This is a genomic window from Sphingobium sp. HDIP04 (assembly GCF_000445085.1).
Taxonomy (GTDB): Bacteria; Pseudomonadota; Alphaproteobacteria; order Sphingomonadales; family Sphingomonadaceae; genus Sphingobium; species Sphingobium indicum.
This window is the reverse complement of record NZ_ATDO01000129.1, coordinates 55457-111435: the sequence shown is the minus strand read 5'-3', so window position 1 is coordinate 111435 and position 55979 is coordinate 55457. Positions and strand designations below refer to the sequence as shown.

Annotated in this window: 58 protein-coding genes (2 of these 58 running past the window's edge); 26 read left to right on the top strand and 32 right to left on the bottom strand. The window is 67.1% G+C overall.

Features of this window, described 5'->3' with window-relative positions:
- The 4 genes from wrbA to L286_RS44755 all read left to right on the top strand — a co-directional run.
- Positions 1-263 carry the end of an NAD(P)H:quinone oxidoreductase gene (wrbA, locus tag L286_RS44770; RefSeq protein WP_007688537.1) on the top strand. It extends 337 nt beyond the left edge of the window, so the window shows 263 of its 600 coding nt (coding positions 338-600); the start codon falls outside the window, past its left edge; its stop codon occupies positions 261-263.
- A 370-nt stretch (positions 264-633) separates the two neighbouring features.
- Positions 634-1391, top strand: a protein-coding gene (locus L286_RS49865) for an IS5 family transposase (RefSeq protein ID WP_152520581.1) whose coding sequence is annotated in 2 segments (ribosomal slippage) — positions 634-952 and positions 952-1391 — 759 coding nt in all. Because the reading frame shifts where the segments join, the coding sequence is not laid out codon by codon here.
- A 181-nt stretch (positions 1392-1572) separates the two neighbouring features.
- Positions 1573-2475: a prolipoprotein diacylglyceryl transferase gene (gene lgt, locus L286_RS44760; protein ID WP_020818785.1), complete on the top strand. Its 903-nt coding sequence runs from the start codon at positions 1573-1575 to the stop codon at positions 2473-2475.
- Positions 2465-3532: a class I SAM-dependent methyltransferase gene (locus tag L286_RS44755; RefSeq protein WP_021223986.1), complete on the top strand. Its 1068-nt coding sequence runs from the start codon at positions 2465-2467 to the stop codon at positions 3530-3532. Before lgt ends, L286_RS44755 begins: the two co-directional genes overlap by 11 nt.
- Positions 3533-3539: 7 nt before the next feature.
- Here L286_RS44755 and gmk read toward each other — a convergent pair whose 3' ends face one another.
- The 4 genes from gmk to L286_RS44735 all read right to left on the bottom strand — a co-directional run bounded on the left by gmk (position 3540) and on the right by L286_RS44735 (position 6578).
- Positions 3540-4205, bottom strand: a complete 666-nt coding sequence (gene gmk, locus L286_RS44750) for a guanylate kinase (protein ID WP_007688531.1) — start codon at positions 4203-4205, stop codon at positions 3540-3542.
- A gap of 52 nt (positions 4206-4257) precedes the next feature.
- The gene (locus L286_RS44745) at positions 4258-4599 is read right to left on the bottom strand and encodes a hypothetical protein (protein WP_020818787.1); all 342 of its coding nucleotides are present in this window, start codon (positions 4597-4599) and stop codon (positions 4258-4260) included.
- A 49-nt stretch (positions 4600-4648) separates the two neighbouring features.
- On the bottom strand, positions 4649-6034 hold the full coding sequence (gene fumC / locus L286_RS44740) for a class II fumarate hydratase (protein ID WP_020818788.1): 1386 nt from the start codon (positions 6032-6034) through the stop codon (positions 4649-4651).
- Positions 6035-6101: 67 nt separating this feature from the next.
- Positions 6102-6578, bottom strand: coding sequence for an SspB family protein (locus L286_RS44735; RefSeq protein ID WP_007688526.1), 477 nt, complete (start codon positions 6576-6578; stop codon positions 6102-6104).
- A gap of 98 nt (positions 6579-6676) precedes the next feature.
- On the opposite strand from L286_RS44735, the gene hisB reads away from it, so the two are divergent.
- The 7 genes from hisB (at position 6677) to L286_RS44700 (ending at position 10893) form a co-directional block, all read left to right on the top strand.
- On the top strand, positions 6677-7264 hold the full coding sequence (gene hisB / locus L286_RS44730) for an imidazoleglycerol-phosphate dehydratase HisB (RefSeq protein WP_007688525.1): 588 nt from the start codon (positions 6677-6679) through the stop codon (positions 7262-7264).
- Positions 7261-7878, top strand: a complete 618-nt coding sequence (hisH, locus tag L286_RS44725) for an imidazole glycerol phosphate synthase subunit HisH (protein ID WP_020818790.1) — start codon at positions 7261-7263, stop codon at positions 7876-7878. The genes hisB and hisH overlap by 4 nt, the downstream gene beginning before the upstream one ends.
- Before the next feature lie 91 nt (positions 7879-7969).
- Positions 7970-8707 (top strand): 1-(5-phosphoribosyl)-5-[(5-phosphoribosylamino)methylideneamino]imidazole-4-carboxamide isomerase, encoded by a 738-nt coding sequence (gene hisA, locus L286_RS44720; protein ID WP_020818791.1) that lies wholly within the window; start codon positions 7970-7972, stop codon positions 8705-8707.
- Between the two features lies 1 nt (position 8708).
- Entirely contained in the window at positions 8709-9473 is a 765-nt protein-coding gene (hisF, locus tag L286_RS44715; protein WP_020818792.1) for an imidazole glycerol phosphate synthase subunit HisF, read from the top strand.
- Between the two features lie 161 nt (positions 9474-9634).
- Positions 9635-9877, top strand: coding sequence for a PEP-CTERM sorting domain-containing protein (locus L286_RS44710; protein WP_020818793.1), 243 nt, complete (start codon positions 9635-9637; stop codon positions 9875-9877).
- Between the two features lie 42 nt (positions 9878-9919).
- Positions 9920-10240 carry a phosphoribosyl-ATP diphosphatase gene (locus tag L286_RS44705; protein ID WP_020818794.1) on the top strand — a complete coding sequence of 107 codons (321 nt, stop codon included), beginning with the start codon at positions 9920-9922 and terminating at the stop codon, positions 10238-10240.
- Between the two features lie 77 nt (positions 10241-10317).
- Entirely contained in the window at positions 10318-10893 is a 576-nt protein-coding gene (locus L286_RS44700; RefSeq protein WP_020818795.1) for a hypothetical protein, read from the top strand.
- A 37-nt stretch (positions 10894-10930) separates the two neighbouring features.
- Here L286_RS44700 and L286_RS44695 read toward each other — a convergent pair whose 3' ends face one another.
- Complete coding sequence (locus L286_RS44695) at positions 10931-11836, bottom strand: histone deacetylase family protein (RefSeq protein WP_025161119.1); 906 nt, start codon at positions 11834-11836, stop codon at positions 10931-10933.
- A 58-nt stretch (positions 11837-11894) separates the two neighbouring features.
- Between L286_RS44695 and L286_RS44690 the strand changes: the two genes are divergently transcribed.
- The 3 genes from L286_RS44690 to L286_RS44680 all read left to right on the top strand — a co-directional run bounded on the left by L286_RS44690 (position 11895) and on the right by L286_RS44680 (position 14461).
- Positions 11895-13352, top strand: coding sequence for a L,D-transpeptidase family protein (locus L286_RS44690; RefSeq protein ID WP_021223984.1), 1458 nt, complete (start codon positions 11895-11897; stop codon positions 13350-13352).
- Between the two features lie 5 nt (positions 13353-13357).
- On the top strand, positions 13358-13642 hold the full coding sequence (locus tag L286_RS44685) for a hypothetical protein (protein WP_007688506.1): 285 nt from the start codon (positions 13358-13360) through the stop codon (positions 13640-13642).
- Between the two features lie 138 nt (positions 13643-13780).
- Complete coding sequence (locus L286_RS44680) at positions 13781-14461, top strand: murein L,D-transpeptidase catalytic domain family protein (RefSeq protein ID WP_025161118.1); 681 nt, start codon at positions 13781-13783, stop codon at positions 14459-14461.
- 385 nt (positions 14462-14846) lie between these two features.
- On the opposite strand, the gene L286_RS44675 is transcribed toward L286_RS44680, so the two are convergent.
- The 7 genes from L286_RS44675 to L286_RS44645 all read right to left on the bottom strand — a co-directional run bounded on the left by L286_RS44675 (position 14847) and on the right by L286_RS44645 (position 19955).
- A complete protein-coding gene (locus L286_RS44675) occupies positions 14847-15569 on the bottom strand; it encodes a hypothetical protein (RefSeq protein ID WP_025160976.1) in 723 nt (240 codons plus the stop codon).
- 90 nt (positions 15570-15659) lie between these two features.
- On the bottom strand, positions 15660-16355 hold the full coding sequence (locus L286_RS44670) for an ATP12 family chaperone protein (protein ID WP_020818801.1): 696 nt from the start codon (positions 16353-16355) through the stop codon (positions 15660-15662).
- Positions 16352-16609 (bottom strand): hypothetical protein, encoded by a 258-nt coding sequence (locus tag L286_RS44665; protein ID WP_013039905.1) that lies wholly within the window; start codon positions 16607-16609, stop codon positions 16352-16354. The genes L286_RS44670 and L286_RS44665 overlap by 4 nt, the downstream gene beginning before the upstream one ends.
- Positions 16606-17280, bottom strand: coding sequence for an HAD-IA family hydrolase (locus L286_RS44660; protein ID WP_020818802.1), 675 nt, complete (start codon positions 17278-17280; stop codon positions 16606-16608). Before L286_RS44660 ends, L286_RS44665 begins: the two co-directional genes overlap by 4 nt.
- Positions 17277-18587 (bottom strand): RluA family pseudouridine synthase, encoded by a 1311-nt coding sequence (locus L286_RS44655; RefSeq protein ID WP_020818803.1) that lies wholly within the window; start codon positions 18585-18587, stop codon positions 17277-17279. The genes L286_RS44660 and L286_RS44655 overlap by 4 nt, the downstream gene beginning before the upstream one ends.
- Complete coding sequence (crcB, locus tag L286_RS44650; RefSeq protein WP_020818804.1) at positions 18584-18967, bottom strand: fluoride efflux transporter CrcB; 384 nt, start codon at positions 18965-18967, stop codon at positions 18584-18586. The genes L286_RS44655 and crcB overlap by 4 nt, the downstream gene beginning before the upstream one ends.
- 295 nt (positions 18968-19262) lie before the next feature.
- Positions 19263-19955 (bottom strand): hypothetical protein, encoded by a 693-nt coding sequence (locus L286_RS44645; protein WP_025160975.1) that lies wholly within the window; start codon positions 19953-19955, stop codon positions 19263-19265.
- 160 nt (positions 19956-20115) lie between these two features.
- Here L286_RS44645 and L286_RS44640 point away from each other — a divergent pair, with 160 nt between their 5' ends.
- Complete coding sequence (locus L286_RS44640) at positions 20116-20337, top strand: hypothetical protein (protein WP_007688490.1); 222 nt, start codon at positions 20116-20118, stop codon at positions 20335-20337.
- 38 nt (positions 20338-20375) lie between these two features.
- Positions 20376-21245, top strand: a complete 870-nt coding sequence (gene rarD / locus L286_RS44635; RefSeq protein WP_327195665.1) for an EamA family transporter RarD — start codon at positions 20376-20378, stop codon at positions 21243-21245.
- Here the strand turns inward: rarD and L286_RS44630 are convergent.
- The gene (locus L286_RS44630; RefSeq protein ID WP_020818807.1) at positions 21242-22567 is read right to left on the bottom strand and encodes a dihydroorotase; all 1326 of its coding nucleotides are present in this window, start codon (positions 22565-22567) and stop codon (positions 21242-21244) included. The genes rarD and L286_RS44630 overlap by 4 nt on opposite strands.
- A 63-nt stretch (positions 22568-22630) precedes the next feature.
- Here L286_RS44630 and ygfZ point away from each other — a divergent pair, with 63 nt between their 5' ends.
- The 4 genes from ygfZ to L286_RS44610 all read left to right on the top strand — a co-directional run bounded on the left by ygfZ (position 22631) and on the right by L286_RS44610 (position 25710).
- The gene (gene ygfZ, locus L286_RS44625) at positions 22631-23368 is read left to right on the top strand and encodes a CAF17-like 4Fe-4S cluster assembly/insertion protein YgfZ (protein WP_020818808.1); all 738 of its coding nucleotides are present in this window, start codon (positions 22631-22633) and stop codon (positions 23366-23368) included.
- Positions 23365-24111 (top strand): glutaminyl-peptide cyclotransferase, encoded by a 747-nt coding sequence (locus L286_RS44620; RefSeq protein ID WP_020818809.1) that lies wholly within the window; start codon positions 23365-23367, stop codon positions 24109-24111. The genes ygfZ and L286_RS44620 overlap by 4 nt, the downstream gene beginning before the upstream one ends.
- Positions 24112-24394: 283 nt before the next feature.
- The gene (locus tag L286_RS44615; protein ID WP_013039895.1) at positions 24395-24850 is read left to right on the top strand and encodes a carboxymuconolactone decarboxylase family protein; all 456 of its coding nucleotides are present in this window, start codon (positions 24395-24397) and stop codon (positions 24848-24850) included.
- On the top strand, positions 24850-25710 hold the full coding sequence (locus tag L286_RS44610) for a sigma-70 family RNA polymerase sigma factor (RefSeq protein WP_020818810.1): 861 nt from the start codon (positions 24850-24852) through the stop codon (positions 25708-25710). Before L286_RS44615 ends, L286_RS44610 begins: the two co-directional genes overlap by 1 nt.
- Positions 25711-25970: 260 nt before the next feature.
- Here the strand turns inward: L286_RS44610 and L286_RS44605 are convergent, their stop codons facing one another.
- A complete protein-coding gene (locus L286_RS44605; protein ID WP_020818811.1) occupies positions 25971-26933 on the bottom strand; it encodes an acyltransferase family protein in 963 nt (320 codons plus the stop codon).
- Positions 26934-27001: 68 nt separating this feature from the next.
- On the opposite strand from L286_RS44605, the gene L286_RS44600 reads away from it, so the two are divergent.
- The 4 genes from L286_RS44600 to L286_RS0125040 all read left to right on the top strand — a co-directional run bounded on the left by L286_RS44600 (position 27002) and on the right by L286_RS0125040 (position 29546).
- On the top strand, positions 27002-27679 hold the full coding sequence (locus tag L286_RS44600; protein WP_007688475.1) for an RluA family pseudouridine synthase: 678 nt from the start codon (positions 27002-27004) through the stop codon (positions 27677-27679).
- A gap of 5 nt (positions 27680-27684) precedes the next feature.
- Complete coding sequence (arfB, locus tag L286_RS44595) at positions 27685-28110, top strand: alternative ribosome rescue aminoacyl-tRNA hydrolase ArfB (protein ID WP_020818812.1); 426 nt, start codon at positions 27685-27687, stop codon at positions 28108-28110.
- 41 nt (positions 28111-28151) lie between these two features.
- Positions 28152-28637: a GAF domain-containing protein gene (locus L286_RS44590; RefSeq protein ID WP_020818813.1), complete on the top strand. Its 486-nt coding sequence runs from the start codon at positions 28152-28154 to the stop codon at positions 28635-28637.
- A 108-nt stretch (positions 28638-28745) separates the two neighbouring features.
- A complete protein-coding gene (locus tag L286_RS0125040) occupies positions 28746-29546 on the top strand; it encodes an RcnB family protein (RefSeq protein ID WP_025160974.1) in 801 nt (266 codons plus the stop codon).
- Between the two features lie 458 nt (positions 29547-30004).
- On the opposite strand, the gene L286_RS44585 is transcribed toward L286_RS0125040, so the two are convergent.
- The 3 genes from L286_RS44585 to L286_RS44575 all read right to left on the bottom strand — a co-directional run bounded on the left by L286_RS44585 (position 30005) and on the right by L286_RS44575 (position 35196).
- The gene (locus L286_RS44585; protein ID WP_013039887.1) at positions 30005-32527 is read right to left on the bottom strand and encodes a sensor domain-containing protein; all 2523 of its coding nucleotides are present in this window, start codon (positions 32525-32527) and stop codon (positions 30005-30007) included.
- 300 nt (positions 32528-32827) lie between these two features.
- Complete coding sequence (locus L286_RS44580; RefSeq protein WP_013039885.1) at positions 32828-33646, bottom strand: arginyltransferase; 819 nt, start codon at positions 33644-33646, stop codon at positions 32828-32830.
- Between the two features lie 302 nt (positions 33647-33948).
- Positions 33949-35196, bottom strand: a complete 1248-nt coding sequence (locus L286_RS44575) for a threonine ammonia-lyase (protein ID WP_007688463.1) — start codon at positions 35194-35196, stop codon at positions 33949-33951.
- A 98-nt stretch (positions 35197-35294) separates the two neighbouring features.
- Here L286_RS44575 and L286_RS44570 point away from each other — a divergent pair, with 98 nt between their 5' ends.
- Both L286_RS44570 and L286_RS44565 read left to right on the top strand, forming a co-directional pair.
- Positions 35295-36164 (top strand): NAD(P)-dependent oxidoreductase, encoded by an 870-nt coding sequence (locus L286_RS44570; protein WP_007688461.1) that lies wholly within the window; start codon positions 35295-35297, stop codon positions 36162-36164.
- Between the two features lie 53 nt (positions 36165-36217).
- Positions 36218-37960 carry an amidohydrolase gene (locus L286_RS44565; protein WP_021223980.1) on the top strand — a complete coding sequence of 581 codons (1743 nt, stop codon included), beginning with the start codon at positions 36218-36220 and terminating at the stop codon, positions 37958-37960.
- Between the two features lie 37 nt (positions 37961-37997).
- Here L286_RS44565 and L286_RS44560 read toward each other — a convergent pair whose 3' ends face one another.
- The 15 genes from L286_RS44560 to L286_RS44490 all read right to left on the bottom strand — a co-directional run.
- Positions 37998-39737: a hypothetical protein gene (locus L286_RS44560; RefSeq protein ID WP_007688457.1), complete on the bottom strand. Its 1740-nt coding sequence runs from the start codon at positions 39735-39737 to the stop codon at positions 37998-38000.
- The gene (locus L286_RS44555) at positions 39737-40489 is read right to left on the bottom strand and encodes an FkbM family methyltransferase (RefSeq protein ID WP_020818816.1); all 753 of its coding nucleotides are present in this window, start codon (positions 40487-40489) and stop codon (positions 39737-39739) included. The genes L286_RS44560 and L286_RS44555 overlap by 1 nt, the downstream gene beginning before the upstream one ends.
- Entirely contained in the window at positions 40486-41625 is a 1140-nt protein-coding gene (locus tag L286_RS44550; protein ID WP_020818817.1) for a glycosyltransferase family 4 protein, read from the bottom strand. Before L286_RS44550 ends, L286_RS44555 begins: the two co-directional genes overlap by 4 nt.
- A complete protein-coding gene (locus tag L286_RS44545) occupies positions 41622-42974 on the bottom strand; it encodes a hypothetical protein (protein ID WP_020818818.1) in 1353 nt (450 codons plus the stop codon). The genes L286_RS44550 and L286_RS44545 overlap by 4 nt, the downstream gene beginning before the upstream one ends.
- Before the next feature lie 2 nt (positions 42975-42976).
- Positions 42977-43729: a class I SAM-dependent methyltransferase gene (locus L286_RS44540; RefSeq protein WP_013039879.1), complete on the bottom strand. Its 753-nt coding sequence runs from the start codon at positions 43727-43729 to the stop codon at positions 42977-42979.
- 109 nt (positions 43730-43838) lie between these two features.
- Entirely contained in the window at positions 43839-44972 is a 1134-nt protein-coding gene (locus L286_RS44535) for a glycosyltransferase family 2 protein (RefSeq protein ID WP_020818819.1), read from the bottom strand.
- The gene (locus L286_RS44530) at positions 44972-46321 is read right to left on the bottom strand and encodes a sugar transferase (RefSeq protein WP_025160970.1); all 1350 of its coding nucleotides are present in this window, start codon (positions 46319-46321) and stop codon (positions 44972-44974) included. The genes L286_RS44535 and L286_RS44530 overlap by 1 nt, the downstream gene beginning before the upstream one ends.
- Before the next feature lie 177 nt (positions 46322-46498).
- Positions 46499-48394 carry an XrtA/PEP-CTERM system amidotransferase gene (locus L286_RS44525; RefSeq protein ID WP_020818821.1) on the bottom strand — a complete coding sequence of 632 codons (1896 nt, stop codon included), beginning with the start codon at positions 48392-48394 and terminating at the stop codon, positions 46499-46501.
- Between the two features lie 10 nt (positions 48395-48404).
- The gene (xrtA, locus tag L286_RS44520) at positions 48405-49925 is read right to left on the bottom strand and encodes an exosortase A (RefSeq protein WP_020818822.1); all 1521 of its coding nucleotides are present in this window, start codon (positions 49923-49925) and stop codon (positions 48405-48407) included.
- Positions 49925-51154 (bottom strand): TIGR03087 family PEP-CTERM/XrtA system glycosyltransferase, encoded by a 1230-nt coding sequence (locus L286_RS44515; RefSeq protein WP_020818823.1) that lies wholly within the window; start codon positions 51152-51154, stop codon positions 49925-49927. The genes xrtA and L286_RS44515 overlap by 1 nt, the downstream gene beginning before the upstream one ends.
- Entirely contained in the window at positions 51151-52212 is a 1062-nt protein-coding gene (locus L286_RS44510; RefSeq protein ID WP_013039873.1) for a FemAB family XrtA/PEP-CTERM system-associated protein, read from the bottom strand. The genes L286_RS44515 and L286_RS44510 overlap by 4 nt, the downstream gene beginning before the upstream one ends.
- Positions 52209-53054 carry an XrtA system polysaccharide deacetylase gene (locus L286_RS44505; RefSeq protein ID WP_007687005.1) on the bottom strand — a complete coding sequence of 282 codons (846 nt, stop codon included), beginning with the start codon at positions 53052-53054 and terminating at the stop codon, positions 52209-52211. Before L286_RS44505 ends, L286_RS44510 begins: the two co-directional genes overlap by 4 nt.
- A gap of 8 nt (positions 53055-53062) precedes the next feature.
- Entirely contained in the window at positions 53063-54298 is a 1236-nt protein-coding gene (locus tag L286_RS44500; protein ID WP_007687003.1) for an XrtA/PEP-CTERM system-associated ATPase, read from the bottom strand.
- A gap of 30 nt (positions 54299-54328) precedes the next feature.
- Complete coding sequence (locus L286_RS44495) at positions 54329-55915, bottom strand: hypothetical protein (RefSeq protein WP_020818824.1); 1587 nt, start codon at positions 55913-55915, stop codon at positions 54329-54331.
- Positions 55915-55979, bottom strand: the 3' end of a protein-coding gene (locus tag L286_RS44490; RefSeq protein WP_020818825.1) for a P-loop NTPase. It continues 868 nt past the right edge of the window; only the last 65 of its 933 coding nucleotides appear in the window; its start codon lies off the right edge, out of view; it ends in the stop codon at positions 55915-55917. The genes L286_RS44495 and L286_RS44490 overlap by 1 nt, the downstream gene beginning before the upstream one ends.

Sequence of the window (55979 nt, the reverse complement as noted above, 5' to 3'; positions counted from 1 at the left end):
CGACCGCCAGCCAGCATGGCGGGCAGGAAACCACCCTGTTCTCGATCATCACCAACCTGCTGCATTTCGGCATGGTGATCGTCGGCCTGGACTATGGCTTTGCCGGCCAGATGGGCGTGGACAAGGTCCGCGGCGGAGCGCCCTATGGCGCGACCACGCTGGCCGACGGCGACGGCAGCCGCCAGCCGAGCGAAGAGGAACTGGACGGCGCGCGCTATCAGGGCCGCCGCATCGCGGAAACGGCGCTGAAGCTGCACGGCTGATGCATGGCTGCGCCGTCTATATGGCGCAGTCGTTGAGCCTTGGGTCGCAAGGCATCAGCGCAAAGGGGGAGCCGGCGCATGGGACTGCGCGTCGGCTCCCCTGTTTTTTGGGGTGAAACGGAGAGCGGCCTAGGGTGTGTGGGGATTCAGCCCATGGCGGGCTGCAAATAGCGGCTTTCTGCGCTTCCGGTGCTCACGTACTTAAGTACGCTGCGTCGAAACGAGTCACCTGCCTCGTTTCGAGGTTCTCGAAATCCACTATTTTCGCCGCGCCCTGAACTGAATCCCCACACACCCTAGGCTCTGTCTGCATTCATGGGATTCCCATTTTATGAGAGTTCTGATTCAAGGTCGTTGAAGGAGACGATCTTTGAGCAGACGGGTGCTGACGGATGAGCAATGGAACCGGATCGAGGGGTATCTTCCGGGTCGTGCCGGGACGCCTGGACGGAGCGGCGTTGATAATCGACTGTTTGTCGATGCGATCCTGTGGATGGCGGGGAACGCGGCGCATTGGCGCGATCTACCGGATATATTCGGCAAATGGACGGCGGTTCATGCGCGCTTCCGCCGGTGGTCACGCAACGGGGTATGGGAGGGGCTTTTCCATGCCATGGCCGACACGCCGGACTTCGAATATGTGATGATCGACAGCACGATCTCGAAGGTCCACGCCGATGCAAGCGGCGCAAAAGGGGGGCTGAAAGTGCCGCCATCGGTCGTTCGCGCGGCGGCCTGACGACCAAGTTGCACGCCGCCGTCGATGCGATCGGTCTGCCGCTTCGGATATGTCCGACACCAGGGCAATATGGCGATTGCCCGCAGGCCCAGACGCTTCTGTCCGGGCTGGAAGGCGTCGGCCACGTCATCGCCGATGCTGCCTACGATGCCGATCCGCTACGCGCCTTCATTGCCGATGACCTTGGCGCAATCGCGCAGATCAAGGCCAATCCCAGCCGCGCTATCGCCCCTGCCATCGACTGGAGGCTCTACAAGGAGCGCCATCAGGTCGAATGCTTCTTCAACAAACTCAAGCGCTTCCGAAGGATCGCCCTGCGCTGCGAGAAAACCCTCTCTGCCTTCATGGGCTTCGTCCATCTCGCATGCGCCATGATATGGATACGGTGAATGCAGACAGAGCCTAGCCGACAGAAGGAAAGCTGAACCGGATCCCGTTTCACGGCGGCCTCCGACACCCTTCCGCCTCCACTTCCCCCGCACCTCGCCTGCCCGCTGTCGCGGTCGCCATGCGGCTTCCCGCAGCAGCCGGATCAACTTCCTCCCTTCCCTCCGTCCCCCACCTTGCTCTATGGCGGGGACCGAATTTCCCAAGGGGAACGCCAACTTGATCCTAGACCTTGCCGCCGCCGCTTCGGGCGCCATTCGCTTCGACCAGCTCGGCCTCAGCCCGGTCGCGCTCGACCTCGGCTTCTTCACGCTGAAATGGTACAGCCTCGCCTATCTGGCGGGCATATTGATCGGCTACTGGTATCTGCTGAAGCTAATCGCCCAGCCCGGATCGCCCATGGCGCGCCGCCATGCCGACGACATGATCTTCTACGCGACGCTGGGCATCATCATCGGCGGGCGGCTGGCCTATGTCTTCTTCTACCAGCCCGAAATCCTCCGCAATCCGCTGGACATCTTCAAGCTTTGGAACGGCGGCATGTCCTTCCACGGCGGGGCCATCGGCGTCTCGCTCGGCATCCTCTACATGGCGCGCAAGGAAAAGCTCAGTTGGCTGCGCATCCATGATTTCGTCGCCTGCTGCGTCCCCTTCGGCCTGTTCTTCGGCCGCCTCGCCAATTTCGTGAACGGGGAACTCTGGGGCAAGGAGACGGACGTGCCCTGGGCCATAATTTTCCCGACCGGCGGCCCCTTCCCCCGCCATCCCAGCCAGCTTTACGAAGCCTTCCTCGAAGGCATAGTCCTGTTCCTGATCCTCGCCTTCGCCTTCTGGAAGACCCGCGCCCGCTACAAGCCCGGCATGCTGGTCGGCATCTTCCTGCTCGGCTACGGCGTGTTCCGCTTCGGGGTGGAATATGTCCGGGAGGCGGACGCCCAACTCATGGAATTCGCCGCCCGCACCGGGCTGCACATGGGCCAGTGGCTGTGCGTGCCGATGATCCTGGGCGGCCTCTACCTGATCATCACGGCGAAGGGCCGCCGCATCCGCGTGGAACCCGTCGCGGGCAGCGCGAGTGTCAGTTGAACTGACCTTGTCCGAACGGCTCGCCCGCCAGATCGAGGCGGGCGGCCCGATCTCAATCGCCCATTATATGGCGGAGGCGAACCAGCATTATTACGGCACCCGCGACCCGCTGGGCGCGGCGGGCGACTTCACCACCGCGCCCGAAATCAGCCAGATGTTCGGCGAACTGATCGGCCTCTGCCTGGCGGACATATGGATGCGGTCCGGCAGCCACCCGGCGGCCCATTATGTGGAGCTTGGCCCCGGACGCGGCACGCTGGCGTCCGACGCGCTGCGCGCCATGGCCAGCGTCACGTTCCACCCCCGCGTCCATTTCGTGGAAACCAGCCCCAGCCTGCGCGAACGGCAGGGCGCGCTCATCCCCAATGTCGCGCATCATGATTCCGTGTCCAGCCTGCCCGAACAGGGACCGCTGCTGGTCGTCGCCAATGAATTTTTCGACGCCCTTCCCGTCCGGCAGCTTGTCCGCGTCGGCAGCGAATGGCGCGAGCGGGTCGTCGTCCGCCCCGATCCGGAGGAGCCTGAGCGCTTCGCCCCCATGGCCGGATACCGCCGCGTCGAATCCGGCATCCCCGCCATGGCCGCCGACGCCCCGGAAGGCGCGATCCTGGAAATGCCCCTCGCCGGATCGGCCATCGCGCTGGAACTGGCGCACCGAATCGCGAAGCAGGGCGGCGCCGCCATCGTCATCGACTATGGCTATGAAGGCCCGGCGACCGGCGACACGCTCCAGGCGGTCAGGGCGCATCGCTATGCCGATCCCTTCCTGGAACCGGGCGAGAGCGACCTCACCACCCATGTCGATTTCACCATGATCGGCAATATGGCGCGGCAGGCCGGGCTGCGCGTGACGCGGACGGTCGGCCAGGGCGCCTTCCTGCGCCAGCTCGGCATCGACGCCCGCGCCGATCAACTCAGCAGGACCACGCCCGCCCGCGCAGAGGAGGTGGAGGCCGCCCGCCGCCGCCTGACCGACGACGACGCGATGGGAACGCTGTTCAAGGCGATGGCCTGGGTCCATCCCGACTGGGCCGACCCTGCGGGGTTCGAGGGTTGAAAGACCCTCAATCCTCCTGATGATAGCGGCTGAGCCTGCGGATGAAGCCGATCAGCCCGGTCTGGCGGCTGCGCTTCATGCGTTCGGCATGCAGGATGGTCTGGACCCGCTGGAAGCAATCCTCCGCATCGACATTGCACAGCACATAGTCATAGCCGTCCCAATGCGCGATCTCTCCGGCGGCGCGGGCCATGCGGCCCTCGATCACCTCATTGCTGTCCGTCGCCCGGCCCCGCAGCCGCCGCTCCAGTTCCTCCATCGACGGCGGCAGGATGAAGATGCGCACGACATCGCCGCCCGCAATCTGGTGCAACTGCTGCGCCCCCTGCCAGTCGATGTCGAACAGCACGTCCCGCCCCGATTTCAGCATCGCCTCCACCGGCGCGCGCGGCGTGCCATAACGCTGGCCGAAGACATGCGCCCATTCCAGGAATTCATGATCGGCGATCATTCGCCGGAATTCCTCCAGATCGACGAAATGATAATCCTTGCCGTCGACCTCGCCCGGCCGCATCGGCCGCGTCGTCGCGGACACCGACATCGCCAGATCCGGTTCGGCGGCGAGCAATTTGCGCGCAATGGTGGATTTGCCGGCGCCCGAAGGCGAGGAAAGAACGAACAGGACGCCGCGGCGCTTGAAATCGGGCGTCTCGATGGGAATGCTGTCGGCCATGGCCGCTAGTGCCGCCATGGACGCGATTTGGCAAGGGGGGACTATCGCGCCGTCAACGCTTGCGGGCCTTGCGCGCCTCATCGATCAGGATCGGCGGCGCGCTGCCGTCGGGCAGCGCCTTGGTGGTGCGCTTGCGGTCCGCCTCGCGCTTCGCCTCATAGACCTTGCCGGCCATGTAGGCGCCCGTCACGAACAGCGCGCCGACCGGATGGCGCATGATGAGCCGCTTTGCGCCCATGCCCGCGATCAGGCCGATAACGCCCTTCTTGCCCGTGTCCGCCGCGACCCGCGCCGCGACGACCGTCGCCCCGACACGCGCCGCCTTCCTGAGCAACCCGTCCTTGCGGGGCGGGCGAACGGCGATCAGCGGTTTATCGGGCGATTTCTTGCTCATAAGGCGTCAATGTATCGCAGCCTGCCCGGTTCCGCCATGTTGATCTGGATCAGACCATATTTTCCGGCCGCACCAGCCGGTCGAACGTCGCCTCGTCCACCAGCCCCAATGCCAGCCCCGCCTCCTTCAGCGTTAGCCCTTCGGCATGGGCGTGCTTGGCGATCTTCGCGGCATTGTCATAGCCGATTTCCGGGGCCAGCGCCGTCACCAGCATCAGCGAGCGGTCGACCAGTTCGGCGATCCGCTTCTCATTCGCCTCCAGCCCCTCGACGCAGCGTTCGGCGAAACTGTCCATGCCGACGCTGAGCAGATGGATGGACCGCAGCACCGCCGCGCCGATCATCGGCTTGAACACATTGAGTTCCAGATGCCCCTGCAACCCGCCCACCGTCACCGCCTGATGATTGCCGATCACCTGCGCGGCGACCATCGTCAGCATCTCGCACTGGGTGGGGTTGACCTTGCCGGGCATGATCGAACTGCCCGGCTCATTGGCGGGCAGGTCCAGTTCGCCAAGGCCCGAACGCGGCCCGCTGCCCAGCAGGCGGATGTCGTTGGCGATCTTGGTCAGCGCCACCGCCAGGGTCGCCAGCGTGGAGGACAGGTGCACCAGCGGATCGTTGGACGCCAGCGCCTCGAACTTGTTGTCCGCCGTGCGGAACGGCAGGCCGGTCAGCGTCGCGATCTCCTTCGCCACCGCCGCGTCGAAACCTGCGGGCGCGTTGAGGCCGGTTCCGACCGCCGTGCCGCCCTGCGCCAGCGCCGTCATGCCGTGCATGGTCGCTGGCTCGATCCGCTTGCGGCTGCGGTAAAGCTGATGCGCATAGCCGGAAAATTCCTGCCCCAGCGTCAGCGGCGTCGCATCCTGCAAATGGGTGCGGCCGATCTTGACGATGCCCGCCCACGCCTTCGCCTTGGCGTCCAGCGCGGCGTGCAGCCGGTCGAGCGCGGGGAACAAATGCCCGGTCGCCGCCCGCGCCGCCGCGATATGCAGCGCCGTAGGGAAGCTGTCGTTGGACGATTGCCCCATATTCACATGGTCGTTGGGATGGACCGGGCTTTTCCCGCCGCGCTTGCCGGTCAGCGCCTCATTGGCGATGCCCGCAATCACCTCATTGATGTTCATGTTGGACTGGGTGCCGCTGCCCGTCTGCCAGATGACGAGCGGGAACTGGTCGTCATGGCGGCCCGCGATCACTTCGGCCGCCGCCGCCTCTATGGCGTCGGCCAGGCCCGAATCGAGTCCTTGGCCGCGATTCACCCGCGCCGCCGCCTGCTTCACGATGGCCAGCGCATGGACGATGCCGATCGGCATGCGCTCATCGGGACCGAAGGGGAAATTTTCGATGCTGCGCTGCGTCTGCGCGCCCCAATAGGCCGCGGCGGGCACTTGGATGGCGCCGATGCTGTCTGTTTCGGTGCGGGTCTCGCTCAAGTCGGGCACTCCCTGAAATGGCCGGAGTGCCGCCAATCTGGGGACGCCCGGTCCCCGATACCAGAGCTTATTTCTTCTTGCCGAAATCCACGGTCACGACATTGGAGCCATCCTCGGTCATGACCTGCGGCGCGTCATTCTCCGCCTCTTCATGCGGTTCGGGCGCGATGTCGGCCTGCGCCTGGAACTGGAGGGCGAAATTGACCGCCGGATCGACGAAGGCGGTGATCGCGGCGAAGGGAATATGCAGATGCGCCGCCACCTGGTTGAAGGTCAGGCTGACCCCGAAGGCGTCGTCGCTGACCTTCAGATCCCAGAATTTATTCTGGAGCACGATGGTCATCTCGTCCGGAAAGCGTTCGACCAGATGGCGCGGAATATCGACTCCGGCGGCCTGGGTCTTGAAGGTGATGTAGAAATGATGCGCGCCGGGAAGCCCGCCGGAACGCTCGATTTCGCCCAAGACGCGGCCAACCACGGCGCGCAGGGCCTCCTGCACGATTTCGTCATAGGGAATCAGGCTGTCGGGCAGGTCTTCGCTCATGCGCCAATGTCCTAACGGCGCGGCGGCGCGGGTCAAGTGCGCGCCATAGATTGCCGGGCACATTGCAACCGCCGCCCACTTCGGTATAGGGCGCAGCCATGCGCACGGCCGACATTCACCGCAACACTGCGGAAACGCAGATCGACGTGACCGTCAATCTCGACGGCACCGGCATCTATACCGTTTCGACGGGCATCGGTTTTTTCGATCATATGATCGAACAACTGTCCCGCCATTCGCTGATCGACATGGATGTGAAAACGGTCGGCGACCTGCATGTCGACCAGCATCACACGACAGAGGACACCGCCATCGCCATCGGCGAGGCGGTGGCCAAGGCGCTGGGCGACAAGCGCGGCATATCCCGCTACGGCAGCGTCTATTCCCCGATGGACGAGACGCTGACCCGCGTGTCGCTGGACATTTCAGGGCGTCCCTGGCTGGTGTTCAAGGCGGACTTCACCGTGCAGCGCATCGGCGAATGGGACGCGGAGATGGTGGAGCATTTCTTCCACAGCTTCGCCCAGGCCGCCGGGATCACGCTGCACATCGAAAATCTCTACGGCAGCAACAATCATCATATCGTCGAAAGCTGCTTTAAGGGCCTTGCCCGCGCCTTGCGGCAGGCGGTGGAGATCGATCCGCGCAAGGCCGACGCCATTCCGTCGACCAAGGGGATATTGTGACGACGCTTGCCCTGATCGATTACGGCGCGGGCAACCTTCATTCGGTGCATAACGCCCTGCGCAAGGCGGGGGCGACGGACGCCGTCATCACCGCCGACGCCGATGTCGTGGCGAGGGCCGACCGGATCGTGCTGCCCGGCGTGGGCGCCTTCCGCGCCTGCCGCGACGCGCTAGTCGCCATCCCCGGCATGGTGGAGGCGATGAACGAAGCGGTGCACCAACGCGGCGCGCCCTTCCTGGGCGTGTGCGTGGGCATGCAGTTGCTGGCCGACGCCGGGGAGGAGTTCGGGCGGCATGAGGGGCTGGGCTGGATCGGCGGCACCGTGCGCCTGATCGAGCCGCAAGACCCGGCGATCAAGGTGCCGCATATGGGCTGGAACGACGTGACCCTGCGCGGCGCGCCGCCGCTGCTGGAAGCGGGCGAGGCTTATTTCCTGCACAGCTATCATTTCGACGCGGCCGACCAGGCCGATGTCGCCGCTGTGACCGATCATGGCGGGCCGCTGGTCGCCGCGGTCGCGCGCGACACGATCATCGGCTGCCAGTTTCACCCGGAAAAGAGCCAGAATTACGGCCTTTCCTTCCTGTCCCGCTTTCTGGAATGGCGTCCATGAGACTGCCTTTCCCCCCGTTCGTGTCGAGCGAAGTCGAGACTCGGGGCGTGCAACAAGTTCTCGACTTCGCTCGAACCGAACGGATGTTGAAATGAGCCTCATCGTTTTTCCCGCCATCGACCTCAAGGGCGGCCAGGTCGTCCGCCTGGCGGAGGGCGACATGAACCGCGCCACCGTCTATGGCGACAATCCCGCCGCGCAGGCGATATTGTTCGCGGAAGCGGGCGCGGAGCATCTGCATGTGGTCGATCTGGACGGCAGCTTCGCCGGTCGCGCCGTCAACGCCGAAGCGGTCGAAGCCATTGTCGAAGCCTTCCCCGGCCATGTGCAACTGGGCGGCGGCATCCGCAACCGGGAGGCGGTGGAGCGCTGGTTCGACCTGGGCGTATCGCGCATCGTGATCGGCACGGCGGCGCTCAAAGACCCGGATTTCGTCAAGGCGGCGGCGCGGGACTTCCCCGGCGGCATCGTCGTGGCGGTGGATGCGCGGGACGGCTTCGTGGCGACCGATGGCTGGGCGGAGAAGTCCGACATGCCGGTGGTCGACCTTGCCCGGCGGTTCGAGGATGCGGGGGTGGCCAGCCTGCTCTTCACCGACGTGGGCCGCGACGGCCTGCTCAAGGGCTGCAATATCGACGCGACCGTCGATCTGGCGCGGGCCACGAACATTCCCGTGATCGCCAGCGGCGGCGTCGCGGGCATCGCGGACATCCGCATCCTCAGCCTGCATGCCGATGAAGGCATCGAGGGCGTGATCACCGGCCGGGCGCTCTATGACGGGCGGCTGGACCTGAAGACCGCGCTGGCCGTGGCGCAGGCGGCGGCGTGACATGACCGTCCGCACCCGCGTCATCCCCTGCCTCGACGTCGCCAATGGCCGGGTGGTCAAGGGCGTGAACTTCATCGACCTGCGCGACGCGGGCGATCCCGTCGAGCAGGCCAAGGTCTATGATGCGGCGGGCGCGGACGAGCTCTGCTTCCTCGACATCACCGCCACCCATGAGGCGCGGGGCATCATATTGGACGTGGTGCGGCGCACGGCGGAGGTATGCTTCATGCCGGTGACGGTCGGCGGCGGCGTGCGCAGTCCGGAGGACGCCCGCGCCCTGCTGCTGGCAGGCGCCGACAAGGTCGCGGTGAACAGCGCCGCCGTCGCCCGGCCCGAAGTCGTCGCCGACATCGCAGACCGCTTCGGAAGCCAGTGCGTCGTCGGCTCCGTCGATGCCCGGCGGGTGGCGGAAGGCCGCTGGGAAATCTTCACCCATGGCGGGCGCAAACCCACCGGCATCGACGCGCTGGACCATGCCGTCAGGCTGGCGGAACTGGGCGCGGGCGAACTGCTCGTCACCTCCATGGACGGCGACGGGACCAAGGCGGGCTATGACCTGGCCCTCACCCGCGCCATCGCCGACGCGGTGTCGGTCCCAGTGATCGCCAGCGGCGGCGTCGGCACGCTGGATCATCTGGTGGAGGGCGTGACCATGGGCCATGCGAGCGCGGTGCTGGCGGCCTCCATATTTCATTTCGGTCAACATACTATTGCTGAGGCGCATCAGGCGCTGGCCGCCGCCGGAGTCCCCGTCAGGGCAGCCTGAAAACCGTTTCCCCCTCCGAAACGTCGGTTGCCTTTACATTAACCGGAAATCGCCGCGAGACGTTAACCATATTCGTCCCGGCCACCCCGTTCCTACGCCCATTTGGCACGGCCCCTGCACATCTTCCCATATCCGTTCCAACCAACAAAGGGGTGAGGGAAATGAATGTGAACAAGCTGTTTCTGGCCGCTGGCGTGGCCGCCTTGATGGGCGCGGCGGCACCGGCGGAGGCGACCTGGTGCTGGGGCAAGAAGTGCGGCGGCTCGTCCAGTTCGTCGGGCGGCGGCTCCAGCTCCGGCGGCGCGCCCACGCCGGTCCCCGAACCGGAGCAGATGGCCCTGTTCGGCCTGGGCGCGGCGGTTCTGGGCGCGCGCGTTTTCGCCGCGCGCCGCAAGCGGAAGTAAGTTTTCATTTGACGGGTCGCGCGCGCGGCGCTTGATGGCGCCATGCGCGCGACCCTTTTCGACCTTGAGCAGACCATCCGCCAGCGGCGGGATGCCGATCCCGGCCAATCCTATGTGGCCAAGCTGACCGCCAGGGGCCGCGGCAAGATCGCGCAGAAGGTCGGCGAAGAGGCGGTGGAGACGGTGATCGCCGCCATGGCATCCGACCGGCAGGGCGCGATCGGGGAAAGCGCGGACCTGCTGTTCCACCTGCTGGTGCTGCTGGCCGATCTCGACATCTCGCTGGACGATGTGCTGGACGAACTCGACCGGCGCGAAGGCGTGTCGGGCATTGCGGAAAAGGCCTCCCGCAAGGGCGATTGAGCGTCTTCCCGGAAAGATATTGCCTCTCCGGCGTTTGTCCGTCAGCCTCTCCATCCATCGAGAGGACAGGAGGGCATATGTTCAAGACCCTGTTGGGCGGCCTGATCGGCGGCGTGGCGATGTATCTGGTCGGCTTCATCTTCTGGGGGACGCCGCTGAGCGCCCTCGCCTTCCACCGCACGGGATCGGGCGCCGACTTGCAGGCCGCCATGGCGCAGGCGCTGACGCCGTCGGGAACCGGCGTCTATATCATTCCCGATCCCTCCACCGCGGAGGGCACCGTGCTTTACGGCAAGGGACCGGTGGCGATGGTCTTCTACAATAGCGGCGGTTTCCCGGTGACGGATGCGGGCGCGCTGATCGGCGGGCTGATCCTGGCGCTGGCGGTCGGCGTGCTGATCGCGCTGATGCTGCGCTTCGTGAGCGGCGATCTGGGCGGACGTGCGCGGGCGACGGTCCTGTTCGCGCTGGCGGCCGTGTTGTGGCTGCATGTCGGTCAGGCCGTGTTCAACCATGCGCCCTGGGGCTATATTCTTTATCTGGCCTTCAGCGATTTCGCGGCACTGGTCGCGGCAGGGTTGGTCGCCGCCAAAATCATGGAGAGCAGGCAGGCAGGCGGTTCCGAGGCGGCGGGGGAGACGACGCTGCATTGAGCTTGGACGGAGGTTTGCCGACTTTCTGCCCTTGCAGCTATCGGCCGTCACCCGCCTCTTCCGCCAGCCGGATCATGCAGTCGGCATGCCGCCGGGCGATGGCCATGCGGTCTTCGCCATAGCCGCCGCCCATGGTGCTGGCGAGCGAAATGCCCCGGCTTCTCGCGGCGCGCATCACGCACCGGTCGCGGCGATCCAGCCCTTCGTCGCTGAGCGACAGACGGCCGAGACGGTCGTCCCCATGGGGATCGACCCCCGCCTGATAGAGGATCAGGTCGGGCCGGAAATCGTCCAGCACGGGCGGCACGACCTTCATGAGGGCATCCATATAGGCGTCGTCGCCCGTCGCGTCGGGTAGGCCGATGTCCAGCGTCGACCGCGCCTTGCGCACCGGGAAATTGCTTTCCGCATGGATCGACAGGGTGAAGATGTCGTCGCGCCCGCCGGTCAGGACGGCGGTGCCGTCCCCCTGATGCACGTCCAGGTCCAGGATCAATATCCGCCCCGCCTCCCCTTCCGCGATCAGCCGGTTGGCGGCGATGGCCAGGTCGTTGAACACGCAATAACCCGCGCCGGTGTCGGCCAGCGCATGGTGGCTGCCGCCCGCCGCATTGGCGGCATAGCCATGGCGCATCGCCAGCCGCGCCGCCAGCCACGTGCCGCCGGGCGACAGCATGGATCGGCGCATTACCCGCTCCGTCACCGGAAAGCCGATGCGCCGTTCCTTGTCGCGCGGCACGGTCATCGTCGCGACCTGGTCGACATAGGCGGGGTCGTGGACCGCCTCTATCCAGCGGCGCGGCATGGGCGCGGGTTCATGTACGGTAAAGGGGGCGGCGGCCATGGTCAGCGCTTCCATCACCAGCCCATATTTGTCGAAGCGAAAGGAACTGCCCGCTGTTGCCGGAGAGACATAGGCCGGATGGTGAACGACGTGCAGCATCATCTTTTCCGCTATCTTCGAGTTTGAACGATGCGGGCTTTGCGCTATCTGGTCCAGCATGAACCGTCCCGAATTGATCCGTTTTTCCGTTTTTTGCCTGCTGGGCGCGGCCGCCGTGCCGTCCGTCGCGCAGCCTCCCGCCGTCGCGCCGACCGTGCCCGCGCCCCAGCCGCAGGTGATCCTGCCGCCGTCCATCGTGACGCCGCCTCCCCCGGTTCCGCTGCCCCGGCCGTCCGCCGCGCAGGAACGCTGGCTCAACGACTGGCTGAAGGGCGGCACGCAGCAGGGGCTGATGGCGCGCAGCAAGGCGACCGGCGACCTGAAGGGCGACGCCCTGCTCTCCGCCGCGCTGGACCGGGCCAGGGCGCTCAGCACCGGGCGGGTCGATACGGCGGACTTCCTGGAAATCTGGGCGGTGCGTCCTGCTCCCTTCGATCCCCGGCCGGGCCTGGCCAAGGCGATCAGCGAGGATCGGCTGCCGCAATGGGCGCTCAACCTGACGCCGCCCTATGCTGGCTATGACGGGCTGCGCAAGGGCCTCGCCAATTATGAGCGGATTCGCGACGCGGGCGGCTGGCCGACGCTGACGGCGCAATCCTCCCCCGATGTCGTGCGGGCGCGCATCGCCATAGAGGACAGGAGCGTCACGCCCGGCGAAAAGCTGGTCGACGTGCTGCAACGGGCGCAGCGGCGCTACGGCCTCAACCCCACGGGCCTGCTGGACGCCCGGACGCTCAGGGAACTGAACGTGCCGGTGGATGACCGGATCGCCGCGATCATGGCGAATATGGAGCGCTGGCGCTGGATGCCGCGGCAATTGCCGGTCAACCGGGTGCAGGTGAACATCGCCGCCGCCGTGCTGACCGTGTTCGAGGGGGACGAGCCGGTGACGTCGATGCGCGCCGTGACGGGCGCGCCCGACAATGCGACGCCGATGCTGGTTTCCAGCATCCATTCCATCGTGGTCAATCCGCCGTGGAACGTCCCCGCCTCCATCGCCAAGCGCGAATTATGGCCCAAGGGGCGCGCCGCGCTGATCCGTCAGGGCTACAAGATCGTCGGCACGCCGGAGACCGGGGAGCGCATCGTTCAGCCCGCCGGTCCCAACAGCGCGCTGGGCCGGTTGAAGTTCGACTTCAACAATCCCTTTGCCGTCTACCTGCACGACACCCCGTCGCGGGCGAAATTCTCAAGCTATGACCGACTGGCGAGCCATGGCTGCATCCGCCTGGAAAAGCCCGTGCCGCTGGCGGAACTGATGGTGGCGAGCGATCCCGACCTTGCGGGCAAGATCCAGTCGCTGATCGACACCGGCAAGACCCAGCGCGTGTCGCTGCCGAAGGAAGTGGCGGTGTACCTGCTTTACTGGACCGCCTTTGCCGGCAATAACGGCACGATGAACTTCCGTTCCGATCCCTATGGCTGGGACAAGCTGCTGGCGGCGAAGATCGAGGCGTCCAGCCGCCGCGTCGATCCGACCGCCGCGCCCGCCGCCACCATCGCATCCAAGGATTGATCTTCATGCGCAAACTCGCCCTTTTCGCCCTTGCCGGCACGCTCGTCCTCGCCGCCTGCGGCAAGAAGGAGGAAGAGGCGCCCGTGACCAACAATCTGGTCGAACCGCCTGTCGAGAACGTCATCGAGGAAGAACCCGTGGCCCCGGCGCCGGAGCCGAGCAACAATGCCGCGCCGGAACCCGCCCCGCCGCCCAGCATTTCCGAACAGCAGCAGATAGAGGATGACGCCGCCGCGACCGGCATGACCGCGCGCCTTGGCGGCGACGAAGGCGCGAACGCCACCGAATAGGCCCCAGGCATCGGCCGCGGTCTCCCGCCCCGGAAAGGAGGCGGGACGACGGTTTTCCGGCCATCATGGGGGATGGACGGCGGCGGCGATCCGGCGGCGCCCTTGGACTGTCGCCGCTCCTTTGCTATATTGCGATTCATGGATCGTCGTAATTTTACCAAGCTCGCTTTGAGCGGGCTGGCTTTTTCGTTTCTTGCCGACAGTGCCGGGCGGGCCGCTCCGCTGGGCGAAACGCAGCCGCAGCCGGCCGTTCCTCCGGCTCCGCGCCCCGCCTCGCCGGGACCGCTCGCTGCCCAGCCCTATGCGAAACTGCTGGAACGGGCCAAGGCCGCGCTGGACCAGCATGGGCATATGTTCACGCTGCGCGACCGGGTGGCGTTGGCCGATTTCAACGCGCCGTCCCGCGAATTGCGCTTCCATGTGGTCGATCTGATCGGCGGACAGGCCAGTTCCTATCTGGTCGCCCACGGCCGCGGTTCCGACCCGGAGCATTCGGGATGGCTCCACAGCTTTTCCAATGAGCCCAATTCGCTGGCGAGCAGTTCTGGCGCGTTCAAGACCGGCGAAATCTATGAGGGCCAGCATGGCCGGGCGATGCGGCTGGCCGGGCTGGACCCGCAGAACAACAATGCGGAAATGCGCGCCATCGTCGTGCATGGCGCGGATTATGTCAGCGAGAACCATATCGCGAGCTGGGGCAAGATCGGCCGCAGCGAGGGCTGCTTTGCGCTTGCCCGCCATATGCTGCCGCAATTCATCGGCCTGATGGGGCCGGGTCGGCTGCTCTATGCCGACAAGATCACGGGCATAACGGCCTAGGCAGCGTGGACAAATTCGAAAATGTCGTGAAATGGCCAGTTGCGGACATTGCCCCACCGTCACCCCGGGCTTGACCCGGGGTCCCGCTTTCTTTCTGAGTGCCGCGCCTCGTCCAAGGCAGCGGGACCCCGGGTCAAGCCCGGGGTGACGAAAGGAGGGGGTGGCGGCTAACCACCCAAATCACTCAGTCCGGCAAGTCTTGAATTTGTCCACACACCCTAGGACAAGAGCTTTCGGCGTGGCCCTGCAACGGCAGGAGCCAGTTGCGACCTTGGCGCTAGGACGATTCCAAGCGAACGGAACCGATCGCTGATTAACCACAGATCCAGAGCGGAGAGCTGATTCAATCAGATCGAAGCCCGCTCTGGACGAACGGAAAGCCGCGTCAGCCCGATTTGGCGCCCGTCATCGCCTCGATGGAGGGCCTGTTCATCGCATCGATGGTGCCGTCGCTCAGCATCGCCTTGCCCATGTTCAGCGCTTCGGCGGACAGGGCCGGGTCGTTGCCGGTCTGGCTGGCCCCGATCAGCGCCGACAGCAGGATGTTCCGGGACACCGCGTCCTGGGCGCTTTCCGCGACGGACTTGCGGGCGAGGGCCAGCGCCTCCTGATAGAGGGGATCAGCGCCGGTCTTGTCGCTGCCGGCCAGCTTCTGATTGCCCATCTGGATCAATATGCCGGCGAAGATATTGCGGCTGGCGGCGTCGGCGGGTTTCGCCTCCACCAGCTTGCGCCAATAGGGCGCGGATTCGGTGTAGAGCGCGATCACCTTGTCCATCCTGCCCAGCGCGCCCTGAGCCGCCGCATTGGCGTAAAGCGCGTTGGCGAGGAAATTCACATTGTCGATCTTGGCGGGATCGGCCTGCACCGCCGTGCGGATGGCGGGCAGCGCGGCTTCATATTTCGCGGCGGCGCCGGCATTGTCGCCGGCCTGCTGCGCGGTCTGTCCGGCGGTGAAATCCGTGACCGCCTGGTTGAAGGCAGCGATCTGCTCCGGCGTCATCTGGCCTGCGGCGGGAGCGGCCTGCGCCGCCTCCTGCGCAAGCGCCGGCGCCGCCAGCGGCGCGGACAGGGCGATCAGGGCGACGAGAAAGGTACGGGACGGCAAGATGGACACTCCTCGATCATGCAACGGAAGCGGGCGCGAAGCTGCCCGCTCGTTGATATTGAACGAAGACGCGGCGTCATTCCCACCCGGTCAGGCGCGGGTCATCTCGCAAAAGGCTCGGGCCATGGCAAATTCGTGCCTGCGCCGCGCCGACCGGGCGGCGGCCTCCTTGTCCTCGCCCCATTGTTCGACTTCCCAGGCTTCGTCGATCTCGGCCGCCGTCCAGATCAGGTCCGCGTCATGGCCGCCTTCCACCACCGCGAGGCCGCAGACGAGCGAGCCTGACAGCGTCACCAGCGTCGACAGCCCTGCGAGCGTGAAGGGATCGAACGCAGCGACGGCAGCCGCCAGCCTTTCCAGCGTCCGGGCGGGCTGGTCGACCGGAACGACGCCCTGCGTCACCCGAAAGGCGACGTCATAGCGCGCCATGGCCCAATCCAGCAGCGGATCCCAGGCCGCGGCCTCCCGCGCGACAAGCTCCGCCGGCCCCTCCGCGCGATAGCAGAGCAGGTCGCTTTCCCCATAGCGCGCAATGCCAGCGGCGAAGCTGTCGCTCTGCGGCGCGATCTGGTCGATGGCCCCGTTGGCGAGGCCGGTGAAGGGCATGGAGCGCGGATCGACCATGTCGCCCTGGGCGCGCCATTCCTCCGCAATCGCTTCGGCAAGGCGGATATTGGGCAGAGCAAGCGCAGCGCGGGCCGGCGTGCGGACCGGGCGGCCGTCCAGGCGGATTTCGAAACCGGATTCGCCCGCGACGACGGCGGCGTCCTCATAAAAGCGCTTCATGATTGCGGCGGTTTCCTGAACAGCGCGAGCAGCAGGCGCGGAACGATGACGAACTGGAACAGGCCGACGAGGACGAAGATCGCGCCCATGGCCTTCGCCTTGCTCCCCTGCACCCAATGGAAACGCTGCATCAGCACCAGGAATCCGAACATCACCAGCAGCGCGCCCGACAGGCGGAACAGCCCGAGCGCGAAGAAGCGCTGGCGGGCGACCTTTTCGGGGTCGACGGGCGGAACGGGCGGCATGTCGGTCATAGGGATCGCATGAGGGAAGCGCGGATATGGCCGCGCAGCTCCTCGCTGTCCATGGCGACGCCGTGCGCGCCCGCGCCGATCAGCTCCTGCGGCGTGTGATAGCCCCAGCCAACGCCCAGCGCCCGCGTGCCGGCGGACAGCGCCATGTCGATGTCGAAGCTGGTGTCGCCGATCATCACCGTGCTTTCGGGCGTCGCTCCCGCTTCTGCCATGGCGGCCAACAGCATGGAGGGATGCGGCTTGGACGGATGGCGGTCGGCGGTCTGCAAGGTCACGAAATGGGCATGGATGCCATGATGGGCAAGGCAGAGGCGCAATCCCCGGTCCGATTTGCCCGTGGCGACGCCGAGCAGCCAGCCATCGGCATCCAGTTCGCGGATCAGCGCGGCGATGCCGGGATAAAGCGGTTCCGACACCGCATTTTCCCGGCGAAGCTGCTGGAAGGCCAGCTTATAGCTTTCCGACAGATGGTCATGATAACCGACCTCCGCATCGGGCAGCAGGCGCGCCATGGCGAGCGGGAGCGACAGGCCGATGACCGACAGGATCGCCGCCCGGTCGGGCGCCGTCAGCTTCTCGCCCTCGAACGCGCGGACCATGGCCGCGCAGATGCTGTGCTGGCTGTCGACCAGCGTGCCGTCGCAATCGAACACCGCAAGCCTGTTCGTCATGACTTCCTGCGCGCTCCCCCGCCGGAGCCGCGCGCGCGCCTTTCGCCCTTGCGGCCCTTGCGGATCTGCTTGGCATGGGCGCGGGCGGCCTTCTTCTCATCCTCCCGCGTGGGCGGGCGGGCGATTTCCTCGTCCAGCGGCAGGTCGCCGGCGGACAGGTCGAACCCCAGCGAGACAAGGCTGGCGGCGAAATGCTCCGGCAGTTCGGCCCGCACGTCGACCCGCCCGCCATCGGGATGATCGACCCGGATGCGCCGGGCGTGAAGGTGCATCTTGCGGCTGATCGTGCCGCTCAGAAAGGCGTCCTTGCCGCCATATTTGCCGTCGCCGACGATGGGATGGCCGACGGCCGCCATATGGACGCGCAACTGGTGGGTGCGGCCGGTATAGGGTTGCAGCTCCACCCAGGCGGCGCGGTTGCCCGCCCGCTCGATCACGCGATAGCGCGAGCGGGAGGGCAGCCCCTCCTCCTCATCCACATGCATCTTCTCGCCGCCGGTGCCGGGCTGCTTGGCGATGGGCAGTTCGATCATGCCGTCCTCGATGGAGGGCACGCCCATGACGATGGCCCAATAGACCTTGCGCGCCGTGCGGCTGGAAAAGGCCTTGGCGAAATAGGCCGCCGACCGGGCGGTGCGAGCGATCAGCAGCGCGCCGGACGTGTCCTTGTCCAGCCGGTGGACGAGCTTGGGCCGCTGGTCCAGGTCGAACTCCAGCGCATCGAGCAGGCCGTCGACATGATCGTCCGTCTTGGTGCCGCCTTGCGTGGCGAGGCCAGGCGGCTTGTTGATGACAATGGCCTGCGCGTCGCGATGGATGACGAGTCCCTGGGCGAAGGCCATCTGATCGTCGGTCAGTTGCGGGCGGACGCGCCTGGGCTTCGCGGTTTCGGGCGCCTTGGGTTCGGCGGGGGGCACGCGGATGCTCTGGCCCTCCGCGATGCGGTCGCCCGGCGCGGCGCGGGCGCCATCGACGCGCAACTGGCCGGTGCGCGCCCAGCGGGAGACGGTGTTGAAGCCGACATCGGGCAGATGCCGCTGGAACCAGCGGTCGAGCCGGATACCGTCATCGTCCGCGCCGACGCGAAACTGCCGCACATCCAGCGAAACGCCCTTGGCTGGGGACGGCTTGACCGGCTTCGCGGCTGCGGGTTTTGCGGCAGGTTTCGCGGCAGGCGGCCTGGGACCGGCCTTGGGCGCATCGGGCTTGCGGGCGCGAGCGGCCTTGACCGCCCCCCGCGCACGACCCGCAGGAGCGGTGCCGGACTTGCGCGGGCCGGAAGATTTGCCGGGAGGACGCCCCTTCATGCGACGGTCCTCATCACGGCCAGGCCGCCGGCCAGCGCGCCCACGGCGCCGACGACGGAAAGGACCGCATAGCCGAGCGCCATGCCCGTCTGTCCGCGCTCCATCATCAGCATGGCCTCCAGGCTGAAGGAGGAGAAGGTGGTGAAGCCGCCGAGCAGGCCCACGGCCAGCAGCAGGCGGATCGGCTCGCCCGACGGCGCGTTGAAGCGCGCCAGCCATCCGGCGAGCAGCCCCATGGCGAAACCGCCGACGACATTCGCGCCGAACGTCCCCCAGGGCCAGGAGGCGCCGGGGATCATCTGCGCAGCAAGACGCCCGAGCAGGTATCGCAGGGCCGATCCGACGGCGCCCCCTGCCATGACGAGAAGAATATTGGTCATGCCGCCCGCCCTAGAGCATTTCTGCAAGGCTTGGAAAGCGGTCATTGGCCTTGGGAGAAGGGCGCGCCGACGAAGTGGAGGATAGGCATGGAGGCTATGAGTGGAGTGCGGACGTTCTTAATCCTCCCCATCGTTAGATGGGGAGGGGGACCGGCCGAAGGCTGGTGGAGGGGAAAATGCGCAGGTCGCGCCATTTCCCCTCCACCCCTCGCTTCGCGAGCGGTCCCCCTCCCCACGCTGCGCGCAGGGGGGATTTAGTGGCTGCTATTGGCCAGAGCCCGACTTGCCTTCGCCCTTATCGCCCGTTATCCGCCAGCACGTCGACGCTGGTCCTGCCGCCGGGCGTCTGGGTGAACAGCAGCAGGAAGGCGCTGCCGTCCCCCTTGCGCGTGCCGCCCAGCACATGGTCGCCGCCCATCACCCTGTGTTCGGCGTCGAAACCCGCGCGGCGCGCCTGGGTATAGTAGAAATCCATCACGCTCTGCCACGGCACGGGGGTCACGAACGTCGCCGCGCGCAACGTGCATCCGTCCTTTTCCGCACCCGCCGCCTCCGTCAGTTGCGCACCGGGATAGACGGTGAAGGGTTCGGGCAGGCGGCTGGCCCACTGCGCGCCTTGCACCAGTTGTTCGCGGCAAAAGGCGTTGCCGCCCGGCTTCTTCTGTTCATCGGCCACGGCGGCGAGCGTCGATTCGGACTCCTTCGCCTCCCCTTCCGCCGGAGCGGGCGCGGCGAGCAGCCTGCCGCCGGCGAGCTTCACCGCCGCCGCAAGGGCGGTCGCGGCCTCTCCCTTCAGCGCAGGCAGCCTGGCGCTGGGGGACTGGCCGGCGAGCCGGGGATCGACCACGATCTGATTGGCGAGCGCATCCGCCGCATTGTTGGTGAGCTGGGCGTCGAGCGCGTTCAGATCATCCGCCTTCTTGCCGCAGCCCGCCAGCGGCAGGGCGACGATCATCGCCAGAACACAGAAAGATCGAACAGACGCCATGGCTTCACTCCTTTGTAAACAAGGGATGAATATCAGAGGTTAATTTTTCGTTAGGGATTGTGGTGAATCCGCGAATTTTCTCCCGCGCCGGGCCAATCCGCGCCAACTGGCCCCGCCGTCCATCTTGCCCTTCCCCCGGCGAAGCGCCATTTGTGCGATCATGCTCAACATGCTGTCGGCCCTGATCGGCCTCGTCACCCTCATCCTGATGATCCCGGCGGTCTTTCCGCTGCTGGGTGCGCTCAACTGGCTGCTGGTGCCGATGGCGCTGCTGGGCGCATTTGTCGGCATGTTCTCGGCCAGGAACGGCGGGCGCAATTTCTGCCTGATCGTTGCGGGGTTCGGCGCGCTGCGGCTGTTCCTGGGCGGAGGCATCCTCTGAATTCCCTTCCGCCATCGGAACGGGCGGTCCGCCGCGGCCTGATCGCCGCGGTGACGGCTTATGGCCTGTGGGGCCTGCTGCCGATCTATTTCAAGCTGCTGCATCATGTGAACGCGGTGGAGATCGTCAGCCAGCGCATCCTGTGGTCGCTGCTGCTGATCCTGTCGCTGCTGCTGGCGCGGCGGAGCCTGGCCGATCTGGGACCGATATTGCGCGACCGGCGGCTGCTTTCGGCCCTTGCCGCGTCGGCGGTGATGATCGGCGCCAACTGGCTGACCTATGTCTGGGCGGTGAATGCCGGGCATGTGCTCGCCGCCAGCCTGGGTTATTTCCTCAATCCGCTCGTCACGGTGGGACTGGGCGTGCTGCTGCTCCGCGAAAGGCTGCGGCGGGGGCAGCTGGCGGCGGTGGGAATCGCGGCGGTCGGCGTCGCCATCATGGCCGCGACCGCCCTCACCACGCTCTGGATCAGCGTGGCGCTGGCGCTGAGCTTCGCCTTCTACGCGTTGATCCGGAAACTGACTCCCGTGGCGCCGATGGCGGGGCTGGGCGTGGAGACCCTGCTGCTGATGCCGCCGGCCATGGCCTATCTGTTCTGGCTGTCCGCGCATGGCGGCATCGGCTTCGGCCAGGACGCGCCGACCACCATCCTGCTGATCGCCGCCGGAGCGGTGACGACAGTGCCGCTGCTGCTGTTCGCGACCGCCGCGCATCGGCTGCCGATGGCGACGCTCGGCCTGCTGCAATATCTGGCGCCCTCGATGCAGTTCCTGTGCGGCATCCTGTTGTTCGGCGAAAGGCTGACCGCGGGGCAGATGACGAGCTTCGCGCTGATCTGGCTCAGCCTCATCCTGTTCGCGGCGGACAGCCTGACCGCCGCCCGTCGCAATCGCCTGGCGACGGCCTAAGCGAACTCGGTCGCCTCGAACCGCACAGGCTCCCCCACGGCCTGGTTGGCGAGCGCGTCTTCCCACATCACCCGATGGCCGCGGATGATGGTGCCGACGGCCTTGCCGGTCAGTTCCATCCCCTCGAACGGGGACCAGTCGCAGCGCGATGCCAGCCAGTCGCGACCGACGGTCCAGCGCTTCTTGAGGTCGACCACCGTGAAGTCCGCGTCATAGCCGAGCGCGATGCGCCCCTTCCCCACCAGGCCGAAGACGCGCTGCGGCCCCGAAGAGGTCAGTTCGATGAACCGGCGCAGCGACAGGCGCCCTTCCGCCACATGGTTGAGCAGCAGCGGCACCAGCGTCTGGACGCCCGGCATGCCGCTGGGCGATGCGGGATAGGGCTTCGCCTTCTCCTCTATCGTATGGGGCGCATGGTCGCTGCCCAGAACGTCCGGCACCCCCTGGTTCAGCCAATGCCACAGGCCGTCGCGATGCGCGCCCGACCGGATCGGCGGGTTCATCTGCGCATAGGTGCCCAGGCGCGGATAGGCGTCCTCCGCCGCCAGGGTCAGATGCTGGGGCGTGACTTCGCAGGTCGCGATGTCCTTGTTCCGGGCGATATATTCCAGTTCCGCGGGCGTCGTCACATGCAATATGTGGATGCGGCGGCGCGCCTTGCGGGCCAGGTCGATGATGCGCCTGGTGGCGATCATCGCGCTTTCATCGTCGCGCCAGACGGGGTGGGACGACGGGTCGCCCTCCACCCGATAATCCTTGCGGGCGTTCATCCGCGCCTCGTCCTCGGCATGGATGGCGACGCGGCGGGTGCCGCTGGCCAGGACTCGCGACAGGGCGTCGTCATCGTCGACCAGCAGGCTGCCGGTCGACGCGCCCATGAAGATCTTGACCCCCGACGTGCCGGGGATGCGTTCCAGTTCCTTCAACTGCTCGGCATTGTCGGCGGTGGCGCCGACATAGAAGGCATGGTCGCACCACATGCGATGGCGGGCGCGCTTCAGCTTGTCGTGCACGCGCTCGGCGGTGTCGGTATTGGGGTTGGTGTTCGGCATTTCGAACACGGCGGTGACGCCCCCCAGCACAGCGGCGCGGCTGCCCGATTCCAGATCCTCCTTATGCTCCAGCCCCGGCTCGCGGAAATGGACCTGGCTGTCGATGCAGCCCGGCAGCACGTCCAGACCCGTGCAGTCGATCACTTCGCCCGCGCCGCCCAAAGATGTGCCGATGGCGACGATCCTGCCGCCGCTGACGCCCACGTCCACGCTTTCCGCGCCGCCGGGGGTGTGCACGGTGCCGTTCTTGAGGAGGAGGTCGAAAGTCATGTCGGTCTCGCCAGCTTGGGGGGTGGGCTTGGATATGATGGGCGATTGTCCTACCTAAAGCCGATGACCGGCACCACCCTTACCGACCGCGCGCTCCTCAGAATTTCCGGCGAGGAGGCTAAAATCTTCCTGCAAGGCCTGCTCACCCGCGACGTGCCGGGGTTGAAGGAGGGCGAACCGCGCTGGACCGCGCTGCTGACGCCGCAGGGCAAGGCGCTGTTCGACTTCATCCTGTGGGCGGACGGCGGGGATGTGCTGATCGATTGCGAGGGCGCGCAGGCGGACGCGCTGGCCAGGCGGCTGGCGCTCTACCGGCTGCGGCGCAAGGTCGCGATCGCGCGGGAGGATGCCCTGGCGGTGCATTGGGCGTTGGAGGCGCCCGGCAAGCCGTTCGACCCCCGCCTGCCGCAGCTTGGCCATCGCTGGATCGCGCCGGCGGACGAGGGCGACGCTTCGGCGGCATTCCGGGCGCACCGGCTGTCGCTCGGCATATTCGAGGGCGTGGGCGAACTGGGCCAGGACCAGATTCTCTGGCTGGAAGCCAATGCCGGCGAACTGGGCGGCGTCGATTACGACAAGGGCTGCTATGTCGGGCAGGAAAACACCGCCCGCATGCATTATCGCAACAAGGTGAACCGGCGCCTGGTGGCCGTGCCGCTCGCGCAGGCCGATGAGAAGCGCCAGAAGGCGGCGCTGCCTGACCTTGGCCTGTCCATCGAATTGCGGCGCGTGGAGGATATCGACGCCGCCGACCTGCCCGGCTGGCTTGCCGGAGCGATGATGGATCAGGCCGCCGAATGAGGCGCGCTCTTTTCGCGCTGCTGGGCGCATGGCTGCTGATCGTCCCGGCTCAGGCGGAGACGCGATGGAAGCTGGTGCGAAGCTATCCGCACGATCCCGGCGCCTTTACGGAGGGACTCTTCTACCACGACGGCGCCCTGTACGAGAGCACGGGGCTGGAGGGCGAGTCGGAAATCCGAAAGGTCGACCTCAAAAGCGGCAAGGTGCTGGCTCGCCGGATCGTTCCCCGCCCCTATTTCGGCGAGGGCATCGTCAACTGGAAGGACCGGCTGATCAGCCTGACCTGGCGGCATCGGCAGGGCTTCGTCTGGAAGCTGGACGATTTTTCGCCGGTTTCCCAGTTCCGCTACGAAGGCGAAGGCTGGGGCCTGACGCAGGACGGGCGCAGCCTCATCATGAGCGACGGCACCGCGCAACTGCGGTTCCTGGACCCCGAAGGACTGACCGAGGAGCGCCGGATCACGGTGACATGGAACGGCCGTCCGGTGGAGCGGCTCAACGAGCTGGAATATGTGAAGGGCGAGATCTGGGCCAATATCTGGTACGACACCCATATCGTCCGGATCGACCCGCGCACGGGCGCGGTCATCGACTGGCTCGACATCGCGCCCCTCCTGAAGGCGAGCGGCGCCAGGGATAGCGAGGCCGTGGCGAACGGCATCGCCTATGACGCAAAGGCCGACCGCCTGTTCGTGACGGGCAAGAACTGGGCCAGGCTGTTCGAGATAAGGGTCGGGAAATGAGCTTGGCGGCAGGCGCTCCCGAAGCGGGACGGCAACGGCGGCTGTTGGCCAATCAGGACATCGCCCCACCGTCACCCCGGACTTGATCCGGGGTCCCGCTTTCTTGTCTGTGCCGCGCCTCGTCCAAGGCAGCGGGACCCCGAGTCAAGCCCGGGGTGACGAAAGGAGGGGTGGCCGCTCTCCACCCCCACCAATCCCCGCATCGCATTTTTTTCGCAATCCATGTCACGCCAGCCCATCCTGTCTCGTCATGTCGGCACAACCCCAGAAGAAAGGTGCTGACATGACCGCCAAGCTCGATCCCTTCGCCGCCGCGCCCCAGCTCATGAAGAGTTGGTTCGCCACCTCCACCGCCATCAACGCCAGCCTGGAGCCGAGCCTCATCGAACTGGTCAAGATCCGCTCGTCGCAGATCAACCAGTGCGCCAACTGCATCAACATGCACACGGCCGAAGCCCGCGCCCAGGGCGAAAGCGAACAGCGCATCTACCTGCTCTCCGCCTGGCGGGAGGCGCCCTGCTACACGGCCCGCGAGCGCGCCGCGCTGCAATGGACGGAGGCCTTGACGCGGCTCTCCGAAGGGCACAGCCATGAAGCGGCCCATGAGGCGCTGGCAGCCGAGTTTTCGGAGGAGGAGCAGGTGAAGCTGACCCTGATGATCAACGTCATCAACGGCTGGAACCGCATCGCGGTGGGCTTCGGCCTCTGGCACGACACGCCCGCCAGGGCGGCTGCGTGATGGCGCAGGGGACGCTTGGGGACGCAGCGGAGAGCTTCGATCCGCTGCGTCCCCGCCTCATCCGCGTCGCCTATCGCATGCTGGGTTCGGTCGCGGATGCCGAGGATGTGGTGCAGGAAGCCTTCATCCGCTGGATGGGCGCCGACCGGGAAGCGGTGCGCGAGCCGGAGGCGTTCCTGCGCCGCGCGGTGACGCGGCTGTGCCTGGACCAACTCAAGTCGGCGCGGCGCAACCGCGAAACCTATATCGGCCCCTGGCTGCCCGATCCGGTGGTGGATGAGGGCGAGGAAGAGGAGGACGTCACCCTGCCGCTGATGCTGGCGCTGGAGCGGTTGTCGCCGCTGGAACGGGCGGCTTTCCTGCTGCATGACGTCTTCGGCGTCGGATTCGAGGAAATCGCCGCCACGGTCGAGCGCGATCCGGCGGCCTGCCGCCAACTGGCGGCGCGGGCGCGGGCCCATGTGCGGGAAGCCAGGCCCCGATACCGGGTGGAAAGGCAGCGCGGGCTGGAGATCGCCGGCGCCTTCTTCGCCGCCTCGCGCAGCGGGGACATGACGGCGCTGGGCGCAATGCTGGCCCAGGATGTCAGCCTGCACAGCGACGGCGGCGGCAAGCGCCCCGCCGCGATCGTCCCCGTGCTGGGCTTCGGCCAGGTGATGCAGGTCCACAAGGCGCTGGCCGTGCTGTTCGGCAAATATGGCTCGACGCTGGTGCGCGTGGGGCTGATCAACGGCCTCCCCGGCTTCGTCACCCGCGAGGCGGACGGCGAACTCCAGACCACGGCGCTCGACATAGAGGATGGACGCGTCACCGGCATCTATGTGATGCGCAATCCCGACAAGCTGCGGCACCTGCATTGACGAAGCGGCCCCAGGCAGCGTGGACAAATTCGAAAATGTCGGGAAATGGCCAACGGCGGACATCAATTCCTCCCTGCGCGAAGCGTGGGGAGGGGGACCATGCGAAGCATGGTGGAGGGGAAATGGCGTGACCTGCRTATCTTCCCCTCCACCAGCCTTCGGCCGGTCCCCCTCCCCATCTCTCGATGGGGAGGAATAGGATAGGTCCGCTCTCCACCCAAATCACTCAGTCCGGCAAGTCTTGAATTTGTCGATACAGCCTAAAGGAAAATCCTTCGCGCGCCGGGAACGGCCCGGATCAGATAATAGGCGGCGATCGGCATCAGCAGCGCCTGCGCCAGCAGCCACGGCTTGCCCATATAGGGCGAGAGATAGTGGATCACCGCGACATGGAGATACATGATCACCAGCGACGCTCGCCCGATGGCGGCGATCCAGCCGCTGAAAGGCGCGATCCGCACCGAAAGGCGGAACAGCAGCAGGCTGGTCGCCACGGCCGATCCGATGGACAGCAGGGGCCAGCCATAGTCGGCGGCCTTCATGTTGAGCGTCGGCAGCAGCGCCGTCAGCCCGGCCAGCGACAGCGGGACCAGCGGCGCCAGCATCCAGCCTCGCCAGTTCACGCGCTGCCAGGCCGCCCCCACCCAGAGCAGGACCAGCGCCATGGGCACGGTCAGCATGCCCAGCGGCGACAGGCCGGCGAACCGCCCCACGCCATAGGCGATCGGCAGCACCGGCAGCATCAGCAGCGCCCAGCGCCGGTCGAGCGGGTCTGGCCAGCGGGCCAGCGCCATGTTGAACAGGATGCGCGCCATCATCAGGCAGGGCACGAACCAGAAGATGGTGAACGGTCCCCGCAGCCAGGAGCCGCCGAGCATTATCGGCGCCAGATCCCCCGGCCAGTCATGGAAGATCGGCCTGCCGCCCTTCATCGTCTCTATGATCTGGTCCGCCAGGATCAGCAGGATCAGGAAAGCCGCATAGGGCCGCATCTGCGACGCAAGCTGGCGGCGGGCGAAGCGTCCCGCCGGCTGCGGGCGGGACAGCAGGCCCGACAGCAGGAAGAACAGCGGCATGTGGAAACTGTACATCGCATCGCGCAGCCCGTCGCGCGTCCACACATGGCCGACGACCACGGCGACGATCCCGATGCCGCGCGCGACATCGATCCATTCCAGCCGCCCTCCGCCCGGCGGATGCGCCTCATGCCCCCTGTTCTCCATGCCCTCCACGCCCTATAGGAAGCCGCACGCGCGTCAATCGCTGCCCTGCATTTACGGAAAAACGCCCCTTGTCCCTGCTTCATGACCGAGTTCTGTTCATCGATGGCGAGGCCATCATCCTTGACAAGCCGGCGGGCCTGCCCGTCGACGCGCCGCGTGACGGGTCGCTTTCGCTGGAAAACCACCTGTCCTCGCTGACCTTCGGCTTCCAGCGCTGGCCGCTGCCGGTTCACCGGCTGGACCGCGACACCAGCGGCTGCCTGCTGCTCGCCCGCAATCCCAAGGCGCACAAGCGCTTCGCCGCCGCCTTCGAGGCTGGGACAGTCGCGAAGCGCTATGTCGCGGTGGTGGACGGCGTCCCGGCGGAGGACAGCGGCGCCATCGACCTGTCGCTCAAGAAGGTCAGCACGCCTGCCCAGGGCTGGCGGATGATCCCGGCGAAGGCGGGCAAGGCCGCGTTCACCGAATGGCGCAAGATCGTGGAAAAGGACGGACGGGCGCTGATCGTCTTCACCCCTCGCACCGGACGCACCCACCAGATCCGGACCCATGCGCTGCATGGCCTGGGCTTCGGCATTGCGGGCGATCCGGTCTATGGATCGGGTCAGGGGCCGATGCTGCTGCACAGCCGCTTTCTCAGCATTCCCCGCGGGGAAAAGCCGCCGGCGGAGGCGACCGCCCCCCTGCCCGCGACCTTTGCGGCGGCGGGCTTCGGGCAGGAACTGCTCGAACAGGCCGGGCTTTAGCGCTCTTGCCCCGCATCCCCGTCACCCGGTCGATCTCCATCGACAGCGACGAACTGACGGAAAGTTTCGTCCGCTCGACGGGGGCCGGCGGCCAGCATGTGAACACCACCGACAGCGCGGTGCAACTGCGCTTCGACGTGGCGAACAGCCCGTCGCTGCCGGAGGCGGTCAAGAACCGGCTGGCGGTCATCGCCGGGCGGCGAATGACGGCGGATGGGGTGCTGATCCTCCGCTCCGAAGGATCGCGGTCGCAGCTCCTGAACCGGCAGGAGGCGCTGGACCGGCTGGTGGAACTGATCCGGGAAGCCACCATCGTGCCCAAGGCGCGCAAGGCGACCAGGCCGGGCAAGGCCGCCAAGGCGCGGCGCGTCGACGCCAAGAAGGCGCGCAGTTCGGTCAAGGCCGGACGCGGCAAGGTAAGGCTGGATTAACCGGGCTGGCCTGCACCCGCGCCACACCCTATATGCCGGCCATGTTCGATTTTTCTCCTCCGGCCGGTGCCGACAAGGCCCCGCTCCACGAAGACCTGCTCTCCGCCGCCGATGCGCTGACGGCGGGCGAGGCTGACGCCATCGCCAATATGGCCAATGTCTCCGCCCTGATCTGGCAATTCCTGCCCGACCTCAATTGGGCGGGCTTTTACCGGATGGTGGACGGCGAACTGGTCCTTGGCCCCTTTCAGGGCAAGGCCGCCTGCATCCGCATCCCGCTGGGCAAGGGCGTCTGCGGCGCCGCGGCGGCCAGCGGCCAGACGCAACTGGTGGAGGACGTGCACGCCTTTCCCGGCCATATCGCCTGCGACGCCGCCAGCGCATCGGAAATCGTCGTGCCGGTGATCGTCGAAGGCCGGGTCGTCGCCGTGCTGGACCTGGATAGCCCGATCCCGGCGCGCTTCGACAGTGCGGACAGAAGGGGGCTGGAGGCGCTGGTCGGGCGGATCGCGCCGCGTCTGGTTTAGGGGCCTGCCCCTTTTCGGGACAGGCCTGAAAATGCCGACGCTTGGATGGCGGCCGTCCATCATGCTAAACAAGTCGTTAACATATCAGCCGAAAGCAGGGATTCGAGCATGCATATCCGGAGCTTCATCCTGGCCGGCGCCGGCCTGGCGATCGGTTTGACGGCGCCGGTTTCCGCGAACGGGCCGGCCAGGGGCGGAGCCATCGCCGCCCGAGCGCCAATGCATGCGGGCGCGACGGTTCACCGCTGGGGTCCGCGCCATCAGGGCCGCTGGCACGCGGGCTGGTACGCGCCGGGCGGCTGGGCGGCCTATCGCCGGCCGGTGGTGGGCTATGTGCTGCCGCGCTACTGGATCAGCCCTGCCTATCATATCCGCGACCATGGCGCCTATGGGCTGCCGGCGCCCGTCAGCGGCCATGGCTGGTCGCGCTATTATGACGATGCGGTGATGACCGACCGGGACGGCCGCGTGCGCGATTATCGCAGCGGCGTCGCATGGGAGGAGGCGGGCGACGCGCCGCCGCCTGGCCTGCGCTATGATGACGAAGTCACCGCGCGGGATGGCCCGCCTCCGCCGCCGCTCGGCTATGAAGGGCGCTGGAGCGGCACCTGGCGCGACAAGGACGGCAAGACCTTCAGCGGCGATTATGAAGGCCGTTTCGAAGGGCAGGTCCAGGGTGGACCGGGCGTCGATTTCGACCCGCCGCCCTATGCCGCCAGGCCGAACCGGACGGAGCGGCATGGCGGTCCGGGAGAACCCGTCGTCACGACGACGCAGGCGCCGGGCTTCATATCGGGCGGCTATTATTATCCGGGCGCCACCACCACGACCGTCGTGATCCAGCCCGCCGTCACCACCACCCGCACCTATGTGACCGAAGTTCCGGTCCGCAGGCGCAGGGGACGGTAGAACAGATCCACTGCCCCGGTATCGCGGGACGGATTCGAGCGGAAAGCCGGCGTTCAAGCCGAACCGTGTTCCTGCCTTCGCAGGAACACGCTGCGCTTCCACCATGCGAAACGGAACTGGAGCATCGCGCAATATTCGCGCTGAGCAGGGACCGAGCCTGTCGACCGCCGCAGTGGCTAGGCAGCGTGGACAAATTCGAAAATGTCGGGAAATGGCCAATAGCAGTCATCAGTTTTCCGTCACCCCGGGCTTGACCCGGGGTCCCGCTTTCCTTCTAAGTGCCGCGCCTCGTCCAAGGCAGCGGGACCCCGGGTCAAGCCCGGGGTGACGAATAGAGGGAGGCGTGACGAATAGGGGAACGTCCACTCCCCACTCAAATCACTCAGTCCGGCGAGTCTTGAATTTGTCCACGCTGCCTAGTCAGCGCAAATGGCGGGATCCGTTGAACGCACGATGCCCTAGGCAGCGCGCGAGCGCACCGCCGCCCAGGGCCGGGGCCTTCCCATCAGGTAACCCTGGCCGATGGTGCAGCCGCGCGCGATCAGCATCTCGACCTGCCCGGCGGTTTCGACGCCTTCGGCCACCACCTCCATGCCCAGGCTGCTGCCCAGCTTGACGATGGCGTCGACGATGACCGCGTCGCCCGCATCCTGCTCGATATTGCTGATGAAACTGCGGTCGATCTTCAGCACGTCGACCGGATATTGCTTCAAATGGCTGAGCGATGCGTAGCCGGTGCCGAAATCGTCCAGCGCGATCCGCACGCCCGCCGACGACAGGCGGTGCAGCGCCCGCTCAACCTGTTCGGCGCCCCGGCCCAGGAAAACGGTCTCCGTCACCTCGATCTCGAACTGCTGCGGCGGGACGGCGCAGCGCGCCAGATGCGCGAGGACATAGTCGGCGAAATCATGCTGAATGAAATCGGCGGCGGACGCGTTGATGGCGACCCGGCCCGGATCATGGCCTGCGCGCAGCCATCGGTCGACGTCGCGGACGACCTTCGCCAGCATCTTTTCGGTGAGTTCGACCGCCAGTTCGGCATTGTCGAAAGCCGCGGCGATGGTGTCGGGCGAATGCACGCCGGTGCGGGGATGCTCCCAGCGGAGCAACGCCTCATAGCCCAAAATCCGGCCGGTCCGCATGTCCGCCTTGGGCTGGTAATAGGGGACGACCAGATCGTCCACGATCGCCTGGCGCGCCATGTGGATCATCGAACTGCGCTGCTGCGCGTCGGCGCGCAATTGCGACTGGAACAGCGTCAGCCGCCCCCGCCCGGTGGACTTGGACGCATAGAGCGCCAGGTCCGCCGCCTTCAGCAATTCCGCCGCGTCCTCGCCATGTTCGCCGAAGACCGCGCCGCCCATGCTGATCCCATAGTCGAGCGACCGCCCATTATGGACATAGGGCACCCGCACCCCGCCCAGCAATTCGGCGCTCCACGCCGAAAGCGCCGCGCTGCTGGCCAGCGAGGGCGCAATCATGCCGAACTCGTCGCCGCCCAGCCGTCCGATCATGGCATCGGCCGGCGCGCAGGAGGCGAAACGCTGCGCAAAACCGCAGAGCAGCGCATCGCCCGCATCATGGCCCAGCGTGTCGTTGGTCCGCTTCAGGTCGTCGATGTCGACCAGGATGAGGCCAAAGCTCTCCCCCGTCCGCCGCGCCTGCTCCGTCATCTCCTCCAATGTCGCCTGCCACAGCGCCCGATTGGGCATGCGCGTCATCGGATCGTGCGTGGCGGCCCAGCGTATGCGTTCCTCGCTGTTTCTCTCCTCGGTCACATCCTGGAAAGTGACGATGACGCGCAGCGGCTTGCCGGAATCGGAAAAGCTGCTCCAGCCAACGCTCTTTATCCAGCGCAGGGCGCCGGTATCGGCCCTGTACACCCTCAGCGTGGCCTCGAAATGCGGCGGCATGCGCTCGCTCGCGACGACGTCCAGCATTTCGGCAAGGCGCGGCCGGTCCTCCGGGTGCACCAGCCGCAATGCCAGTTCGCTGGTCGCCGGTTCGGTGTCGGACAGGCCCAGCATGGTCCGGAATTCCCGCGACCATGTCCGCGTGCCGGCGACCGCGTCGAAATCCCATATGCCCAGCCGCGCCGACTGCACCGCCAGGCGGAAGCGCTCCTCGCTGTTGGCCAGTTCGCGCTGCGCCAGCTTCTGCGCGTGAATATCCTCCAGCGTGCCGTACCAGCGCACGATCCGGCCCTTCGCGTCCCGCCGCGCCGATGCGCGGGAGCGCATCCAGCGATAGCCGCCGTCGGAAAGGCGCAGCCGGTAGTCGACATCGACGGGATCGCCGGTGCGCAGCTTTTCCGACCAGACGGCCAGCGTCCGGTCGACATCGTCGGGATGCAGCGAATCGATCCATCCCCTGCCCCGCGCGCGCGCCGGGGCAATGCCGGTCAGTTCCTGCCAGCGAGGGCCCACCTCTTCGATGTCGCCGCTCGCCGATGCCGTCCAGGGAACCTGGGGACTGAGTTCGACCGACCAGCGATAATGCTGCCGGCTTTCCGCCAGGGCGGCCGCCAATGCGTGGCGGTCAAGGTCGTGGCGCTCGTCTATGTCCTCTATCGTTCCGTACCACAGCGGCGCCTCATCGGGTTCCGCGACCAGCGTCATGCGCACGATCCCCGTCCTGGTCTCTCCGGCCAGCGTGCGCATCCGGACGGGAACGGGATCTGGCCGGGCGGAGCGCCTGGCCGCGTCGGCCAGCGCCTTCCAGTCATGCCTGTCCAGCATGGCGCGCCAGCCATTGCCGGTGATGTCGCCGGAAAAATGACGGGCGAAGAGGTCCGACATGATCTCCCGCGACAATATGCGGCCGCGACGGTCGGCGATCCAGCGAATCAGCGGCGGCGAAACGCGCTGGAAAACAGGGGAGAAGGAGAGTTCGTTGCGATAGAAGAATGAATCCCATCCCAGCCCTTCCCGAGCCAGTCCGGAGGCAAATTCCCCAAATCTGCGATCAGCAAAACGGTCCATCTATCGACCCTGATCCATCGCTATTTCCGCAACCCATCGGAAAGCAGTAACGGAAAAAGTTAAATAAGCTTTCCAATAGCGTAGTACGTAATAAATCCATGATGACGCAAAGCCGTTCCGGGCCGGCCATGCGAAGACGTCCCTGGGCTGAATCGGCATTTTGAAGATGACGAGCCGAAAATTGGCGGCTTTTCGCGACTCTTGAAGCGAAGCGCGTGACTCGCTTCAACCATTTGCAGGCCGCCAGGGCCGAATGTCGATACAGCCTGCGCCCGGCCTGTCCCCGGTGGCCATCGGGTTTTATTTGCGGAAGATCGCCGCCAGTTCGCGGGGCAAGGCCGGATCGTCGCGGCTTTCCGCCTGCCGCGCCGCCTGCGCCTGCTCCTGCGGGTCGAACCGCGCCCAGCCGTTGCGGCTCAGCCGTTCGAGCGGACGATAGCGGATCTTGTACTGCATCCGCTGCGATCCCTCGACCCAATAGCCGAGATAGACATAAGGCAACCCCGCCTTCGCCGCGCGCAGGATATGGTCCATGATGATGAAGTTGCCCAGCCCCTTGCGATGCTCCAGCTCCGTATCGAAGAAGCTGTAGATCATCGACAGGCCATCGCCCTGCCGGTCGGTCAGGCAGGCGCCGATCAGCCTGCCGGGACGGCCATTCTCGCCGGGTTCGCGATATTCGACGACATGGCTTTCCACCGGGGTCTGTTCGACCATGTCGGCAAAGTCCATTTCGTCCATTTCGGTCATGCCGCCGCCGGGATGCCGGGCGCGCAGATAGCGCTGGAGCAGTTCGAACTGCTCCTCCGTCGACCAGGGCTTGCAGGCGGTGATGACCAGGTCTTCGTTCCGGCGCAGCAATTTGCGCTGGGTGGCGTTGGGTTCGAACTCGCCCGCGACGACGCGCACGGACACGCAGGCGGAACAATCCGCGCAACTGGGGCGATAGGCGACGTTCTGGCTGCGGCGGAAACCGATGCGGCCAAGGGCGTCGTTCAGTTCGGACGCGTTGTCGCCGCTGAGTTCGGTAAACACCTTCCGCTCGCTCTTGCCGGGCAGATAGGGGCAGGGGCTGGGATTAGTGACGAAAAAGCGCGGAAAGCGGAAAGGCGCACTCACGACCGCATCTCCCCCACAGCGCTGCCCGACCCCTGATTCATGAGTCGACTATGCCGTTCGCGAGCGGCTGTGAAAAGTTTATTTACCACGAAAATTGGTTAAGCGGCAGAGAAGAGACTGGAGGTTTGCGCGATAGGCGGGAAATGGCCAGTTGCGGTCATCAGTTTTCCGTCACCCCGGGCTTGACCCGGGGTCCCGCTGCCTTGAGCCGGGCGCGGACTCAGAAAGAAAGCGGGACCCCGGGTCAAGCCCGGGGTGACGAAATGGGGATTGGCGGCTTTCCACCCTTCGCCGCAAATCCGCTAAGCCACCTCGATCGGCGCGACCTCATAGCCCACCTGGCGCAGGGCGGCGATCAGGCGTTCCAGATGGGCGCCGTCCCGCGTCTCGCATTCCACGTCGAGGCTCAGGCCCTTGGCCGGCAGATTGGTGAAGATCCGCTGGTGCGACAGTTCCAGGATGTTGACCGCTTCCTGGTCGAAGATGCGCGCCACATGGAACAGCGCGCCCGGCCGGTCCTGAAGGATGATGCGCAGCCGCGCCAGCCGGCCCGATCGCGCCAGGTCGCGCAGCAGCACATTGGCCAGCAGCCGCGTATCGATATTGCCGCCCGTCAGGATCAGCCCCACGCTGCGCCCGGCGAACAGTTCCTTGTGCGTCAGCAGCGCGGCCAGGCCGGCGGCGCCCGCCCCCTCCACCACGGTCTTTTCGATCTGGAGCAACAGGCTGACCGCTTCCTCCAGATGGCGCTCGCTGACCAGCAGCACGTCGTCCGCCAGCCGCTCGACGAAGCGGCGGGTGAGTTCGCCCGGCTCCTTGACGGCGATGCCCTCCGCCAGCGTGTCGCCGTCGCAGGGCAGGTTCGCGCCCTTGATATAGTCGTACATCGACGGATAAAGCTCCGCCTGCACGCCATAGACCTTGATGTCGGGCTTCATCGCCTTGGCCGCCGTCGCCATGCCCGAAAACAGGCCGCCGCCGCCGATGGGCACGATCAGCGTGTCGATCTCCGGCGCGTCCTCCAGCATCTCCAGCGCGACCGTCCCCTGCCCGGCCATGATGTCCGGCTCGTCGAAGGGGTGGACGAAGGTCAGGCCCTGCTGCACCTCCAGTTCGCGGGCATGGGCATAGGCGTCGTCGAACTTCTCGCCGAACTGGACGACGGTCGCGCCATGGCCCTGCGTCTGGGTGACCTTCACCGTGGGCGTGGTGTTGGGCATGACGATGGTGACGGGCACGCCCAGCCGCCTGCCGTGATAGGCAAGGCCCTGCGCATGATTGCCGGCAGACGCGGCGATCACGCCCTTCCCCTTCGCCTCCTCGTCCAACTGAAGCAATCGGTTGAGCGCCCCACGCTCCTTGTAGGCGGCGGTGAACTGGAGATTCTCGAACTTCAGATACACCTTGCAGCCGAACATGGCCGACAGCGTCTGGCTGACCAGCGTCGGCGTATGCACGACGGAGCCCGAAATTCGCACCCGCGCCGCCAGTATGTCGTCGACGGAAATGGGCAGCGGCACGGCGCTCTCTATCTTGCTCAGCGTGTTCATGGCGCGCCACCTAGCTTAAAATTGCGGCGGAAGGAACTGGCACTGACGGAAAACTCTGCCTATGGCTTGCGGGGCGCGCATCCAACTGATCGAGGCATATGGCTAAAATCGCGTTTATCGGCCTAGGCGTCATGGGCGGCCCGATTGCGGGGCATCTGGCGAAGGCGGGGCATGAACTGACCGTCTACAACCGTTCCATCGGCAAGGCGAAGCGCTGGGCGGAGGCCTATGGCGGCGCGGTCGCGATCAACCCGGCCAAGGCGGCCGAGGATGCGGAGATCGTCATCAGTTGCGTCGGCACCGACGACGATCTGAGCCAGATCACCCTGGGCCGCGACGGCGCCTTCCGCTCGATGAAGCCGGGCGGCCTCTTCATCGATCATACCACGGTATCGGCGCGGATCGCGCGGCAATTGTTCGTGGAGGGCGAAAGCCGAGGGCTGCACTGCGTCGACGCCCCGGTGACGGGCGGTCAGGCCGGGGCGGAAAAGGCCAGCCTGGCGGTCATGTGCGGGGGCAGCGAACCGGCGGTCGCGGCGGCCCGGATCGTGATGCAGGCCTATGCGCCGCGCATCGTCCATGTCGGGAAGGCGGGCGCGGGCCAGACCGCCAAGATGGTGAACCAGATCTGCATCGCGGGCGTCGTGCAGGGCCTGGCCGAAGCGCTGCGCTTCGCGCAGGCGGCGGAACTGGACCTGGACAAGCTGTTCGACGCGATTTCGGGCGGCGCGGCGCAAAGCTGGCAGATGGACAAGCACTGGAAGACGATGGCGGCGGACAGTTTCGATTTCGGCTTCGCGGTGGATTGGATGCGCAAGGATCTGGGGCTGGCGCTGGAGGAGGCGCGGGCCAATGGCGCGACCCTGCCGGTGACGGCGCTGATCGACCAATTCTATGCCGATGTGCAGGCGATGGGCGGCCACCGGCAGGACACCAGCGCGCTCGTCCGGCGGATCACGCGGGCATGAACAAGGCCGGCATGACCCGCAGCGCCCTTCGCCCTGGGCCTGGCCCAGCGACAATGCGCCCCTGCGGCAAGCTGTGCGGGAACGGCCGCGCCATCGCCCTTGCCACCCTCGCCACCGCCCTCGCCCTGGCGCTTCCCGTCCCCGCGCTCGCGTCGGGCATCATCGACAATGTGAACGGCATCGCGCTGGACGCCGACGGCCGGCTGGTGCGTTTCCGGGCGCTCACCATCGACGATGAGGGCAAGGTGGAAAGGCTGCTGCCCGACCGCTACCGGGAACCGGAGCAGCCGCGCCCCCGCAAGCGGAAGCGGAACGAACCGGAACAGGCCCAGCCCAAGCGCCCCGACTTCAAGCTGGACGCGGGCGGCAGGACGCTGATCCCCGGCCTGATCGACGCGCATGGGCATGTGATGGGCTATGGCCTGTCGCTGATCACGCTAGACCTGTCGGACACCAAATCGCTGGCGGAGGCGCAGGCGAAGATCCGGGCCTATGCCGCCGCCAATACGGGCCGCAAATGGATCATCGGCACGGGCTGGAACCAGGAGCTTTGGGGCCTGGGCCGCTTTCCGACGGCGGCCGAACTGGATGCCGCCGTCAGCGACGTTCCGGTCTGGCTGGAACGGGTGGACGGCCATGCGGGCTGGGCCAATTCGCTGGCGATCAAGGCGGCGGCCGTCACCGCCGCGACCAGGGCGCCCGCCGGCGGGCGGATCGAAATGGCGGCGGGGAAGCCCGCCGGCGTGTTCGTCGACAAGGCGATGGAGCTGATCACCCGCGTGGTGCCGCCCCCGGCGCCCAAGGACCGCGACATCGCGCTGGAAAAGGCGCAGCAGGCGCTGCTGCGGCAGGGCATCACCGGCATTGCCGACATGGGCACCAGCATCGACGACTGGCAGGCCTTTCGCCGGTCGGCGGATCGCGGCGCGCTGCGGGTGCGGATCATGTCCTATGCCCTCGGCCTTGAGAACATGGTGCTGATCGCCGGGCCGGAACCGACGCCCTGGCTCTATGACGATCATTTGCGCATGGGCGGGATCAAGCTGGTCCTGGACGGCGCGCTCGGATCGCGGGGGGCCTGGCTGAAGGCCGACTATGCCGATGCGCCGGGGCAGCGCGGCCTGCCGATGATCCCTTCCACCCAGCTTCGCAACATCATGAGCCGGGCGGCGATGGACAATTTCCAGATCGCGGTCCACGCCATCGGCGACGCGGCCAACAGCGAAGTGCTGGACGCGGTGCAGGAACTGAGCGAAACCTACAAGGGCGACCGGCGCTGGCGCGTCGAACATGCGCAGATCGTCGACCCGGCCGAACTGCCGCGCTTCGGCCAGTTCGGCATCGTCGCCTCCATGCAGCCGGTGCACCAGACGTCCGACTGGCGCATGGCGACGGCGCGGCTGGGCGAGGCGCGGTTGAAGGGCGCCTATGCGTGGAAGGCGATGCTGGACAATCGCGTGCCGCTCGCCTTCGGGTCGGACGTGCCGGTGGAAAGCCCCAATCCCTTCTCCGGAATCGCCGCCGCCATGACGCGGGAGGATGCGTCGGGCCAACCGGCGGGCGGCTGGATGCCGGAACAGCGGGTTCGGTTGGAGGCGGCGCTGGACGCTTTCACCCGGACGGCGGCCTATGCGGCCTTCGCGGAAAAGCGCTTCGGCAGCCTGGCGCCGGGCCAACGGGCGGATTTCCTGCTGATCGACCGGGACATTTCCACCTCCAGCCCCGCCGAGATTCGGGGCACGCAAGTGCTGGAAACGTGGATCGGCGGCAAGCGGGTCTATGTGAAGGGGCAGTAGAAGCGATGCGCTCCTGCGCAGGCGGGAGCACGGCGCGTTACAGCACATCCCCCGCCGCGTTGAAGGCCTCTTCCTCCGTCTCCGGCAGGGGCGGCTGCACCGGCTTGTCGCAGCCCTCCTCCTTCATATGCGCGCGCAGCGCGTCCATGCGCCCCAGATTCCATCGCGCCAGCGGCACGCCCAGCGGCCGGAATTCGGCGCGGTCGAACAGTTCCACCACATAATTCCTGCAAAGATTGTCCACCTGCTCAAGCGTCAGCATGCCAAGGTTCATCACCATCGGCTTGCCCGGCACGCCGTTGCGCCCCCGCACCAGGTCCGTCACGTAAAGCCCGCCGCGCGGATCGACGAGGACGACGTCGGCCCGCGACGCGTCGATCATCCGGTGGCTCGCCGCATAGGGCGCGACGAAGCTGTGCGTCCGCCACACCAGGAAGGCGCTGCTGAGCAAGGTGATGGCGGTTCCCAGGAACAGGGGCCGCATGGCGCCCGTCCGGAAGCGCGCCCAGCCAAGGCCCGCCAGCAGGCAGAAAGGCCCGATGAAACCATGGGCATAGCGATAGCCCCAGCCATAGCCCTGCGCCAGGGCGAGCGCGCATCCGGCAAAGCAGCCCAGCGCCAGCGGCAGCGCGATCTCCTGCCCCCGGATCGCCCCCCGCCAGCGCATCGCGAACACGCCCAGCGTCGCCAGAGGCACCATCAATATATTGTTCCAGGCGGCGAAGCGGCTGAGATTGACCAGTGGCTGCCAGCGGTCGCCCAGCCGCTCGAACAGGCTGCCCACCTTGTCCGCCACGCCTGCGGAAGGGCGCACGTCGGTCGCCTGCCCCAGCGCGTGGGTCAGGAAGGCGGGCCATAGCTTCGCCCAGACGATGACGACGACCGCCAGCACCAGCATGTGGAAGATCGCGACCCGCCACCGCCGTCCCAGCAGCATCCAGAGGATGAAGGGCGCGATGAAGATCGGCGGGAAATGCCATTGGTGCAGCCCCGCCGCCGCCAGCGCGACCACGCCCGCGCCCAGATGCCCGACCGCCCCGCCGCGCAGCACCAGCGCCAGCCAGACCATGTTGAGCGCGAAATGCCCCGTCATGGCATAGGGCGTCATCGCCGTGACCCATAGCTGCGCCGACGACAGCCCCAGCAGCATCGTCACCCACACCGCGTCCGGCCTGTCGGGGAACAGGTGCAGCGCCACCCGCCACAGCGCGAACAGCCCCGCCATCAGCAGCGCCGGCCCGGCCAGATTGGGGTCGCCCGCCTGCCAGAACAGCGCCTGGATCGCGCTGTTCACCGGCAGATAGGCCGCCGTCCAATAATCCGCCGCGCCGAAGGGGGAGAAGAATTCGGGCATGATCGCCCGGCGATAGGCCTCCCACTCCATCGGGATCGGGCGGGCCAGGAAACCCTCCCGCATATAGGCGGCGGCAAAGCGGGCGACCTCCTCGTCGCGGGAGATGGAATAGTCCTGGAACAGCCAGTAATGCCCCGCCCATGCCACCAGGCCGAAGAACAGCACCAGCGGCACCATCACCCGCGCGCGCGGCGGCGGCAGGCGCCAGCCCATGCCCTCCGCGAAGGGCGCGGCCAGCGTCAGCAGCAGCAATCCGCCCAGAAGCGCCGGAAAATCCTGGTCGAGGAACAGGATCACCGCCAGGCTGATGCCCTGCCTGTAGGTCACATGCCAGAGGAAAGTCGCGCCCAGCCACAGCGTCAGCCCGATCGCGCCCGCAAGGAACAGGCGGGTGGCACTGATGGGGCGCAACCGATTGAACATCAGCCTTCCCGCGGCAGCAGCGCCCGGTTGACGAAAATGCCGTCCATCTCGACCAGCAGGGGGAAATGCCCCTTGTTGTTGGCGAAGAAGGCGGAGGGGACGAAGCCATGCTCCGCCAGCCAGTCGATCATCGCGCGATAGCCGGTTCCGCCCTCATAGATCGGCCGGACGCCGAGTTCGGTCTGCACGCCCGCCATGTCGCGCAGCCCGTCGCCCGCGCCTTCGCAGACGGACAGGTCGTGCCCCTGCGTATCCATCTTCAGGAAAGGCCGGGTAAAGCCGTGGGCGCGCCTGAGGTCAGGCAACAGGCTTTCCAGCCGGCGGCATTGCATGTCGACCGTGCGCGTCACCCTGTTGCGCTCGGCGAAGATCGCGTCCTGCTCCCCCGACGGCGCCTTCAGCGAGCTGAACTGGTCGGCCGCCATGATGTTGAAGCTCGCCATGCCGTCGAAGTCGGACAGGGCCATGTTGAACACATGCCATCGGCGGTCGGACGAGGCGTTGCGTTCCAGTTCGGAAAAGATGTCCGGATTGGGCTCAAAGGACAATATCGTGCCGCCAAAGCCCGCATCCCTGCGCAGCATCGTCGCATATTGGCCCCGGTTGGCGCCGACGTCGAACACGCAATCCACCGCGAAGGCGCCCAGGAAACGGCGCAGCGCCTGGATTTCGGGATATTGATGCACCCGCCCCGCCAGCGCCAGCCGAACCGCCAGCGCCCGGTCGCGCAGTTCCCGGATATGACGGCTCATTTCCCGGTCACGCCGCGATAGATGGCGATGGTGGCCAGGGCCATGTCCTTCCAGTTGCCCATTGAATCTCCATAGGTGCGCGCGCGCGCTCCCAAAGCCTGCCTGATGGCCGCGCTTTCTACGAGGGGCAAGAGGGCTTGCGCAAGCGCGGGCGCGTTTCCCGCCGGCGTCCTGGCGGCGACCCCCTCCGGCAGGTCGGCGAACATGCCCGCGTCCGACGTGACCATGGCCTTGCCATGGTGCAGGGCCGACAGGAAAGCGCCGCTGCTGTCGATATGCCGATAGGGGAAGGCCAATATGTCCGCCTTCGCCATATGCGCGTCGAGCCGCTGCTCCGTGAGGAAAGCGAGATCGGTGATCAGCCGCTCGCCAAAGCCCGCGGCGCGGACACGCTCGATCAGCGGGGCGATGTCCATGAAGGGCTTGCCCGCCAGCGCCAGTTCGAAGCGATGCCCGGCGCGCCAGAGCGACAGGCAGGCCTCCAGCAGCAGGTCGACGCCCTTATAAGGCCGGATGGTGCCGAAAAACAGCAGGCGCGGCAGGATAGCATCCGGCACCTGCGCCAGATCCTCCGCTCCGGCGGGCGCAAGCCGCATCGGCGGGTGCGGAGTCACATGGATGCGCTTGGGATCGACGCCCTGCCGCTCCAGCGCTTCCCGCGTTGTCCCGCCATGGACGATCAGCGCGTCGAACATGTCGAGCAGGCCGCGATAGCCCCTGCCCTGCACCCCGGCGTCGGCATGATAGGCATCGGCATTGTGAACCGTGTGGACCAGCGCCGTCCTGCCCTTCAACCGCCGCAGCATGATCCGGTCGGCCGGCGCGAGCGGCAGCCATTGCATATGCGCGACATCCGCCCCGGCCAGCGGGGCAAGGTCGCCCAGCGCGCAGCTGAGCCCATATTCCGCCGCCTTGAGCAGGCGGAAGGCCCGCCCTTCGCCCATGCGCCGGCGCAGCGCCTCGCTCCGGCGGAAGAAGCGCGGCTCGTAGCGATAGCCCCGCGGCACGATGGCGTCCGTCGCCCGCATCGGCCGGCCGAGCAAGGCGACCTCCGCGCCCTCGCCCGCCATCGCGGCGCAGAGGCTGTCGTCATAGCGCCCGGTGAAAAGCGACGGATCGCACATGGCGACCTTCATCCGCGCTTCCCCACCAACTGGCGCAGCGAAAGTCCGTGGATGAACGCCGCGACGAACAGGGTCAGCGCGTAGAGGAGCAGGAACATGAGGTCGAACCGATCCGGCGCGAATATCCGGGCCAGCGGCACGCTGAGCAGCGACCCGGCAAGGAAGGGCAAGGACCGGCCAAGCAGCAGCCTGAACCGCCCCAGCGCGCCCTGCACATAGACGGACACGCAGATCAGGGCGAGCGCCAGCAGCGCGCCGCCGATCAGCAGCAGGTCGACCCGGTCGATCGCGGCGCGGCCGTCGAACAGCTTTGCGAACAGCCACTCGCCCAGCAGCAGCAAGGCCGCCGAAGCGCCCAGCGCGAAGAATAGCGCCGCGCCGAGCGCCCGCGTCACCAACTGGCGCAGCCTTGCCCGGTCGCCGGCGTGGAAGGCGCGGGTGATCCGGGGCAAGGCCGCCTCCACCATCGCCCTCACCAGCATGGAAAGGGATCGGGACATCTTGAAGAAGAAGTCGAAGACCAGCATCGGCCGCGCATCCTGGGTCGCGGCGGCAATGGTGAAATAAGGCGCGTTATAGGCCAGGATTTCGGAAATGGTGAAGGCCGCCGAAGCGCCGATGTCCCGCAGATAATGGCGCCTGACATGGCCGCCGCCGACCCTGAAGGACAGCCAGTGCCGCGCCCGCATGCCCAGGCGCCGATGCACCAGGGCGATGGCATAGCCGATCACCGCGATGCTGACGCAAAGCTGCAAGGCGACGGACATGCGCGGGTCCAGCCCCTGCAGGATGAACAGCAGCAGCGCGATGGTCATCGCCCGGCGCAGGCAATCCAGCGCTTCCCAGAGGAAATTGCCGTCCACCGCCGCCAGCGCCCTCTTGGCGAGCAGGGCGGGCAGGTTGAGACAGGCGGACAGGAAGAAAAGCAGGAAGAGAAGCGGCATGCCCGTATGCAGCCCGCCCGCCGCCAGCGCGGCCAGCAGAACAGCCAGGCCGCCGATCATCAGCAGGCCCAGGAACAGGAACAGCACGCCCATTTCCTCCAGCCGGAAGCCGCCCGCCTCGCCCTTCTCCGGCCCTGAATTTCCCGGCCCCGAATTCCCCAGCCCCGAATTCCCCAGCCAATACCGCCGCAGCCGCGCATAGATGATGCTGGTAAGGCCGAATTCGGCGGAAATCGTGAAATTGCCGAACGCCACCAGCAGCAGGAAGGACTGGAACTCGCGCAACGGCAGGACGCGCACGAAGACATAGGTGACGGCAAAGCCCCAGATCAGCGTCAGCCCGACATTGGCGAGCTTGATGAGGGCAAGGATGCGCGCCGATCCCTCCATCCGGGCAAGCGCGCTGCCGGGCGGCATGCTCACCGCGCGCCGGTCGTCAAAGGCTTGCGCGCGCGGAACAGCCTGTCGTCCAGCGCATGATAATGCCGCGTATCGGCGTCGATGGCGCCGGCGTCGATCTCCTCCAGGTCGAAGCCCGCCGCCCGGATGCGGTCGGCGAAGTCAGGGCCATATTGGCGCACATGGTCCCACTGGCCGAAACGCCGCTCCCGTTCGCGCGGAGGCATGTCGAAGCTGCCGTCCTCGGTCGGCTTGTCCCATAACGGGACGATCAGCCACGCCTCGCCGCCGGGTTTCAGCGCGCGATGGATGTTGCGCAGCACGGCATGATCGTCGGGCACATGCTCCATCACATGGCTGGCGTAGAAGAGGTCGTAACGATCGCTGGCGTCGAGCGCCATCAGGTCCACGCGCCGCATGTTCGGCACAGAATAGCGGCCGGGATCGAGGTCGGCGGGGGTATAGTCCGCGGCGGCGGAAAAGCGGCGCACCAGGCTGCCCTCATTGGGCGCCATGTGCAGCACCGCGCCCTGTTCCGGCACGGTCAGCACATGGCCCGCGATCAGATGGTTCATCAGCCGTTCGCGGGGGGAAGCGCCGCAGTTCGGGCAACCCCATTCGGCATTGTCGCCATAGCGGAAGAAGCCGACCACCGCCTGCCCGCAGGCCGGGCAGCCCCGGTTCGCCCGCGCGCCCAGCGCCTTGCGCGCGGCCAGCAGGGTCCGGGTCAGATGCTTGCCGGCGGCCTTCGCCACCCGCTGGAAAGTGATCACGCCTTGGCTCCAAAAAGCAGTTGGCACCGGCCTATACAATATGCCGCCGCTTTGGCGAGCGATTCCGTGGCGCCCGCCCCTTTCAGGCCGTCATCCCCGCGAAGGCCGATCAGCGCGACTTGGCCGGATTCCAGATGGTCACGGTCCGCCCCGTCATCGCCTTCGCCACGCCCTGGAGCGTCGCGGCATAGGCGATCGCGATGTCCACCACCGCCGCGAAAGGCCCGCCGCTGGACCGCAGCCCGCGCCACAGGATGAACACCCCCGTCAGCCCGCCAACCATGTAGAGCGTCGGCGAAATCCGCATCGCCAGCGTCCCCGCCGCGACGAGGCCCGTCAGGATGAAGATCCCGCCGAACCAGCGCACGATCTTGCGAGAGGCATATTTGAACCGATCCAATGCCCCCATCCGCCGCAATTGCGGCCGCAAATGGCTGTGCGTGTGCCAGGCGCGGGCGGCGATGCGCACCTTGCGCCGATATTCGTCGCCGCGCCCGGCGACCAGCCGCTCGCAGGCGATCACGTCCTTCGCCTTCACCAGCCGCCTGCCCGCGAAGACCACCGCCATCGACACGGTCAGATCGTCGAGCACGCTGTCGGGAAATTCCGGATAAAGCGCCCGCCGGATGGAAAAGATCGACCCGTCCGCCCCCAGCACGTTCCCGGTGCGCGATTCCTCGTCCTTCAACCGCTCCTCGATCCGCCAGTAGAGCGACCCGACCGAGGCGGTCGCGCTTTCCCCATCGCCCATATAGTGCAGCGACCCCAGCACGCCTCCGATCTCCGGATCGGCATAGCGCGCCAGCAGATTGTCGACGGCGTCGGGGTCCAGCATGACATTGGCGTCGGTGAAGATCAGCACGTCGCCCTTGGCCCGCGCCGCCAGCAGCTTCATGCCATGCGCCTTGCCGCTGCGCCCCGGCCCGCGCAGCAGCGTCACCAGATCGCTCCGCGCCGCGATCAGCGCCGCCGTCTCGTCCGACGATCCGTCGTCGAAGGCAAGGATTTCCAGCGCCGGGCAGCGCGCCTTCAACATCGCCAGATTGGCCAACTTTTCCGGCATCGCCGCCGCCTCGTTATAGGCGCAGAACAGCAGCGATGCGGACGGCGCCGGCCCCGCGACCGGCCGTTCCGCCTTCGTCGGCAGCAGGCGCAGGATCAGCGGGTAGAAAAGAAACGGCCACGCCACCGCCACCAGCGACAGCAGCAACAGCAACGCCGCGATCAGGTCGATCCCGTCCATCAATAGGCCTTATGGTGCACCAGCACGCCGATGGTCGCGACGATGATGCGCAGGTCGCGCCAGATCGACCATTGGGTGACATATTCCAGGTCCGACTGGAGCCGGTCGATCAGATCCTGATGATGGTCGGTCGATCCGCGATGGCCGCGCACCTGCGCCAGCCCGGTCATGCCCGGCTTGATGCAATGCCGTTCCCAATAGCGCTCGTCCACTTCCCAATAGAGGCTGTCGCCGGCCTTGGCGGCGGCGGCATGGGGGCGCGGGCCGACGATGCTCATGTCGCCGCGCAGCACGTTGAAAAGCTGCGGCAGCTCATCGATGCTGGTCTTGCGCAGGAAACGGCCCACGGCCGTCACCCGGTCGTCGTCCCGCGCCGTCAGCCTGTCGGCCTTCCGGTCGCTCGCCTCCGTCCGCATGGAACGGAATTTGTAGATGTTGAACGGCCGGGCGTCACGGCCGATGCGCGGCTGGCGGAAGATGACGGGGCCGGGGCTGGTCAGCTTCACCGCCAGCGCCGCCGCGATCAGCACCGGGGACAGCGCGATGGTGGCCGCCGTCGCCACGACGATGTCGAAGAATCGCTTGATCAGGCGATCGCGGAACTGGAACGGCCCGCCCGCGACGATGATCGTCGGCTGGCCGTCGAATTCGTCCACCCGCGCCGGGGCGAAGCGCAGCAGTTCGGGCACCACGATCTCGCCCCGCGCCGACAGGGACTTGAGCGCCACCGACCAGTCGTCCATCCGCTCCATCGGACAGGCAACGATCACCCGTTCCGCCAGCCCCACGGCGGCGGCCAGGCGGGCCGCCATGTCCGCGTCATGCCCCTTGGGATGCAATCCCGCGCCGGCGGCCTCTATCACATGCATGTGCGGGCCGGCATCGATCGTGACCCCGTCCATGATGACCGCCGTCAGGTGCGGCACCTCGCCCAGCAGGTGCGCGCTCAGCCGCCCGATGGCCAGCCGCACGGCCGCCACGCCCACCGCCGAAATCCCAAGCCCGACGATGAAGGTCAGGCGCGAAAGCTGCTCCGCGATCTTGCCCAGATAGACGATCAGCAGCATCAGCATCGCCGCCTGCGCCAGCGCCATCAACGCCCGGAATATGCCGCGCCGCAGATCCTCCAGCATATGGATGCCATAGGCGCCGCCCTGCACGCCGAGCAGCACGTAAAGCGGCGCGATCATCGCGAACATGACGATGCCGTGCGGCTTGCCCGGTTCGCCCAGCCATGCGCCCAGCACCAGGTAATTGGCGAGCAGGAAGGACAGGAAAAGCCCCGCCATGTCCCCCAGCAGACACAGCAGGTACAGGCGCACCCGCAATATTTCCTTGGAGACTGTCACTCGTGGACCCTGATTGGCTTTGGCGTGTCCGCTCCGTTGGCATTGCCGGAGGCGGCTTTCAAGAGTTTGAATGGAGAAGAAGCGTTCCCGCGCAGGCAGGAACCCAGTTCAGGCGCCGCGATCTTGTGCAGCGACGGGACTGGAAGCCTGCCTTCGCAGGAGCATCTGGCGCAACGATCAAAGGCTGAACAACCGCGCCAAAGCCTTGTCCAGCATCAGCAACTGCCACAGCAGCCGCCCATGATCCGCCAGCCCGGCCTTGTGATCCGCGGCCACCTTGCCCAGCATCCGCGCGTCGAACCAGCCGGTCTTCGCCAGCGCCGATCCTCCCGCGATCGCCGTCGCCTCCCCGGCGAGCGGCCCCCGGAACCAGGCGCTGATCGGCGTGACGAAGCCCATTTTCGGGCGATAGAGTATGTCCTGCGGCAGGAATGGCTCCATCGCCTTCTTCATGAGGTACTTGCCGCTGTTCCCGCGAATCCGCTGCGCCACGGGCAGCCGCGCCGCGAACTCCACCAGCCGATGATCCAGCAACGGCTCCCGCGCCTCCAGGCTGACGGCCATGCTCATCCGGTCTGTCTTGGTCAATATGTCGCCGGGCAGCCAGATGCGGATGTCGGCATATTGCGCCCGGTCCAGCGGATCGCGCGCCGGCGCCTCCGCCATCATCCTGACATAGCGATCCTCCGCCCGATAGGCGCCGAGCCGCGCCTTCATGTCCGGGCTGAACAGACGCTGCCGCAGCGCATGGGGCGTAACCCCGACCGACGCGGCATAGGCTTCCCCGCCTTCCCCCGCCAGTTCCAGCAGGGTCGACTTCGCGCGCAGGGGCCGGGGCGCCCAGTCGGCCTTGGGATAGTAGCGGCCCAATGTCCCGAACAGCGGCCGCCGCACCGAAGCGGGGATCAGGCTGCGCAGCCTTTCCCCCTGCATCTGGAACCGATGCCGCCTGTAGCCGGCAAAGGCCTCGTCCGCGCCGTCGCCGGAAAGCGCCACCGTCACCTTCTCCCGCGCCAGTTCGCACACCCGGTAGGTCGGCAGCGCGGAGGCATCGGCAAAGGGCTCGTCGAAATGCAGCGCCAGCGTGTCGATCAGCCCATAATCGTCGGGCGACACGATGCGGGTGCGATGGTCGGTGGCGAAGCGCCGCGCCACCCTGTCGGCATAGGCGGTCTCGTCCAGTTCCCTGACGTCGAAGCCGATGGTGCAGGTCTTGACCGCCTGTTTCGACGCCTCCGCCATCAGCGCGACCACGCTGCTGCTGTCCACCCCGCCCGACAGGAACGCGCCCAAAGGCACGTCCGCCACCATGCGGGACCGCACCGCCTGCCGCATCAGCGCGACCATTTCCTCCTCCAGCGCCTCCGGCCTCGCCCGGCTGCGGTCGGCGAAGCTGACGTCCCAATAGCGCTGCGGCTGCGGCAGCGGCCGCCCGCGCACGATGCGCAGCGTCTCGCCCGCGCCCAGCTTGCGCACGCCCGCCACCATGCAGGCGTCGTCGGGCACATAGCCATAGGCGAGATAATCCTCGACCGCCGACAGGTCCGGCGCCCGGCGCAGCAACGGATGGGCGAGCAGGCTCTTGAGTTCCGACCCGAAGATCAGGCTGCCGTCGGACAGCAGCGCATAATGCAGCGGCTTCACCCCCAGCCTGTCGCGCACCAGCCACAGCGCCTGCGCCCGCGCATCGAACAGGGCGAAGGCGAACATGCCGTTGAACTTCTCGACGCAGGCCTCGCCCCATTGGCGATAGCCGTGCAGGATGACCTCCGTGTCGCTCTGCGTGCGGAAGACATGGCCCTTGGCCTCCAGTTCCGCCCTGACCTCCATGAAATTGTAGATTTCGCCGTTGAACACGACGGCCAGGCTGTCATCCTCCGTCAGCATGGGCTGGGTGCCGCTGCCCAGGTCGATGATCGACAGGCGCAGATGGCCCAGCCCCACCCCCGGCGCGGTCCACACGCCGCTGTCGTCCGGCCCGCGCCACGGCATGGCGTCCAGCATCAGCCCGACCCGCGCCGGGTCGACCGGCTTGGCCGTTTCTAGATGGAAAATGCCCGCAATTCCGCACATGCGAAGGGTCTTAGCGGGTTCCAAGGCTGCGGTCAGCCAAATCCTTCACATCGCCCAGATCATGCAGGAAAGCGGCGATGGCGGCATCGGCGGAACGCCCCGCCCGTTCCTCCGCCGAAACCATGATGGCGGCGGCGCGCCGGTCGCCGCCCAGCAGGCGCGCCTTCATCGTCGCCAGCTTGACCAGATGGGCGCTGCCGGTGGGCCTGCCCCCGCCGACGACGTAGAAGCTGACGACATGGCGCACCACGCGACCGGGGCCGGTGATCTGCTCGCCCCGCGCATCGCCGGGCGCGGGGGCGGGCTGCGACCAGGTCCATCCGCTGTCGGCTCCCGCCGCGCCCTGGCCGAAGCCGACCAGTTCGCGCCCCTCGTCCTGCCGGTCGAATGTCGCGATGGCGAGATCGACGACCTGCCCCTTGGCATCGCCATATCGCGCCATGGCCAGATGATCGGCGCCGTCGAAGCGCGGCCGCCAGGGCCGAAGCGGCGGCTCGTCGCTTCGGACCCAACCCTTGACCTGCGGCATCGCGGGCGCGCCGGGCAGGGGCTGGCCCGCCGCCGCGCTCGCCGCCAGCCAGAGCGGCGCGGCCACGATCATCGCCAGCGCGACGCCCGCGACGGCGCCCGTCGCAGAATGGCCCTTATGCCGCAGATCTTCGGGATCGAACCAGGGGTCGCCGGGCTGCCGGTCGAAAAAGGGCCAGGCGATCGCCATCACCACGATCATGATGACGGCGAAGAACAGCCAGCCATAGACCACATGGTCGAAGCCCGCCGCCGCATCGATGGTGGTCACTTCCGCGACGAAGATGGTGGCGAAGGCGCGCACGCCGTTCGCCAATATGGACAGGGAGAGCGCGCCGACCATGAAGGCGATCCGCCGCCTCCAGCTGGTGAAGCAGACATTGCAGACCAGCAGGCCATAGGCGGTCATGGCGATCACGAACTTCGCGCCGGAACAGGCCTCCGCCACCTCGAAATAGCCGTTGGGCGTGGTGATGAATATGCCCTGCATCTGCGCGGGAACGCCGCTCAGGCCGAGCAGGATCATGCTGATATGCGCCGTCGCCAGTTGCAGGGGCGCGACGATCTCCTCGCCGAAGGGCACCATGAAAAAGGCGTAGAACAGGGGAAACAGCAGCGCCCGCGCCACGGCCGGTCCCAGCAGGGCGATCACCGAACCCTGCAACATCATCACCAGCGCGCCATGGCGGACCACGGCGACGCCCGCCGCCGCGCCCAGCATCCAGGCGAAAGCGCCCAGCCCCAGCCAGAGCAGCCCCGGCGCCCAGGCGGAAGGCTCCAGCCGGCGCAGGCCCGGAAGGCGCTGCTGCACCAGCCATGCGACCAGGATCGGAACGAACAGGCAATGGCCATAGGTCGACGCGTTCCACCAGATCGCGACCATGCCCAGCAGGTCGCGGTGGAACAGCGCCAGGATCGTGCAGGCGACGATGGCGAGCGCGGTCAGATGACCGCGCCAGCCCGACAGCTTCACCTGCGGCCGCATGGGAAGCGCGTCTTCCATCAGGCGGCCCTCATGCCGCCGACGCCGGGCGATCCGAACAGCATGTCCGGCAGCGCCGCCAGCGTCGCCGACCAGCGGTAGCGCTCCTCCATCCGGCATCGCGCCGCATGGCCAATCCGCGCGGCGCGCTCCGGGTCGGATAGCAGGGCAAGCACCTTCTCCGCCTCCTGCGCGGGGTCGGCGGCGATCAGCAGATGCTCGCCGTCGCGGGCGTCTATCCCCTCGGCGGCCTGCGGCGATGCGACGACGGGCCGCGCCATGGCCATCGCCTCCAGCACCTTGTTCTGGATGCCGCGCGCGATCCGCAGCGGCGCCACCACCGCGTCCGCCGCCGCCAGCCAGCCGCGCACGTCGGGCACGGCGCCGGTCACGACGACGCCGGGCAGGGCCGCCAGCGCCTGCACCGATTTCGCGGGATTGCGCCCGACAATGGCGAAGATCGCATCCGGACGGCGGGCGCGGATGGCGGGCAGGGTTTCGCGGGCGAAGCTCTCCACCGCCTCGGCATTGGGGCGATAATCCATCTGCCCGGTGAAGACGAGCAGCCGCCCCTCCGGCCGGTCCACGGCGGGGAAATCCGCCAAGGGATCGAAAAAATCCAGCGCCACGCCATTGTCGACGCCGACGATGCGGTCAGGCCCCAGCCCGCTCGCCCGCCGGAACAGCGCCGCCTCCGCTTCGCTGACGAAGGCGCAGAGGTCGGCCCGCTCCGCGACCTTCCGCTCGAAATCCAGCAGCGCGCGCCCCTCCCGCCGGTTGATCCAGGCCATGGGACCGGAGCCTTGCGCGCCATAGGCCGCATATTTGGCCGAATCGAAATCCACGAAATCCATGACGAAGCGCACCCCGTCCGGCAGCGCGGGCACGAAATGCGCCATTTGCGCCGAATAGGCGGCGACCGCCGCGATCGGACGCTCCGCCAGCGTCTTCGCGACCCAGCGATGCAGGCCGGGATGATCGAACAGCGAAACCAGCAGGGGCTGCCCCTTCGCCAGCCCTTTCAGGCCCGCCGCGATGCGCGAACGGTCGCGCATCAGCACGCATTGGCTGGCGGTCATCTTCGCCATGTCCGGCGCAAAGCCCTTGTCCCGCGCATCGTCGGCAAAGCAGCCGACATGGACCGGCGCGATCTCCGCCATCCGCTCCAGCAGGTGATAGGACCGGATCTTGTCGCCCCGATCCGGCGGAAAGGGGATGCGATGGCAGAGGAAGAGTATCTCCCCCCTCACCCCAGCCCCCGCGCGATGAACGGTCCGATGAGGTTCGCGACCGGCAGGGGCAGCTTCTTCCAGAGGTCGATCCGCCGCTGGTGGCGCGGGCTGTCGGGATTGACGTCCCGCCGCTCGCCCGTGGCCGACCAGCCATGATAGGAAAGCGGCGCGGGATCGAAGCCGAAGCTCCTTTTCCACGCCGCCTGGCCGCTGCCCGTCCTGGACCGGCCGAAGTCGAAGACGCGCATGCCCCGCGCCCGGCCATGGCCCATCAGGCGGTAGTACATGAGTTCATTGGACCGAAGCCGCCGCGCATCCGCGATGCCGCCGCCCCAGAAGGGCATGACCCGCCCTTGGTGATAGAGGGTCAGCACCGCCGAGACCGGCCGCTCGCCCTCATGGACCACCAATATGTCCGCATCCTCGCCAAAGGCCGCCAGCACCTCCCGGAACAGCCGCGCCGGGAAGACCGGCGTGCCGAGATTGCGCACGCTTTCCGAATAGACGCGGTAATGCGCCCGTCGATGCCGCGCATCCCGCCCGATCTCGACGCGCAGCGCGCCATTGGCCAGCGCCTTGCGCAATTCCGCCCGATGCTTGCGCGGCACGGCCAGCAGTTCCGCCTCGTCGTCCGCCGCGATGGGCCGGGCGAAGCCGACATGGCTGCCCTCATGCAGCGTCCAGCCCTCGCCCGGCGCCGGACCGCCGCGAATCTCCACAGACGCGATTCCGCCGTCCCGCGCCATGCCCTGGCAGGCGGCGGCCAGCGCGGGCACCGCCGCCGGGTCGCTGGCGAGAATCCCGCCGTCGACGGCAAAACCCGACGACACCAGGGCCTGCCCGAACAGGGCGCTGCGCACATGATGCAGCGGCAGCAACCCCGCAATCTCCCCCGAAGGCGCCACGGCGGCCAGCATATGCGCCCGGTTGCCCGTCCCCCGCTCCACGCCCGTCAACCAGGCCGGCCGGTGGAAGGGCGTTCCCTGCGGATGCGCCATCACGAAGCCGTCCGCGGCATCACGCTGCGCCGGATCGGCAAGGTTCAGTCTGGTGACGAGCATCTCCCCCGCCATCATGCCGCCCGCTCCGCTTCTTGCGCCGCCAGCGCATCCACGCGGGTCCAGGAAAAATCCCGCGTCAGGCGGCGCAGCTTGGCCGCCATGACCGACAGGTTGCTGTAATGCCGCACCCGCGATCGCAGGGGCGCGCCCTGGACGCGGGGCTGTTCGGCGTCGATCTCCCAGGGATGGAAATAGATGATCGCCGGTCGCCCGTCCCGCTGGTTCACCTGCCGGATCGCCCAGCGCGAAAAACCATAGGGCAGCAGCCGGAAGAAGCCGCCGCCCCCCGCCGCCAGCGTCCGGCCCGCGAACCTCGCGGTGGTCACGGGCAGTTCGACCAGCGGCGATCCCTCGACCGGCCGCCAGGCGAAGCGCGGGCTTTCGGGCCAGCCATAATGATCGTGCCGGACCGGCGCGACGCTGCTGGAATAGGCATAGCCCTCCTCCGCCAGCACCTCATGCGCCCAGGGATTGCGCCGGTCGATGGAAAAGCTGGGCGCGCGATAGCCGGTCACCGCCTGCCCGGTCGCATCCTCCAATATCGCCCGCGACCGGCGCAGGTCGGCGCGAAACTGCGCCCCGTCGAAGGTGAAGACCCGCTTGTGGTCATAGCCGTGGCTGGCGACCTCATGCCCCGCATCGACGATGCGCCGCATCAGCGCCGGATAGCGTTCCGCCACCCAGCCGAGCGTGAAGAAGGTCGCCTTGACCCCCGCCTCCTCGAACAGCGCCAGCACCGCATCGGTGTTGCCCTCGACGCGATGGGCCAGGCCCGCCCAATCCTCGCGCCGGATCGTGCGCTCGAAGGCGCCGACCTGGAACCAGTCCTCGACGTCGACGGATAGGGCGTTCAGCATGGGTCCGGTCAGGCGGCGGCGCTTTGCTGCGCCTCGCCCAGCTTTTCCTCGCGCTCGACCCATTCGACCAGCAGCGTCAGCACCCGGCGCAGCGCCGTGTCCTGCTCCGTGACGCGGAACTCCAGCGTGGAAAGCCGCTCCTCGACCAGGGTGAAGCAGTCCTTGAGCGCTTCGGGATCGACGCTCGGCGCGCTGCGGGCAAAGTCGTTCTCGGCCCGAAGCGTGTCGATCTCCGCCCGCAGGGAGGCGATCTCCTCCAGCAGGTCCGCGGCCGGATCGGGCCTGGCCGCCCTCAACGCCTCGACCTCGGCGCGCAGGGACGCAACCTCCTCCGAAACCGCGGGATCGGCCGCAAGGGGCGCTGCGGCGGGCATGTCCGCCAGTTCCTCCGCATCGTCCAGCACGCTGGGCGCCATCGGTTCCGGCGTCACGTCGGCGTCCGCGCCCATGTCGCTCACCACGGCATAGACCACCTCGGCATCGATCACCGAAAGCCGGTCCAGCGCGCCCAACAGCAGCACGCGGCTCACCAGCACGTTGATCCGGCGCGGCACGCCGCCGGTCGCGGCATAGATGGCGGCAAAGGCCTCCGGCGTGAATTGCGGATCGCCCTGCCAGCCGACCAGCGACAGGCGATGCAGGATATAGGGTTCGACCTCCCGCCGCATCATCGGGTCCAGATGGTGGGTGGCGATCACGCGCTGGCGGAGCTGCTCCAGTTCCGGCGACTTCAGCAGGTCGCGAAACTCCGGCTGGCCCAGCAGGAATATCTGCAGCAGCGACTGCCCGCCCAACTGGAAGTTGGAGAGCATGCGCAGTTCCTCGATGGCGGAGATCGGCAGGTTCTGCGCCTCGTCCACGATCAGCAGCGACCGCTTGCCCGCCCGCGCCTGCGCGTGGAGCCAGCCCTCGATCTGCTTCAAGATCTGCGCCTTGGGGCTCCCGTCGACCGCCAGGCCGAAGCTCTGGGCGGCCAGGCGCAGCATGTCGTCGCCCTCGACCTGCGTGGACACGATCTTCACCGCCGTCAGCCGCGAAGGGTCGATGGTGTTCATGAGGTGCCCGACCAGCGTCGTCTTGCCCGCGCCGATGTCGCCGGTGATGACGATGAAGCCCTCCCCCTGCGCCAGGCCATAGCCCAGATAGGACAGCGCCTTGCGGTGCGTCGCGCTCTCGAAATAGAAATGCGGGTCCGGCGTCAGCTGGAACGGGCGTCCCTGCAATCCGTAGAACTGATCGTACATGTCCATCTCTCCACCCGACCGGGCATTGGCTTAAAATGTGTAGCGAAGGCCCAACTGGCCCATGGCGTTGATGACGGCGTCCAGATCGTCCGCCTTGGCGCTGTCGAGGCCGACCGAAGCCGACGCCTGCAAATTGCGCGTGACCAGCCGGTAATAGCTGGCGAAGGCGCCCAGGTTCAGCACGTCCAGCCGGTTGCCGCTGGCGTCGAAATAATTGGCGTAGACCGCCGTATCGATGCTCGACCGGCTGTCGACGCGATAGGTGAGCGAGGCGTTGCCGTACCAGTTCTGGTCCCGCGAGCCGCGCACCAGCACGGTCTCGCCCGAAGGCGTCACGAACTTGCGCTGCGAATAGCCGGCGCCGATGCCCATCCCCCATGGCCCGCGTTCGGCCGCGAACTGGGCCGCGACGCCGCGATAGCGGAAATTCACCCCCGTGACCCCGGCCAGCGCGTCGTTGAAGCACTGCCCGCCGCCGGTGGTGGAGAAGGCGCAGCCGGTGAAATCGCCAGTGAAGGGGTTGCGCACGATGTCGAGGTCGCTGCCCGAAAGCGCCGCCACGTCGGATGTGATGACCCGCCCGAAGCTGTCGATGCCGTCGAACACCACCAGCGCGAAGGACTTGTCGCGCCCCTGCCAGATGAAGCTGCCCGAATAGGTCATGCCGCCATAGCGTTCGCCCACCCGCGCGGTCAGCGACGTGCGGTGGCTCGGCCGCCACAGCACGCCGACATCCCAGATGATGTCGTCGAAATCGTAGATCAGCTGGCGCGGCGATCCTTCGTCGGTGACGTAGCGGCCGCTGGAGGAGATCACCGGCACGCCATTGCCGTCCAGCAGGGGCGAACGCTGGCTGATCTCGATCTTCTCGTAACCCACGCCGCCGATCAGGGCGAGCGTCGGGGATACAGGCAGGGTGGCGTCGAGCCGCGCCCATTCGTCCTCGAACCGCTGGTCGAGCTGGCTTGCATCCTCCCGGCCATAGCCCGCGCTGGCGACGAGGCCCAACGGCATCCACACGCCCGGCCCCACGCCCACCGATCCCATCAGGTCATGGGTGGTGGACTCGGCAAATCCGTTCCCCAGCGGCGCGCCGGGGAAGTCGACATTCACGTCATCCTCCAGCCGCGCATAGCCGAGGCGATAGGACAGGCCGATGTCCAGGTCGCCCAGCCGCGTGACATAGGACGGCCCGACATAGCCGGCATAGACCTGGCTGCTATAGCCGTCGTTGCGCACCGACGCGCCCGACAGCCCGTCCGTCCGCACCCGCGCCGCAAGGCCGCCTGCGTTCAGCGTCAGCCCGCGCGCCAGGCCATATTGGCCGCTGACGATGCCGCTGATGACGTCCTGGTCGCTAAGGTCGCCGCCCCAGCCGAAGCTGTGCGCATATTGCAGGTCGGCGGAGGCCTCCAGCCGCCGCGTCTGGATGCTGGCGGTCACGCCCGCGGTGACGTTGGTATAGGTCAGCACGTCGCCGCCGCCCTGGATCGGCGCGACCACGACCTGGTCGATGCCCAGATAGGGCGCGACGTCGACCTTGCGTTCCCCGTCCCGCGCAAGGGCGGGCGAGGCCAGGGCGACGGCCGCGAGAATAAGGGCGATGCGAGAGATCATCAGCCCGCATGCTCCCCGTCATGGCCCTGGGCATAATAGCCGCCGAAACGGCGCCCGCCGGTGG

Coding starts and splice junctions, on each gene's coding strand:
- L286_RS44605 (WP_020818811.1), bottom strand. CDS start 26,933: ATGGAGAACAGGGGGCATGAGGCGCATCCGCCGGGCGGAGGGCGGCTG.
- L286_RS44620 (WP_020818809.1), top strand. CDS start 23,365: ATGAGGCGCGCTCTTTTCGCGCTGCTGGGCGCATGGCTGCTGATCGTC.
- L286_RS44660 (WP_020818802.1), bottom strand. CDS start 17,280: ATGACGAACAGGCTTGCGGTGTTCGATTGCGACGGCACGCTGGTCGAC.
- L286_RS44665 (WP_013039905.1), bottom strand. CDS start 16,609: ATGACCGACATGCCGCCCGTTCCGCCCGTCGACCCCGAAAAGGTCGCC.
- L286_RS44735 (WP_007688526.1), bottom strand. CDS start 6,578: ATGAGCGAAGACCTGCCCGACAGCCTGATTCCCTATGACGAAATCGTG.
- L286_RS44645 (WP_025160975.1), bottom strand. CDS start 19,955: ATGGCGTCTGTTCGATCTTTCTGTGTTCTGGCGATGATCGTCGCCCTG.
- L286_RS44505 (WP_007687005.1), bottom strand. CDS start 53,054: ATGCTGAACGCCCTATCCGTCGACGTCGAGGACTGGTTCCAGGTCGGC.
- L286_RS44500 (WP_007687003.1), bottom strand. CDS start 54,298: ATGTACGATCAGTTCTACGGATTGCAGGGACGCCCGTTCCAGCTGACG.
- L286_RS44655 (WP_020818803.1), bottom strand. CDS start 18,587: ATGAAGGGGCGTCCTCCCGGCAAATCTTCCGGCCCGCGCAAGTCCGGC.
- L286_RS44745 (WP_020818787.1), bottom strand. CDS start 4,599: ATGAGCAAGAAATCGCCCGATAAACCGCTGATCGCCGTTCGCCCGCCC.
- L286_RS44630 (WP_020818807.1), bottom strand. CDS start 22,567: ATGACTTTCGACCTCCTCCTCAAGAACGGCACCGTGCACACCCCCGGC.
- L286_RS44640 (WP_007688490.1), top strand. CDS start 20,116: ATGCTCAACATGCTGTCGGCCCTGATCGGCCTCGTCACCCTCATCCTG.
- L286_RS44680 (WP_025161118.1), top strand. CDS start 13,781: ATGGATCGTCGTAATTTTACCAAGCTCGCTTTGAGCGGGCTGGCTTTT.
- xrtA (WP_020818822.1), bottom strand. CDS start 49,925: ATGGAAGACGCGCTTCCCATGCGGCCGCAGGTGAAGCTGTCGGGCTGG.
- L286_RS44570 (WP_007688461.1), top strand. CDS start 35,295: ATGGCTAAAATCGCGTTTATCGGCCTAGGCGTCATGGGCGGCCCGATT.
- hisA (WP_020818791.1), top strand. CDS start 7,970: ATGAGCCTCATCGTTTTTCCCGCCATCGACCTCAAGGGCGGCCAGGTC.
- L286_RS44555 (WP_020818816.1), bottom strand. CDS start 40,489: ATGAGCCGTCATATCCGGGAACTGCGCGACCGGGCGCTGGCGGTTCGG.
- lgt (WP_020818785.1), top strand. CDS start 1,573: ATGGCGGGGACCGAATTTCCCAAGGGGAACGCCAACTTGATCCTAGAC.
- L286_RS44560 (WP_007688457.1), bottom strand. CDS start 39,737: ATGTTCAATCGGTTGCGCCCCATCAGTGCCACCCGCCTGTTCCTTGCG.
- L286_RS44510 (WP_013039873.1), bottom strand. CDS start 52,212: ATGATGGCGGGGGAGATGCTCGTCACCAGACTGAACCTTGCCGATCCG.
- L286_RS0125040 (WP_025160974.1), top strand. CDS start 28,746: ATGCATATCCGGAGCTTCATCCTGGCCGGCGCCGGCCTGGCGATCGGT.
- L286_RS44590 (WP_020818813.1), top strand. CDS start 28,152: ATGTTCGATTTTTCTCCTCCGGCCGGTGCCGACAAGGCCCCGCTCCAC.
- L286_RS44495 (WP_020818824.1), bottom strand. CDS start 55,915: ATGATCTCTCGCATCGCCCTTATTCTCGCGGCCGTCGCCCTGGCCTCG.
- gmk (WP_007688531.1), bottom strand. CDS start 4,205: ATGGCCGACAGCATTCCCATCGAGACGCCCGATTTCAAGCGCCGCGGC.
- L286_RS44550 (WP_020818817.1), bottom strand. CDS start 41,625: ATGAAGGTCGCCATGTGCGATCCGTCGCTTTTCACCGGGCGCTATGAC.
- L286_RS44705 (WP_020818794.1), top strand. CDS start 9,920: ATGCGCGCGACCCTTTTCGACCTTGAGCAGACCATCCGCCAGCGGCGG.
- hisF (WP_020818792.1), top strand. CDS start 8,709: ATGACCGTCCGCACCCGCGTCATCCCCTGCCTCGACGTCGCCAATGGC.
- L286_RS44565 (WP_021223980.1), top strand. CDS start 36,218: ATGCGCCCCTGCGGCAAGCTGTGCGGGAACGGCCGCGCCATCGCCCTT.
- L286_RS44615 (WP_013039895.1), top strand. CDS start 24,395: ATGACCGCCAAGCTCGATCCCTTCGCCGCCGCGCCCCAGCTCATGAAG.
- L286_RS44545 (WP_020818818.1), bottom strand. CDS start 42,974: ATGCCGCCCGGCAGCGCGCTTGCCCGGATGGAGGGATCGGCGCGCATC.
- L286_RS44700 (WP_020818795.1), top strand. CDS start 10,318: ATGTTCAAGACCCTGTTGGGCGGCCTGATCGGCGGCGTGGCGATGTAT.
- L286_RS44670 (WP_020818801.1), bottom strand. CDS start 16,355: ATGAAGCGCTTTTATGAGGACGCCGCCGTCGTCGCGGGCGAATCCGGT.
- L286_RS44575 (WP_007688463.1), bottom strand. CDS start 35,196: ATGAACACGCTGAGCAAGATAGAGAGCGCCGTGCCGCTGCCCATTTCC.
- L286_RS44685 (WP_007688506.1), top strand. CDS start 13,358: ATGCGCAAACTCGCCCTTTTCGCCCTTGCCGGCACGCTCGTCCTCGCC.
- L286_RS44690 (WP_021223984.1), top strand. CDS start 11,895: ATGAACCGTCCCGAATTGATCCGTTTTTCCGTTTTTTGCCTGCTGGGC.
- L286_RS44585 (WP_013039887.1), bottom strand. CDS start 32,527: ATGGACCGTTTTGCTGATCGCAGATTTGGGGAATTTGCCTCCGGACTG.
- L286_RS44610 (WP_020818810.1), top strand. CDS start 24,850: ATGGCGCAGGGGACGCTTGGGGACGCAGCGGAGAGCTTCGATCCGCTG.
- crcB (WP_020818804.1), bottom strand. CDS start 18,967: ATGACCAATATTCTTCTCGTCATGGCAGGGGGCGCCGTCGGATCGGCC.
- L286_RS44525 (WP_020818821.1), bottom strand. CDS start 48,394: ATGTGCGGAATTGCGGGCATTTTCCATCTAGAAACGGCCAAGCCGGTC.
- L286_RS44535 (WP_020818819.1), bottom strand. CDS start 44,972: ATGGACGGGATCGACCTGATCGCGGCGTTGCTGTTGCTGCTGTCGCTG.
- L286_RS44710 (WP_020818793.1), top strand. CDS start 9,635: ATGAATGTGAACAAGCTGTTTCTGGCCGCTGGCGTGGCCGCCTTGATG.
- L286_RS44695 (WP_025161119.1), bottom strand. CDS start 11,836: ATGCTGCACGTCGTTCACCATCCGGCCTATGTCTCTCCGGCAACAGCG.
- hisB (WP_007688525.1), top strand. CDS start 6,677: ATGCGCACGGCCGACATTCACCGCAACACTGCGGAAACGCAGATCGAC.
- ygfZ (WP_020818808.1), top strand. CDS start 22,631: ATGACCGGCACCACCCTTACCGACCGCGCGCTCCTCAGAATTTCCGGC.